Raw genomic sequence first — 57,671 nt, 5'->3', positions numbered from 1 at the left:
GCACGACGCCGTGCGCGAGTGCGCGGTGGTGGGCGTGCCGGACGAGAAATGGGGCGAGCGTCCGGTGGCGCTGGTGGTCAAGGGCGCCGACGTGGAAGCGCAGCCGATCATCGATATGGTGGCCGGTTACGCTGAGAAGGGCATGATCAGCCGCTATGGCATCCCGGATCGCGTGGTGTTCGTGGAGGAGCTGCCGCGCACCTCCGTGGGCAAACTGGACAAGAAAAAGATGCGCGCGGAACTGGTCTGACCCCCCGGCCGGCGGGAGCCCTCCCGCCGGCTTGCCCTTCCCCCTGTCACATAATGACTGCACAATGCGGTGTCATACTCCGTGGTCTGTTGTATCAAATGTAAGCGCCTTTGAACCCCGGGCGGGTTCCCGGGTCCGATCCACGGAATACAGAACAATCCTTTCTTACCGGCCTGTGACAGAGCCGGTATCTTCGGTTGCCTGATCTTTTTATAGGTGCCGGCCCGGTTGCGGTTCCCTCCGTGACGGTGTTGTTGCTCGGAGAACAAGATGGTGCGTGTGGGCGCCTTGGTGGTGGTGATAGTGGTGGCGGCGGTGGCGTTGCTCTGGTGGTGGCGGGCTGAAGAGCCGGCGGCCGCCGGAACCCGGCCGGCGACCACGGTCAATGTGATTTCGGCTCTGGTACGTCCTCTGACGGAAAAAGTGGAGGTGGTGGGCAACGCCCGCGCCACTCGCGCTGTGGTGCTGTCCGCGGAGGTGGAAGGCCGGGTGATGCAAGTGCATTTCCAGGAAGGGCAGGCCGTTGACGCCGATGACCTGCTGGTGGAACTGGATGATCGCCAGGCCGAAGGTGAGCGGGACCGGCTGCGCGCCGAATACCAACGGGCGCTGTCCGATTACCAGCGCGCTTCCCGTCTGATCAACAGCCGCGCTATTTCCCAGGCCGAGGTGGACAATCTCAAGAACGGCATGGAAGCGGCCCGAGCCGCTTTGCGGGTGGCCCAGGCCACCTATGAAAAGCATAAGATCCGCGCGCCTTTCGAAGGTGTGGTGGGATTGCGCCAGGTCGACCCCGGCGCTTATCTGCAGCCGGGTACGCCGGTGGTTACCCTGGACAGTGTGCGTAATCTGGAAGTGACCTTCGAGGTGCCGGAGCGATATCTGGCCAGGGTGAAGCCGGGGCTGGTATTGGTGGTGTCCAGCGACAGCTATCCGGAGCGCCTTTTCCAGGGCAAGGTCACGCTGCTGGACTCCCGCGTCAATGCCGTCAGCCGGACGCTGGCGGTGAAAGGCAGTCTGGACAACAGTGATGGGCTGCTGCGGCCGGGGCAGTTGCTGCAAATCGATATTCTGCTCAGTCAGCATCAGGCCTTGCTGGTACCGGAACAGGCGATTGTTGCCCAGGGCGCCCAGAACTTCGTGTTCGTGGTAGCCGAAAACGACACCGCTCTGCGGTTGCCGGTGGAGCTGGGTGGGCGCCGGGATGGCTGGGTCGAAGTGGTTCACGGACTCAGCGATGACGACGCGGTGATCGTTAACGGGCACAGCCGGCTTGGCAGTGGCGCGCCGGTGACGGTGGTTGAGGATGAAGGGGCGCTGCTGCCGTCCCAGCGGGTTCTGCTGGAGACCAGTGCCTGATGATCCTCAGCGATGTCTCTATCAAGCGTCCGGTGTTCGCCACCGTGATCAGTCTGCTGATCGTGGTGTTCGGCATCAGTGCCTTGATGAAGCTGCCGGTGCGGGAGTATCCGGACATCGATCCCCCTGAGGTATCGGTGGCGGTGGAGTACCCGGGGGCGGCACCGGAGGTCATCGATACCCAGATCATTCAGGTCATCGAAGGGGCCATCGCCGGGGTGGAAGGCGTGCGCCGCATCGAATCCCGTTCCCGCCGGGGTTCCGCCCGCACTTCGGTGGAATTCAATCTGGAACGGGATCTGGACGTCGCCGCCAACGATGTTCGCGACGCGGTGTCGCGGGTGCTCAATCGCCTGCCAGAGGAAGCGGAAGCGCCGGTGATCGCCAAGACCGACGCCGATGCCCGGCCCATCATGTGGGTCACGCTCAGCAGTAACAGCCTGGCGCCGCAGGAACTGACCGATTTCGCCGAACGCTCCCTGGTGGACCGTTTCGCCGTTCTGGGCGGGGTTTCCGAAGTGATCATCGGCGGTGAACGCCGCTATGCCATGCGGGTATGGCTGGATCGGCAACGCATGGCCGCCAACGATGTCACGGTCACCGATATCTATAACGCCCTGCGCGCCAATAACGTGGAATTACCGGCCGGCCGTCTCGACTCCGACAGTCGCAGCTTCACCGTTCGTGCTGATAGCCGGCTTGGCTCGGTGGCAGAGTTCAACCACATGGTGGTGCATCGCCAGGGCGATTATCTGTTGCGGCTGGGGGATGTGGCGCGGGTGGCGCTGGGTGTGGAGAACGACGACACCGTGTTGCGCGCCAACGGCCAGACCGCCATCGGGCTCGGGGTGGTGCGCCAGTCCAAGGCCAATACCGTCACCGTTTCCAACAACGTCCGCGAAGAAATCGAGGCGGTGAGCAATAACCTGCCCGATGACATCCGCCTGGATGTGAGTCACGACGAGTCTCTGTTTATTCGCGCTTCCATCAGGGAAGTGCTGGTGACGCTGGCGATGAGCGTGACGCTGGTGATCCTGGTGATTTTCGTTTTCCTGGGAAATCTGCGTGCCACGCTGATTCCGGCGGTCACTATTCCGGTGTCCATCGTTGGGGCGTTTATTGGCCTGGGAATTCTCGGGTTCTCAATCAATGTGCTGACGTTGTTGGCGCTGATTCTGGCCATCGGCCTGGTGGTGGACGATGCCATCGTCATGCTGGAGAACATCCAGCGGCGCATCGATGAAGGCGAGAGCCGTCTGGTGGCCGCCTTCCTGGGAGCCCGGCAGGTCGCTTTCGCGGTTGTCGCCACCACCGCCACTCTGGTGGCGGTCTTTGTGCCGATCTCATTCATGGGCGGGGATGTCGGGCGCCTGTTCGGTGAGTTCGGCTTTACCCTGGCCGTGGCGGTGATCATTTCCAGCATAGTGGCGTTGTCCCTGGCCCCCATGCTGTGTTCCCGCTGGCTGCACGCGCATACTCCGGAAGAGGAACAGCAGGAACAGAACAATCTGCTCAACCGCGCGCTGAATGGGCTGAACCGGGCTTACGCAACGCGACTGGGGAAAACCCTGAAGCGACCCGCTCCCGTTGTGGTGATCTCGGTGTTGATCTGCGTGGCGGCGGGGCTGGTATTCAGCCAGTTATCCCGGGAGCTGGCCCCCACCGAGGACCGGGGCGTGTTCATCGTGTCGGCGAATGCCCCGCAGGGATCCAGCACCGCTTACGCCAGTCACCATATCCAGAAGGTGGAAGAAAAACTGCTGCCCTTGATCGAAAACGGGCTGGCGGTTCGGGTGTTGTCCATTGTCGGTTTCCGCGGACAGACCGAGCGCGGGTTCAGTATCGTGCGGCTGGAGCCCTGGGAGGACCGGAACCGGAGCCAGCAGGACATCGTTAACGACATCCGCGGCGAAGTCACCACCGTGCCCGGCCTGCGCGTGTTTGCCGTTAACCCGCCGGGGCTGGGACAAAGCGGCTTCGATCAGGAATTGGAAGTGGTGATCGGCGGGCAGGATTACGATTCCGTGGTGGGCTGGAGCGAAACCCTGCGCGCCGCGATGGCCGCCAACCCCAATCTGTTGAGCGTGGATACCGATTACGAGGAAACCCAGCCGCAGGTGGAAGTGGTGATCAATCGGGACCGGGCGGCGGACTTCGGCATTTCCGCCGCTGAAGTGGGGCAGACCCTGCAAGCCATGTTCGCCACCCTGACGGCCTCGACTTATATCGACCGGGGCCGTGAATACGATGTTCTTTTGGAAGCGCGGGAACAGGATGCCCGCATCCCGGAGGACATCAATTCGGTTTATGTTCGCACCGCCGCCGGCGACCTGGTGCCGCTGTCCAGCCTGGTGGAGCTGCGCACCCTTGGGGCGGCGCCGGAACTGAGACGGCTGGACCGTCTGCCGGCGGTGACGCTTTCGGCGAATCTGGCCCCCGGTTATGACCTGGGCAGTGCGCTGGATTTCATTGAGCAGACGGTGCGGGAAACCCTGCCGCTGGAAGCGCGTCTGAGCTACAAGGGTATTGCCCAGGAATTCACCGAGGCTTCCGCGGCGATCCTGATCACGTTCCTGCTGGCGCTGGTGATCGTCTTTCTGGTGCTGGCGGCGCAATTCGAAAGCTGGATACATCCGCTGATTATCATGCTGACGGTGCCCCTGGCGATCGCCGGCGCCATTCTGGCATTGCGCGTGACCGGCAACAGCCTGAATATCTACAGTCAGATCGGCATGGTGATGCTGGTGGGGCTGATGGCCAAGAACGGTATTCTTATCGTCGAATTCGCCAATCAGTTGCGCGACCAGGGGCTGGCGGTGCGTGACGCGGTCTATCAAGGCGCGATTCTGCGCTTCCGGCCAGTGTTGATGACCGGTATTTCCACCATCTTTGGCGCGGTTCCTCTGGTGCTGGCCAGCGGCGCCGGCGCGGAAAGTCGCATGACCATCGGCGTGGTGATTCTCGGCGGCCTGCTGTTCGCCACCGTTCTCACCCTGTTCATCATTCCGGTGCTTTATCTGTGGCTGGCTCCCTACGCCCGCCCGGCGGACGCGGTGGCTCAGCAGCTGGCGTCGGAAATGCAACAAGAAACGGATCGCTGATCGCGTCCTATATCCGCTATCTCCAGGCAACTCACATGGATTATCAACTGGTTCGCTCCAAGCGACGCACACTGGCTTTACGAGTGGCGCCCGACGGCCAGATCGAGGTCCGTGCGCCGTTGCGCCTTGGCCGTCGGCATATTGATGACTTCGTGCGCGAACATCAGGATTGGATTCGGCGCCAGCAGGATTATTGGCGCACGCGTCCGCGCCAGCATTGGCGCGATGGTGACACCGTGCCCCACCTGGGGCGGCCGGTTCGTCTGAATCTGGTCGAAGCGGCCAGAACCCGGGTGGGGTTGGAGCACGATACTCTGACCGTGGCGATGCCGCTGCCGGCGTCGGAAGAGGCGGTCAGGGAAGCGGTGGAAGCCTGGTGGCGGCGGCTGGCGCGTGGCGAATTCCTGCGCAGCATCGAGCGGCAATTCCACTGGTTCGCCGCCCGAGGCCATGGCGCGCCGGTACTAAGGATCAAGAAAATGCGCACCCGCTGGGGTTCCTTGTCCCAGCGGGGGTACATCAATCTGAATCTGGCGCTGATGCGCTATGACCTTGAGGTGATCGACTACGTGGTAATGCACGAACTTTGTCACTTGGAGTACGCCCATCATGGACCGCAATTCCATGCCTTGATGGACCGACGGATGCCGGACTGGCGTCGACGAAAACAACGATTGGATCAATTTTTGCCTGAATAAAAGGAGAGGCTGTGACTATGGACATCGATACCCTGATCAAGGGACTGCGGGAGAAAGATCCCCATCAGACCTATTTTCACCAGGCGGCTGGCGGCTTGCTGGAAGGGCTGGGGCCGTTCTTGCGGAACCATCCCCGCTACGCGGATCCCAGTTTGTTCGCCCGGCTGTTCGAGCCGGAGCGCGTCATCATTTTCCGCGTGCCCTGGGTGGATGATCAGGGACGGGTGCAGGTGAACCGCGGCTTCCGTGTGCAGATGAACGGTTCTCTTGGCCCTTACAAGGGCGGGCTGCGCTTCCATCCGTCGGTGAATCTCGATGTCCTGCGTTTCCTGGCTCTGGAACAGACCATCAAGAACGCGTTGACCGATCTGCCGCTGGGTTCCGGCAAGGGCGGCGCGGATTTCGATCCTCATGGCCGTTCCGATGGTGAGATCATGCGTTTCTGTCAGGCGTTCATGGCAGAGCTGTTTGACCACATCGGCAGCGACGTGGACGTGCCGGCCGGTGATATTGGTGTCGGCGCCCGGGAAATCGGTTATCTGTTCGGTATGTATCGCAAACTTCATCGCTCCCATGACAGCGGCGCGATCACCGGCAAGTCGCCGGTCTTCGGCGGCAGCCTGCTGCGCACCGAGGCCACCGGTTATGGACTGGTTTATTTTCTGCAATACATGCTGCAAGAGCGGGATGAGGAGCTGGAGGGTCGCCGGGTGGCGGTGTCCGGGGCGGGTAATGTGGCCCGATACGCGGCGGAGAAAGTGCTGATTGAGGGAGGCATCGTCATCAGTCTGTCGGATTCACGTGGTGCCTTGCACGCCGCCAACGGACTGACTCGCGAGCACCTGGAAACCCTCGACCGGATCCAGGCAGGGGGCGGCCGGCTGCATCAGTTACCCGATCACCATGCGGAGCTCACCTATCAGGAGGGCATCAAACCGTGGCGCTTCCCCTGCGATATCGCCTTGCCGTGCGCCACCCAGAATGAGCTGAACGAACAGGACGCTCGTGCTTTGGTGGACAACGGCTGTCGGTGGGTGGCGGAGGGTGCGAACATGCCCACCACCACGGAAGCGGTGTCCTACCTGGTTGGCCATGGCGTCGGCTATGCGCCGGGCAAGGCCGCCAATGCCGGTGGTGTAGCGGTAAGCGGATTGGAGATGAGTCAGAACAGCCTGCGTCACCCCTGGAGCCGTGAAGAAGTGGATCGGCGGCTGCATGACATCATGTCGCGCATTCACCACAAGTGCCTAGAATATGGTGGCCAGGACGAGCGCCCGGATTATGTCCAGGGCGCCAGTGTGGCCGGCTTCGTGCGGGTGGCGGAAGCGATGTTGCGACAGGGCGTGGTCTGATTCGCGGGAAAGCAGGGCTCGCGCCGCTTGTCAGTACAAGCGGCGCGGCGGCCTTCAGTGATGACCGTGGTGTCTTGCAGGATCTCGCCGCTTTGGGTGCGCAGTACCGGAATCACCGGTATTCCCACGGAGGGGAGAATGACCTGTCCGTAAACGTCGGCACTGGCGATCACTTCCTCGAACGGAAGATCCGCCCAACGCAGGTAGGCGCGGACTTTGCCAGTGAAATAGCTGACTTCACCGCCATACAGGGTAATTGTCATGGTCTCTGCCTGGCGTTGTCGATTGTGGTGATACAGGGAGACGTGGCGGGGGAGGTTGAGAGACAAAAAAGAGAATCTGACGGTCCGGCTTTCGCCGTCGCCCTGAGTCCTTAATATGAAAACCCCGCGCGAGGCGGGGCTTTCCAGCGTACTAAGAAGCCTTAGCCGGCTTCTACGTTAGCTGCCTGCGGGCCTTTCGGGCCCTGCTGGATATCGAAGGAAACTTTTTGACCTTCAGCCAGGGTACGGAACCCGGAGCCTTGGATCGCGCTGAAGTGAACGAATACGTCCGCACCACCGTCGTCCTGGGAGATGAAACCGAACCCCTTGGACTCGTTGAACCATTTAACGGTACCAGTAGCCATGTGAATCTATACCTCAAAACTTTACATAGGGTTTTGCTTGCAAACCGGAGGAGGGTGTTCGGAGACTTCTCAGCTTCGCGCGGGGGAAGGCAACTACCAAAACAAACCACCACTGCCTGAATCTGCAGCACTTCCGACTCTACTCCCCTTTTCCAGCCGGCACCACTGATTTTTTTGTAACCGTGGTCCGCGGTGGGTAAAGCGGGCCGTCATGGGGCCCCAGGCCGGTTTCTATTTGAAACCGGCGGCGATCTCCAGTTCCCGTATCGAATTTTCCAGATAATCCAGCAGGCGCTGCATGGAGGGCAGGGTCCGGCGACAGGCGATCAGGCCGAATTCCAGCTGATCCTGGTAGCTGGTCAGGGTGATATTGAGGGCGATCCGGTCCAGTACCACCGATACCGGGTACATGCCGCGCAGGCGGGCGCCGTTCCAATACAACGGCTCCCGCGGCCCGGGGACGTTGGAGATAATCACATTGAACGCGCGCCATTTTGGTGCAAGCCCGGTGAGCAGGTTCAGACCGGTGGGGGTCATGCTCAGGGCGGTGAAATTGAGAATTTCCTCCGGGCTCATTTGGGCAAAGCGCCGTTTGGCGTCTTTTACCGAGGCCTGGACGATGCGCAGGCGATTGGCCGGATCGCACACATGGGTGCCCAGATTGGCCAGAATCAAGGCAATCTGATTGCCGCCGGCGCTGTCGTCCTTGCGCAGGGAGAGCGGCACCATGGCGATCAACGGCTGGTCCGGCAGCGCGTTCTGGCTGATCAGGTATTCACGCAGTGCGTGGCCGCACATGCTCAATACCAGATCATTGATGGTGCAGTTGAAAGTGCCGGCCAGCTTGCGCAGACGGGGCAGGGCAAAGCTTTGCGCGGCGAAACGACGGGAGCCGGTGATGCACTGATTGAACATGGTATCCGGCGCCTGGAAGATGGACACGTAGTTCGGGTCGGTCTTGGCTTTCTGGCCGACCTTGTACAGTTCCCGCGCCAGCGCCGGCACCGTGGCCACCTGCTTGCTCACGCCGGCGGTCAGGCGCGCCAGGCTGCTCATGGCGTCCACCGGATTGCTGGGCAGAGAGCGTTGTTTTTTCTCGGGTTTATAGGCCCACACCGGCGGCAGGTCCCGCTCTTGCGGATCCTTGGACAGCGCCCGCATGCCCATGCGCATGGCGGAGATGCCATCGACCACGGAATGGTGCACCTTGGTGTAGAGGGCAAACTGGCGCCCGCGGATGCCTTCGATCAGATGGGCCTCCCACAGCGGCCGTTCCCGGTCCAGCAGGTTGGAGTGTTCGGCGGACACCAGCGACAGCAGCTCACGAATGCGGCCGGGTTTGGGCAGCGCTTCGTGGCGGAAGTGATGATCGATGTCGAACTGCTTGTCCTCGGTCCAGAAATACTGGCCGAAACGACGGGTAAGACGCTGATTGAACGGGGGCTCGGGACAGCAATAGTCGCGGATCGACTGGGCCAGTTCGCTGACGTACTTGGGCCCGGCATCCTCGGGAAACGAGAACAACTGCAACCCGGCCACGTGCATGGGTTGCTGGCGCTTCTCCAGCCACAGAAAGAGCTGGTCCACGGGACTCAGTGATTTCATGCCATCCCCTTTGTTATGCGGTTAACGCGTTATCTGCCTGGCAATTATCGATAGTGCCCTAAAATCCAGGCCCGGTGCGATCAAAGATCGAGCCGGTCGGGCACTCCCTATCATGACACCCCGTGTTGGCCGTGTGATCCATTCTCCGCACCCTCACGCCCTGTGCTAAAAAGGTGCAATATTCCTGCCATCTTCATGCCACTGGATGGTCATCCCCATGCGCTAGCCTGCGGTAAACGACCTTGGGAGCACGGAATGAAGCGCTTTTCTTTTACCCTTGCCTTGATGCTGATGGGGTCGCTGGCACACGGGGACGTGTTGATCAGCGAGTACGTCGAGGGCAGCGGACACAATAAAGCCCTGGAGCTGTACAACAATGGCACCAGCGCCGTCAGCCTGGACGGCTATCGTCTTGAACTGTATTCCAATGGTGGTGTTACGGCCTCGCGCTCCCAGACGCTGGACGGGACCCTGGAAGCCGGGGACGTCCTGGTTATCATCACTGATAATTCCGAAGCCCACAGCGATCTGATCAGTAAAGGGGATCGACCCAGCAACGCCATCAACCACAACGGTGACGACGCCTACATACTGTTTAACGGCGACACCGTGGTGGACAGCTTTGGCCGGGTCGGCGAGGACCCAGGAGACGCCTGGACCAGCGGCGACGTCACCACCAAGGACCGTACTCTGCGGCGCATGGAAACCGTGACCAGCGGAGACACCGTCATTGATGACGCCTTCGATCCCGCGGACCAATGGGTCGTTTCCGGCCAGAACGACTTCAGCGGTCTGGGCCTGCCCGGAGAGGAAGTAACGGAAGAAGAACCTCCGATGGTGGATCTGGGCAGCTGCGGCGATCCCTCCACCCTGATCTCACAAATCCAGGGGCAGGGAGACGCTTCCCCGCTGGCCGGCGAGGCGCATGTGGTGGAAGCGGTGGTCACCGGAGTCTTCCCGGACCTCAGCGGCTTCTTCGTGATCGAGGAAGACGTCGACCGTGACGAGGATGACCTGACCTCCGAGGGTCTGTTCGTCTATACCGGTAACAATGAGGTTTCGGTGCAGGCGGGCAATCAGGTCCGCGTCAGTGGCGCCATTGACGAGTATGAAGGACAAACCCAGATCGCCTGGAACGACGGTGCGGTGTGCGCCGATCAAGTGGCGGTGACGCCGGCGACACTGACGCTGCCGCTGACCTCGCCGGATCAGTTGGAAGCTCTGGAAGGGATGTGGGTAGTGAGCGATCAGACCCTGACGGTGAGCGAGGTTTATGATCTGGCTCGTTATGGCTCGATGATGCTCAGCCACGGTCGCCGGATGATTCCCACCCACGCGGCCGAACCCGGAGACGCCGCCAACGCGGTGGCCGAAGCCAACGCCCTCAACCGGATTTTGTTGGATGATGCTGGCAACGCGCAGAATCCGGATCCGGTGATCTACCCCGAAGGCGGCCTGTCCGCCACCAATACCCTGCGGGTCGGGGACACCGTCACCGAACTGGAAGGCATTGTCAGCTACGGCTTCAATGACTGGCGCATCCAGCCGGTATCGGTACAGATCGAAGCCGCCAACCCGCGTCCGCAGCCGCCTGCCCGCACCGCTGGCAGCAATCTGCGGGTGGCGGCGTTCAACGTACTGAACTTCTTCAACGGTGACGGCAATGGCGGCGGGTTTGATGATCCAGACAACCGGGGCGCCGATAACCCGACCGAATTCGAACGGCAAAAAGCGAAGATTCTCACCGCCCTGTCGCAACTGGACGCCGACGTCATCGGACTGATGGAAATCGAGAACGACGGCTACGGGACCGACTCCGCCATCGCCGAACTGACGGAGGCTTTGGGAACGTCCTGGGCCTTTGTTGACCCCGGACTGGACCAACTGGGTACCGATGCCATCGCCGTGGGCATGCTGTACCGCACCGATGTGGTGGAACCGGTGGGCCAGCCGGCCACGCTCGAAGGCGGGCCTTTCACCGATAAAAGCCGGCAGCCGCTGGCGATGAGCTTCCGCCATCTCAACAGCGGGGAAGTGGTCACGGTGTCGGTGAACCACCTCAAGTCGAAAGGCAGCTGTCCCAAAGCGGAGGACAACGACGACGCCAACGCCGAGCACGGCCAGGGTTGCTGGAACCCGCTACGCACCGAGTCCGCGCGGATGCTTGCCGACTGGTTGGCGGACAACCCCACCGGTCTGGAGGAAGCCGCCGCCGGTACCCTGATCATCGGTGACCTCAACGCCTACGCCAAGGAAGATCCGATCCGCACGCTGGAAGAGACGGGTTACCAGAACCTGCTGGCCCGTTTTAACGGCGATGACGCCTACAGCTATGTATATATGGGCGAAACCGGTTACCTGGACCACGCCCTGGCGGACGCGGGACTGGAGAGCGCGATCCTGGGCGCCGGTGAATGGCACATCAACGCCGACGAGCCCCGCGCCCTGGATTACAACACCGAGTACAAGAGCGAAGGGCAGATCGACAGCTTCTACGCCGCCGACGCCTACCGCGCCAGCGATCATGACCCGGTGTGGGTGGACCTGGCCCTGGATGGCGGTGAAGAGCCCCAGCCGGAACCCGAGCCCGGCGACTCTGGCAGCTCAGGCGGCGGCGCCTTCGGTGGCATGATCACCCTGGCGTTGCTGGCTGGCCTGCGCCGCCGGATGCGTCGTTGAAGGACGACGGTATCGGTCGCTTTACAGTGCCGTCCTGGGTGCCAATAATCCGCCATGGTGCGATGTCGGACTATTGAGGGATCCGTGTTTAGTGGAGAGGCCGCTGTTATGACCGAGGGACCGTTTACGGCGGTGTTGTTTGATCTGGACGGGACCTTGGTGGATACCCGTCTGGATTTTGCCGCCTTACGGCGGGAGCTGGGGTTTCCCGAAGGCATCGGCGTGCTTGAGCACCTGGCGACCCTGGAAGACCCGGAGCAGGCAGCTTGGGCGAGTACGGTGATTGATCGCCATGAAATGGAAGGGGCGTCGGCGGCCACCTGGATCGACGGCGCACAGCACGTTCTGGAAACGCTTCATCGAAACGGTGTCCCCACCGGGATCCTCACCCGTAACAGCCGGGCGGCGGTGGCACGGACCAACGCCGTGCTGGGGTTGCCGGTGGACCTGATTCTGACCCGCGAGGATTGTGCTCCGAAGCCACATCCCGAGGGCTTGCTGTTGATCGCTGATTACCTCGGATTGCGACCGGCTAGCATGGTGTACGTCGGGGACTTCGTCTTCGATCTCCAGGCCGCCCGCAATGCCGGCATGGCGTCGGGATTGTTGCGCAATGGGAAGAATCGACACTTCGAGGACCAGGCGGATCTGGTGCTGGATCACCTTGGCGAGGTGCTGGACTGGTTGTAATCCGGCAATGGCGCAAACCGCGAACAACGCCGGATTGAAAGATCATCGCGGTTCTTTCCTGGATGAAGAAGACCGCTCCCACAGGGACAGCGCAAGTCTTCCTGTGGGAGCGGTCGATTAACCGCGATTAGTGGCGCGAAAACGCTTACTCGTAGTCGAACGAGAAGTGCTCCGCGCTCATCTGCATGGTGCTGCGAGTGGGTTTGAGCGCCGCGTCGGCGTGGCCCTTGGCAGAGGGCAGCAGACGCTCGAAGTAGAACTCCGCGGTGGCCAGCTTCGCCTTGTAGAACTCCGCCGGCTCGTTGCCGCCGTTTGCCAGCTTGTCGCGGGCGGTGGCCACCTGCAGGGCCCAGAAGTACGCCATCATGGCGTAGCCGGAGTACATCAGGTAGTCGTAGCTGGCGGTGGAGACGATGTCCCGGTCCTTGGTGGCGGCCAGCATGATGCGGGTGGTCAGATAGTTCCACTCGGCGGCGATTTTTAGCAGCTTCCAGGCGTAAGGGCGCAGTTTGGCGTCCTTGAGGTTCTGCCGCCCGAAGTCCACCAGGTTCTTGGAGAAGCTGCGCACACACTTGCCGCGGCTGGTCAGCAGCACTTTACGGCCGAGCAGATCCAGGGCCTGGATGCCGGTGGTGCCTTCGTACAGGGTGGCGATGCGCGCGTCCCGGGCGATCTGTTCGATGCCGTGTTCCTTGATATAGCCGTGACCGCCGAATACCTGCATGGCTTCGTTGGCGGCTTCCAGGCCTTTTTCAGTAAGGAAGCCCTTCAGGATCGGGGTGAGAAAGCCCAGTTCGCTGTCCCACTTGTCGTACTTCTTCTGATCGTTTTCCAGCATGCCGGCGATCATATGGTCCGCGTACATGGCGGTGAAGTACGCCATGGCTCGGCCGCCTTCCGCATAGGCTTTCTGCTTGAGCAGCATGCGGCGCACGTCGCCATGATGAATCAGGGCATCGGCGACCTGTTCCGGATCCTTTTTACCGGACAGGGCACGCATGGAACGGCGCTCCTTGGCGTAGGGCAGGGACGCCTGATAGGCGCGCTCGGCGTGGGCCACACCTTGAATTGCGGTGCCGACACGGGCGCTGTTCATGAAGGTGAACATGCACTCCAGGCCCTGGTTGGGCGGGCCGATCAGGAACCCGATGGCCTGATCGAAGTTCATCACGCAGGTGGCGGAGGCCTTGATGCCCATTTTCTTTTCCAGGGCGCCACAGCTTACGCCGTTGTCCTCGCCGATCTGACCGGGCAGATACTTGGGTACGATGAACAGCGAAATGCCCCTGGTACCGGCGGGGGCGTCCGGCAGGCGCGCCAGCACGATGTGGATGATGTTCTCGGTGAGATCGTGGTCACCGGAGGAGATGAAAATCTTGGTGCCGGTGATCTTGTAAGCGCCGCCGTCCTGGGGTTCAGCCTTGGTTTTCACCTGACCCAGGTCGGTGCCGCACTGCGGCTCGGTCAGGCACATGGTGCCGGCCCAGGTACCTTCGGTCAGCTTGGTCAGATAGGTTTCTTTCTGCGCGTCGGTGCCGTGCATCTGGATAGTGTTCATCGCCCCCAGGGACAGGCCCGGATACATGGCGAAGGACCAGTTGGCGGTGCCGAGCATCTCGTGCTTGATCAGGCCCAGGGACATGGGCAGGCCCTGGCCGCCATACTCCACCGGATGGCTCAGGCCTTGCCAGCCGCCAGCGACGAATTCGCTATAGGCTTCGGGATAGCCCTTGGGCGTGTACACCTGGCCATTCTCCAGACGGCAGCCTTCCTCATCGCCGCTTTGATACAGCGGTGCAACGGTGTTTTCACACAGTTTGGCCATCTCCGACAGGATCGCTTCCACCATGTCCGGGGTGGCTTCTTCCCCGTTGGGCAGCGTCTTGTAGTGGCTTTCGAAATCAAACACTTCATTCATCAAAAAGCGCGTATCGCGCAGGGGAGCCTTGTAACTCGGCATAAACACACCTTCGGTTGGCAAACGGGCCGGATGCCGCATTGTTGGCGAACGGTCGTTGACAGACATTGACGGGAAGGCGTGAAGGGGGCGGCTTTAGGGTAAATAGGTGACGGAGATTGAGGGAACGTCTATGCACTAAATAGCGGTCCAGAGATGGCTACAAGGCCGCTGTAGGAGCTTGCCCTGCAAGCGAATCGGGCTGAACTCCGAAGAAATTCGCTTGCAGGGCAAGCTCCTACAGAGCCTTCGTAGACCCCTCTGTGGGAAGCTGGCCGGAGCGAATCAGTCGTGCTTGCCCTTCCAGCTGTACATGGAAGTGGAAACACCGGTGTATTTGGCTACCTGATCCCAAAGGCGGCGTGGCAGTACGCCTTTGAGCAGCTCCACGGAGCGGGCCATGGGCGGCTCGATCACGAAGGGCTCACCGGCGGCGATGCCCTTGAGAATGCTGGAGACCACCTTGTCCGGTGTCAGCATGGGGGAGAACAACGGTGTTTTTACCCCTTTGAACATACCGGTGGCGATGTAACTGGGGCAGACCGTGGTGACTTTCACATTACGCAGGCCGCGTTCGGCCAGTTCCAGACGCAACGATTCGGAAAAGCCCACCACCGCCCATTTGCTGGCGGCATAGCTGCTGCCGTAGGGCAGGCCGATGAAGGCGGAGGCGCTGGCGATGTTCACCAGGTGGCCGTGCTGCGCCTGTATCAGATCGTCAAGAAAGGCATGGGTGCAGGCCATCAGACCTTCGCTGTTGACCTTGAAGGTCTGCAAATGCTGATCCAGAGAGACTTGCTCGAATTCGCCGCCGAATACCACGCCGGCATTGTTGATCAGCATGGTCAGCGGCCCGACTTCCTCATGGATCTTGTCACGCAAGGTGGCGATCGAGCTGATTTTTCCCACATCCAGGGTATACGCGTGGGCGGTGCCGCCAGCGTTGGCGATATGCTTTACCACCTCGCGGGCGGCATCGATGCGGCGGGCGGTAACGATTACCTCCGCGCCACGGCCTGCCATCCGTTCCGCCATCAGCCGGCCAATGCCGGCCCCGGCGCCGGTGATCAAAACCCGGTGTCCTGAAAATCGCATCGAATCCCTCCTGTGTTATTGCGGCAGTTTGATGCCCGCCATGATCACCCGTCCTTTTTCCACGGTGCGGGCGCGCAGTCTCAGGCCGCCCAGTTTAAGGGTGTCACCCACCACAGCGTGTTGACCGAAGTGGTCCTCGAAGGCGGCTTCCACGGTCATGCCCTTGAGCTGCTCCTCCAGTTCATGGATACCGTACACCGCCACCAACTGATCCACCGGCACGCTGCCGCGCACGATGAAGTCGCCGAAATAGCGTCTTTCCGCCACGGTGATCTTGTGGCACATGTCCGACAGATAGTCCTGTTCGCTCAGCGGCGCCAACCAACTGACCATGTCCCCGGCTTCAATCTGCGGATCCTCGGACAGATTGAGGAATGTCTTGTCCCGAATGATCAATATCGGGGTAATGCGCTGGGTGGTAATGGTGCCAAGCCGCTGGCCCTGGGCTTTGGCGCCTTCCTCCACCTCGAACTGCATCAGATAGCGGTTGGCGGAGTGCGCCATGGGCACCATCTGCTTCGGCGACGCCGTCGCTGGTACCGAGACTTTCAACAATCGTGCCATGTAACGCAGGCTGGCCCCCTGGGCCAGCAGTGAAATCAATACCACCACCAGGGTGATATCGAACAGCAGGCGGGTCTCGCCCACACCCGCCAACAGCGGGAACACCGCCAGGACAATGGGCACCGCCCCGCGCAGACCGGTCCAGGCGATGAACAGCTTTTCGCGCCAGGTGAAAATAAAGGGAATCAGGCTCACCCACACCGCCGCCGGCCGCGCCACCAGCATCAGGAACAAGGCCACCAGCAACGCCGGCAGCAGGTGCTGGCCCAGTTCCGATGGTGTGATCAGCAGACCCAGCATCAGGAACATGCCGGATTGGGCCAGCCAGGCCATGCTGTCCATGGAACGCAGCACGTTGTCCCCGGTACCGCCACGGCGGTTACCGGCGACCAGGCCGGTCAGATAGATCGCCAGGAAGCCGCTGCCGCCGGCAAGGTTGGTGAGGGCGAATACCATGGCACCGCCGCTGCACAGTAATAAGGCGTGCAGGCCTTCGTTGCTGCGCACCCGCAGCAGGATTTCACTGAGCACCGCGCCCAGTCCCAGGCCGATGATCGCCCCCAGGCCAAACTGCTGGACCAGAGTCAGGATCATGCCGAAGCCAAAGGCGGCGTCCGGCTCCACCAGCACGCCGACCAGCATCAGGGTGATGAAGATCGCCATCGGGTCGTTGAGACCGGATTCGATTTCCAGAGTGCTGGCCACCCGCTCATTGATATTGACCCCGGCGCCCTTGATCACGCTGAATACCGCCGCCGCGTCGGTGGAGCCGATAATGCCGCCCAACAGCAGCCCCAGGCGCCAGTCCACGCCCATCAGCCAGGTGGTGAAGGCGCCGACCAGGGCGGCGGAGATGGCCACGCCCAGGCTGGCCAGGGACAGCGCCGGCTTCAGGGCCAGGCGAAAGGTGTCCATACGGGTGCGCAGGCCGCCATCCATGAGGATGACCGCCAGGGCGATGTTACTGATAACGTACGCGGTGGAAAGATCGTCGAATTCAATACCGCCGATGCCATCCTCACCGGCGGCCATCCCCACCAGCAGGAACATCAACAGGGACGGTACGCCGATGCGGGTGCTCAGGGAGCCCAAAAGCAGCCCGATGAACATCAATCCGGTGCCGATCAGCAGAAACAGATTCAACGAATCCAAATGCACTCCTGGAATATCGGGGGGAGGATAAAGACAAGGATCATCATAACAGACCGGCGGGCCTTTCTTTTAATTCCCATGGCACTATACTAGCGCGCCCGGACTGATCATATTTTGCACAGCCCTCTTTGGGTACGGCACTCTGAGCGAGACATTTCCATGGACTTTCCCCAGCGATTTGGCGTGATCGTGATTGGCGGTGGCCACGCCGGCACCGAAGCGGCCCTGGCGGCGGCTCGCATGGGCGTGGAAACCCTGTTGCTCACTCATAATATCGAGACTCTGGGTCAGATGAGTTGCAATCCGGCCATCGGTGGCATCGGCAAGAGCCATCTGGTGCGGGAAATCGATGCCCTGGGCGGGGCCATGGCCCGCGCCACCGATCAGGCCGGCATCCAGTTCCGGGTGCTCAATGCCCGCAAGGGGCCGGCGGTGCGCGCCACTCGTGCCCAGGCCGATCGCATCCTTTATAAAGCCGCCATCCGCCATGCTCTGGAAAATCAGCCGCATCTCACACTGTTCCAGCAGGCCGCCGATGATCTGATCGTCGAGCAGGACCGCTGTGTGGGGGTGGTGACCAGCATGGGATTGCGTTTCCACGCCGATGCCGTGGTGCTCACCGCGGGGACCTTTCTCGGCGGGGTCATCCATGTGGGGATGGAAAACCACCAGGGCGGTCGGGCCGGTGATCAGCCTTCCAATGCTCTGGCCCGCCGGCTGCGTGAGTTGCCGTTCCGTGTTGATCGGCTGAAAACCGGCACGCCGCCGCGTATTGACGGCCGGAGCGTGGACTTCTCCGTGATGGAGGAACAGTGGGGTGACAGCCCCACCCCGGTGATGAGCTACCTGGGCCGGGTGGAGGACCATCCGCGCCAGGTGTGTTGTCATGTTACCCATACCAACGAGCGCACCCACGAGATCATTCGTTCCGGCTTTGACCGCAGCCCGATGTTCGCCGGCGTTATCGAAGGCGTGGGGCCGCGCTACTGCCCGTCCGTGGAAGACAAGGTCAACCGCTATCCGGACAAGACCAGCCACCAGGTGTTCGTGGAGCCGGAAGGGTTGAACACCCATGAGCTGTATCCCAACGGCATCTCCACCAGTCTGCCGTTCGATATCCAGCTGGCGGCGGTACGTTCCATCCGCGGGTTCGAGAACGCGCACATCACCCGGCCGGGCTACGCCATCGAGTACGATTTCTTCAATCCCCAGGATCTCCGGCACAGCCTTGAGACCAAGCACATGCCGGGGCTGTTCTTCGCCGGCCAGATCAATGGCACCACCGGCTATGAAGAAGCCGGTGCCCAGGGCATGCTGGCGGGTCTGAACGCGGCCCTGATGAGCCAGGAGAAAGCGCCGTGGACGCCGCGCCGGGACGAAGCGTACCTGGGTGTGCTGGTGGACGATCTGATCACCATGGGCACCCGCGAGCCGTACCGCATGTTCACCAGCCGCGCCGAATATCGCCTGTTACTGCGTGAGGATAACGCCGACCTGCGTCTGACCGAAAAAGGCCGCGAGCTGGGGCTGGTGGACGATGAGCGCTGGGCCGCCTACAACGACAAACGTGAAGGGATGGCGCGCGAACAGACGCGCCTGAGCGCCACCTGGGTGCGCCCGGGGACGGCGGAGGCGGACCAGATCAATGCCCTGGTGGATAAGCCGCTGCCCCATGAGTACAACCTGCTGGATCTGCTCAAGCGCCCGGAAATCGACTACCACGCCCTGATTGGCGCGGTGGGGCTGGAACCGGAGGCGCCGCCGGTGGTGGAGCAGATGGAAATCCTCGCCAAGTACGCCGGTTACATCGACCGTCAGGAGGCGGAGATTGCCCGGTTGCGCGCCGCCGAGCATCAGCGTTTGCCGGCGGACTTCGACTTTGGTCAGGTGCAGGGGTTGTCCAATGAGGTCAAGCAGAAGCTCGCCGAGGTCCACCCGGAAACCATCGGCCAGGCCGGCCGTATTCCCGGCGTGACGCCAGCGGCCATTTCCCTGTTGCTGATCTACCTGAAAAAGCACCAGCATCGGGCGGCCCGCCAGGCATGACCGAGGACCAACAGCGGCTGGCGCAAGGGCTGACCGAACTGAATATCGACCTGGACCGGGAGCAGCAGGACCGCCTGTTGCTCTACCGGGACCTGCTGGTACGCTGGAATCGCGCCTATAACCTTACCGCCGTGCGTGATCCGGCGGAGATGGTCACCCGCCACCTGCTCGATTCCCTGGCGGTGCTGCCTCATGTGGAACCGGTGGACACCCTGGATGTGGGGACCGGTGCCGGGCTGCCCGGTATCCCTCTGGCCCTGGCCCGCCCGGACCAGTCCTTTGTGCTGCTGGACAGCAATGGCAAGAAACTCCGTTTTATCCGTCAGGCGCGACGGGAGCTGGGTTTGCATAACGTGGAGGTTGTGCACGCCCGCGTGGAACAGTACCGTAAGGCTCCATCACAGATTATCAGCCGCGCTTTCGCCGCCTTGCCGGACATGTTGGAGTTACTCGGACCCCTGATGCAGGGCGATGTCCGGTTATTGGCGATGAAGGCCGCCGCCGCCGATCAGGAGATGGCTGCCCTGCCAGCCTGCTGGCGGGTGCAACGCGAAACCCTGAGCGTGCCCGGTTTGGCGGAATCAAGGGTGCTGTTGATCGTGCGTCGCCAATGACGCGCGTCGCCAATAAGAGGGAGCCTCGTGACCACCGTTTTTGCCATTGCCAACCAAAAGGGCGGGGTCGGCAAGACCACCAGTAGCGTCAATCTGGCGGCGTCGTTGGCGGCTACCCGCAAGAAGGTGCTGCTGGTGGATATCGACCCGCAGGGGAACGCCACCAGTGGTGCCGGTGTCGACAAGCACGAACCGGAATACACCATCTTGGATGTGCTGCTCGGCGAGGCCGATATGGCTGATGCGGTCGTGATTACGCCGGAGGAGTCCGGTTTTGATCTGGTGGCCGCCAACGGGGATCTGACCGCCGCGGAAGTGCAGCTGCTGCAACTGGACAGTAAGGAGTACCGGCTGCGTGATGCCCTGGTCGGAATCCGTGACCGCTACGACTACATTATTATCGACTGCCCGCCGTCACTGAATATGCTGACCGTGAATTCCCTGGCGGCGGCGGATTCGGTGATCGTGCCGATCCAGTGCGAGTACTATGCGCTGGAGGGGCTGACCTCGTTGATGAACACCATCGAGAAGATCCGCTCGGTACTGAATCCGAAGCTGCATATCGGCGGCCTGTTGCGGACCATGTATGACCCGCGCAACAGTTTGTCCAACGACGTTTCCAACCAGCTGATCAGTCACTTTGGCGACAAGGTCTATCGCACCATCATTCCACGCAATGTGCGTTTGGCGGAGGCGCCCAGCCACGGCGCGCCGGTGATCACCTATGACCCCAAATCCCGGGGTGCGGTAAGCTATCTGGCGCTGGCCGGTGAAATCCTGCGGCGCGAGCAGGCGGTGGCCTCGACAGCGCCCTCCCAGCAGCCCCCCGAGACGCCGTGAAGGCGGTGACGTCGGGCAACAACCTCCGGTGGCGAAGTGTCACCGCAACCGAACATGAGCGAGTTTGAATCATGGCGGCAAAGCGTAAACGCGGTCTCAGCAAAGGACTCGATGCCCTGCTCAGCACCAGTGCGAGCTATCAGCAACATCAGGAAGAAGTCGCCGTCGGTGCCGCGGCCAGCCCGGCTGAGCCGGCTCAGCAGGAACAACGTCCGCCCCGGGATGGGGAACTGCGCCATTTGCCAGTGGAGTTCATGCAGCGTGGCCGTTACCAGCCGCGCAAGGACATGTCCGCCGACGCTCTCGAGGAGCTGGCGGAGTCGATCCGCGCCCAGGGCGTGATGCAGCCCATCGTGGTGCGTCCGCTCGGCGAGAATCGTTACGAGATCATTGCCGGTGAGCGCCGCTGGCGTGCCGCGCAAATGGCCGAGTTGGACTCCATCCCCGCGGTGATCCGTGAGGTGCCGGACGAAGCCGCCATCGCCATGTCGCTGATCGAGAACATCCAGCGGGAAAACCTCAATCCCATGGAAGAGGCGCTGGCCTTGTCGCGGCTCAAGGATGAATTTGGCCTGACTCACCAGCAGGTGGCGGATGCCGTGGGTAAATCCCGTGCCATGGTCACCAACCTGCTGCGTCTGATGACGCTGGAAGGGGACGTGAAGAAGCTGCTTGAGCACGGTGACCTGGAAATGGGGCACGCCCGGGCCCTGCTGGCGCTCGCGGGCGACAAGCAGGTGGAAGCGGCCCGCGTGGTGGTGGCCAAGGGGCTCTCCGTGCGTCAGACCGAAGTGCTGGTGCGGGAATTCGAGAAGCAGAAGCCGGCCAGGCCGGCGCCGAAAAGGGAAGACCCCAATGTCCGCTCCCTGATCACCGATTTGTCGGATCGTCTCGGCGCGCCGGTGCAAATCCAGCAGGGCTCGGGAGGAAAAGGCAAGCTGGTGATCAGCTACAACAATCTGGACGAACTCGACGGCATCCTGTCCCACATCAAGTAACTTGACGTTTGGTGGAAAAAGGAGGACGCTTTGCAAGTCCTGGGTGGATACGAATAAAGCCTATTTGTATACGAAAGAGCAACCGTCTGTTTTTTGGGCTCTTTTTTATCAAATTGGGCCAAACTATCGCGCTCAGCCGGTTGATACCGGATAACCTTCCCCATATACTTCCCGCGCCAAGATCAGGGGGTACCCGCGACCTTCGCCTGGTGAATCGATTTTTTCACCAGTAGCCAAACACGGGAGCACGGTGACCAGCTTCGACTTACGAGCCCGCAGAACACTGTTCTGGGGCTTGATGCGCGCCCAAATCATCACTTTGGTGATTGTCGCCATACTGAGCACGGTGCTGGCGGATGCCACCGCGGGCTTGTTTGCAGCCTGGGGCTCGGCCATCAGCCTGATCGCATACGCCTGGGGTGGCTACCAGGTATGGCTTCACCCGGGCAACATCAAGCCCGATCGCATGGCGGGTGCCGCCATTCGGGGCGAAGCCGGAAAAGTTTTGATAATGCTCGCGCTCTTCGGGCTGACCTTCGCCGAAGTGCGGCTTTCGCGCGAGTTCAGGAATGTAACGGTCCTGCTTCTGGGGTTTCTGCTGACGCAGATTGTCGGATGGATTCAGGTGATGCGCCTGGATCGCCGCCTGGGAGCGGAGCGGGACGGGCAAGACGACTAGACTGACGACTAGGTAGGTATCGATATGGCAGCGAGCTCCACCGGCGAGTATATCAAGCACCATTTGGGCAACCTCACCTATGGCCAATTGCCCGCCGGATACGAACGTACCTGCCATGGTCATGAGCAAACGCTGACCGAATCCACCTGGACCTTCGCTTGTAATGGCCAGGAAGCCGTTGATATGGGCTTCATGGCGTTCCACGTGGATTCGCTGGCCTGGTCTGGCGGTCTCGGCATTCTGATGTGTTTCCTGTTCTGGCTGGGCGCCCGCAAAGCCAGCGCCGGCGTACCGTCCGGCTTCATGAACTTCGTCGAAGTCATCATCGGGTTCATCGACACCCAGGTGCGTGACTCGTTCCACGGCAAGAGCAAATTGATCGCCCCGCTGTCCCTGGTGATCTTCTGCTGGGTCTTCCTGATGAACCTGATGGACCTGATTCCGGTGGATTTTGTTCCCAAGACCTTCGAATGGGTCATGGTGACCTTCGCCGGTTGGGACGCGCATCAAGCCTACTTCAAGATCGTGCCGACCACGGACCCGAACATCACTCTGTCCATGTCGATCACGGTGTTCTTCCTGATTATTTTCTACAGCCTGAGGTCGAAGGGCATCGGTGGTTTCATCGGTGAATTGGCCCTGCAGCCCTTCAACGCTCCGAACAAGCTGGCCATGGTGATTCTGATTCCGATCAACCTGGTATTGGAAACGGTATCCCTGCTGGCCAAACCGGTCTCTCTGGGCATGCGGCTGTTCGGCAACATGTACGCTGGTGAGTTCGTCTTTATTCTTGCCGCCGCGATGCTGGGTACCTGGCAGGCGGTGGGTGCCTGGCCCTGGGCGGTGTTCCATATTCTGGTTATCACGCTGCAGGCCTTCATCTTCATGGTGTTGACCATCGTTTATCTGAGCATGGCGACTGAAGAGCACTAAGCACTGTTTTTACCTTAACTGAAAAGCACTTAACGGGAGTGTAATGATGGAAGATATCAACCTTCTCGCTGCTGGCATCATGGCTGGTCTGGCCGCACTGGGCGCCGGTATCGGCTTTGGTCTGATGGGCGGTCGGTTCCTGGAATCCGTTGCGCGTCAACCCGAGCTGGGTCCGATGCTGCAAACCCGCATGTTCATCATCGCAGGTCTGTTGGACGCCGTGCCGATTATCGCTGTGGTACTGGGTATGTATCTGATGTTTGCGGCCTAAATCGATTGCTGCCGCACCCGATTTAAGGAGGCGCAATGAATATCAACCTGACACTGATCGGCCAGGCCATCTGGTTCGCTCTGTTCGTCGCCTTCTGCATGAAGTTCGTCTGGCCGCCCATTTCGCGGGCGCTGGAAGAACGAAAACAGAAGATCGCCGAAGGCCTGAGTGCCGCTGATCGCGCTGAGCGTGATCTGGAATTGGCCCAGGAAAAAGCGACGGCTAATCTCAAGGAAGCAAAAGAGAAAGCGGCCGAAATCATTGAGCAGGCCAACCGCCGAGCAAATCAGATTGTGGATGAGGCAAAAGATCAGGCCCGCACCGAAGGTGAGCGTCTGATTGCCAAAGCCCAGTCCGAGATTGAACAGGAAGTCAATCAGGCTCGTGAGCAGCTGCGTAAGGAAGTGTCCGCACTGACGTTGAGCGGTGCCGAGAAAGTACTCGGCGGCGAAATCAACCGCGACACTCACAAGCAGCTTCTGGACCAGTTGGCGGCTGAACTCTGAGTAAACGGGTAACCCATGGCTGAATTGACCACCATCGCACGCCCCTACGCCAAAGCGGCTTTTTTGTACGCTAAGGAAGCAGGGGCCCTGGACAAGTGGGAACAGATGCTGACCACGATGGCGGCTGTGGCGCGGGACGCCACCATGCACGCCTTTCTGGATCGGCCCCAACTGGACGACGCCGCTAAAGTCGACGCTTTTGCCCAGGTTTGCGGCGATGTGTTGGACGAGAGCGGCCGTAATTTCATTGCCCAACTGGCGCGCTACAAGCGCCTGTCGCTTCTGCCGCTGATTTTGGCGTTATTCCACGAACTGCTGGCCGAACAGCAAGCGTTCACGGATGTGGAACTCATCTCCGCTTACGAGATGGAAGACGCCGATATCAGCCGACTGGTCGATGCTCTGAAAAGACGTCTCGGCGGCGAAGTGAAAATCAGCACTTCCGTGGACCCCGCCCTGATCGGCGGCGTGCTGGTTCGAGCCGGTGATACCGTAATTGATGGCAGTGTGCGTGGCCGACTGAACCGTCTGGCAGAGCAACTGAACTCTTGAGTTTGAGGGACTAGAGATGCAGCAACTCAACCCGTCCGAAATCAGCGAGATTATCAAGTCCCGCATTGAAAAACTTGATACCTCCACCGAGGCACGCAACGAAGGTACGGTGGTATCCGTATCCGATGGTATTGTGCGCATTCATGGTCTGGCCGACGTGATGTTCGGTGAGATGATCGAGTTTGAAGGCGGCATCTACGGCATGGCCCTTAACCTTGAGCAGGACTCTGTCGGTGCCGTGGTCCTGGGTGATTACCTGGGTCTGGCCGAAGGTCAAAAGGTACGTTGTACCGGCCGTATTCTGGAAGTGCCCACCGGCCCGGAACTGCTGGGTCGTGTAGTAGACGCCCTGGGTAACCCCATCGACGGCAAAGGCCCGATCGACGCCAAGCAGACCGACGCGGTCGAAAAGGTAGCGCCCGGCGTTATCTGGCGTCGTGAGGTGAACGAGCCTGTCCAGACCGGTTACAAGTCCATCGACGCCATGGTGCCGATCGGCCGTGGTCAGCGTGAGCTGATCATCGGTGACCGTCAGATCGGTAAGACGGCGGTAGCGGTTGATGCCATCATCAACCAGAGAGACTCCGGCATTAAGTGTGTCTACGTCGCCATCGGCCAGAAGCAGTCCACCATTGCTAACGTGGTGCGCAAGCTGGAAGAGCATGGTGCCATGGACAACACCATCATCGTTGCGGCTTCCGCCTCCGATCCGGCCTCCATGCAGTTCCTGGCGGCATTTGCCGGTTGCACCATGGGCGAGTACTTCCGTGATCGCGGTGAAGATGCACTGATCGTTTATGATGACCTGACCAAGCAAGCCTGGGCCTATCGTCAGATTTCCCTGCTGCTGCGTCGTCCGCCGGGTCGTGAAGCTTATCCTGGTGACGTGTTCTACCTGCACTCCCGTCTGCTGGAGCGCGCCGCCAAGGTAAACGAAGAATACGTTGAGCAGTTCACCAACGGTGAAGTGAAAGGCAAAACCGGTTCCCTGACCGCGCTGCCGATCATCGAAACCCAGGGTGGTGACGTTTCCGCGTTCGTACCGACCAACGTGATCTCCATTACCGACGGTCAGATCTTCCTGGAAACCGACCTGTTCAACTCCGGTATTCGTCCGGCGATGAACGCGGGTGTGTCCGTATCCCGTGTGGGTGGCGCGGCCCAGACCAAGATCATCAAGAAGCTGGGCGGCGGTATCCGTCTGGCGCTGGCTCAGTATCGTGAACTGGCGGCTTTCGCCCAGTTCGCTTCCGACCTGGATGACTCTACTCGTGAGCAGTTGGAGCATGGTCAGGCGGTTACCGAGCTGATGAAACAGAACCAGTACAGCCCGATGCAAATCGCCGAAATGGGCGTGGTGCTGTACGCCGCCAACGAAGGTTACCTGAACGGTATGGAAGTCGACAAAATCGGCGCCTTTGAAGCGGCTCTGCTGGACTACATGAACAGCGAACAGAAAGCGTTGATGGATAAAATCAACGAGAAGGGTGATTACAACGACGAAATCGAAGCCGGCATCAAAGAAGGCATCGAACAGTTCAAGGCCACCCAAACCTGGTAATTCGCTAAAAAAGGATTAGTCCTATGGCTAGCGGTAAAGAGATCAAAGGCAAGATCTCTAGCGTCCAGAGCACGAAGAAGATCACCCGTGCGATGGAGATGGTGGCGGCCAGCAAAATGCGCAAGGCGCAGGACCGCATGGCTGCCAGCAAGCCCTACGCCACCCGCATTCGTCAGGTGGTGGCGCATCTTGCCAACGCTGATCTGGAATACCGGCACTCCTACCTGCAAGAGCGGGAAGTGAAGAGCGTGGGCTACATCGTGGTGACTTCCGATCGGGGTCTGTGCGGTGGCCTGAACGTGAACCTGCTCAAGAATGTGGTGCAGGGCGCTCGTGAATGGCAGGAGCAGGGTGCCAAGGTAAGCTATTGCCTGGTGGGTTCCAAGGGCATCAGTTTCTTCAAGAGCATGGGCGGTGACGTGCAAGCCACCGTCAACGGTCTTGGCGATACGCCGCACCTGGACGACCTGGTGGGCTCCATCAAGGTCATGCTGGAGGCCTATGAGTCAGGTGAGATCGACCGTCTGTACATTGTGTACAACGAATTCGTGAACACCATGACGCAGCAGGCCAAGCAGATCCAGTTGCTGCCGCTGGAGCAGGGCGAGGATGAAGAGCTCAAACGCCATTGGGACTACATCTACGAGCCGGCGCCCAAGGAGCTGCTTGATGAGCTGCTGGTGCGGTTCATCGAGTCCCAGGTATACCAGGGTGTGGTAGAGAACAATGCCTGCGAACAGGCGGCGCGGATGGTGGCGATGAAGGCGGCCAGTGATAACGCCGGTGACATCATTCGTGATCTGCAACTGGTGTACAACAAGGCGCGCCAGGCAGCCATTACGCAGGAAATTTCCGAAATCGTTGGTGGTGCCGCCGCGGTCTGACGGGTTGGCGACAATACCGGTAAACGCGGCGAAAAACGCAAGTTTAAGAGGATGCAAGCATGAGTAGCGGTCGTATTGTTCAGATCATCGGTGCTGTGATCGACGTCGAATTTCCGCGCGATAATGTACCCAAGGTGTATGACGCGCTTACCGTGGACGGCACCGAAACCACGCTGGAAGTTCAACAGCAGTTGGGCGACGGTGTGGTGCGCTCCATCGCCATGGGCTCCACCGAAGGTCTGAAGCGGGGTCTGCCCGTGACCGATACCGGAGAAGCGATTCAGGTTCCGGTCGGCACCAAGACCCTGGGCCGGATCATGGACGTGCTGGGACGCCCCATCGACGAGGCCGGCCCGATCGGTGAAGAGGAGCGTATGCCCATTCACCGTAAAGCACCTACTTATGCGGATCAGGCAGCCACCAACGAACTGCTGGAAACCGGTATCAAGGTTATCGACCTGGTTTGCCCCTTCGCCAAAGGCGGTAAGGTCGGCCTGTTCGGTGGCGCCGGCGTGGGCAAGACCGTGAACATGATGGAGTTGATCCGGAACATCGCGATCGAGCACTCCGGTTTTTCCGTGTTCGCCGGTGTGGGGGAGCGTACCCGTGAAGGTAACGACTTCTACCACGAAATGAAGGACTCCAACGTTCTCGACAAAGTATCCCTGGTTTACGGTCAGATGAACGAGCCGCCGGGTAACCGTCTGCGTGTGGCGCTGACCGGTCTGACCATGGCCGAGAAGTTCCGGGACGAAGGCCGTGACGTGTTGTTCTTCGTCGACAACATCTACCGTTACACCCTGGCCGGTACCGAGGTGTCCGCACTGCTGGGCCGGATGCCCTCCGCGGTGGGCTACCAGCCGACGCTGGCGGAAGAGATGGGCGTTCTGCAGGAACGGATCACTTCCACCAAGACCGGCTCCATTACCTCCGTGCAGGCGGTATACGTACCCGCGGATGACTTGACCGACCCGTCTCCGGCCACCACCTTCGCCCACTTGGACGCCACCGTGGTACTTAGCCGTGACATCGCTTCCAAGGGTATTTACCCGGCGATCGACCCGCTGGATTCCACCTCCCGTCAGTTGGATCCGCTGGTGATTGGTCACGAGCACTACGAAGCCGCCCGTGGCGTGCAGACTGTTCTGCAGCGCTACAAGGAGCTCAAGGACATCATTGCCATTCTCGGGATGGACGAACTGTCCGAGGAAGACAAGCTCACCGTGGCCCGGGCCCGTAAGATCGAGCGCTTTCTGTCTCAGCCGTTCTTCGTAGCGGAAGTATTTACCGGTTCTCCGGGTAAATATGTGTCCCTGAAGGATACTATTCGCTCCTTTACCGGTATCCTGAAAGGCGACTATGACCATATCCCCGAGCAGGACTTCTACATGAAGGGGTCCATCGATGAAGTTGTAGAGGCTTACAACAAACGCGGTGGCAAGTAACCTGCACGGGGAGGAACCGAAATGGCGATGACCGTGCATTGCGATATTGTGAGTGCCGAAAAGCAACTCTTCTCCGGTCTGGTGGAGATGGTGGTAGCGGCTGGTGTCGAAGGTGATCTGGGTGTTCTGCCCGGCCACGCACCGTTGCTGACCCGCCTCAAGCCAGGTCCGGTACGAGTGAAGCTGCAGAACGGTGAAGAAGAAGTGTTTTACGTATCCGGTGGCTTCCTGGAAGTCCAGCCGAAACTGGTGACGGTGCTGGCCGACACCGCCGAGCGCGCCCAGGATATGGACGGTGCCCAGGCGGAACAAGCCAGACAACGAGCCAAGGAAGCGCTGGAAGGCAAGAGCTCGGATATGGATTACACGCGTGCCGCCGCTGTTCTGGCGGAGGCCTCCGCCCGCCTGCGGACCATTGAGCAGATCAAGAAAATGGCGAAGCGCTAACGCTCTGTGTTGGCACCATTTTCAAAGAGATGTAAAAAAGGGTGGCCTTGTGCCGCCCTTTTTTTATTTGCAATGGTCGAGGGATAGGATAAACACCCTTTCGACCCCGTTATGGAGCCCGGAACAGACATGAACCTAGCGGTAGTGATCCTTGCCGCGGGTAAAGGAACCCGCATGAAGTCCGCCCTCCCCAAAGTGCTTCACGGCATTGCCGGGCGGCCGATGGTGCAGCATGTTATCGACGCGGCGGCGGCGCTTGACCCGCTGAATACCGTGGTGGTGTATGGCCACGGTGGCGAGAAGGTGCGCGAAGCGGTGCGGGGGAGCAACCTGCGCTGGGCGGAACAGGCCGAACAGCTCGGCACCGGCCACGCGGTGGCCCAGGCACTGCCTTATCTGGAAGAGGATGTGGTGCTGGTCCTTTACGGCGACGTTCCGCTGATCCGGCCGGAAACCCTGCGGGAGTTCGTGGCCCGGGTGAATGAGCAGACCCTGGCACTGATGACTCTGACCATGGATGACCCTTCCGGCTACGGGCGTGTTGTTCGTGGTGAGGACGGTAAGGTGCAGCGCATTGTTGAGCAAAAAGACGCCAGCGAAGACGAAAAACGCATCCCGGAGATCAACACCGGTATCCTCGCCTGTACCCGTGGGTTTCTGGCGGAAAGTCTGCCGGCGCTGTCCAACAACAACGCCCAGGGCGAGTATTACCTGACCGACCTGATCGCCATGGCGGTGGAAAAGGGAATGACGGTGGAAGCCGCCCATCCCGCTTTTCCGTGGGAAGTGGACGGCGTCAATGATCGCGTGCAACTGGCACGGCTGGAACGGCTCTATCAACGGAATCAGGCCGAAGCGTTGATGCGCGCCGGCGTCACGCTGATGGATCCGGCCCGTCTTGATGTGCGTGGCGATGTGCAGGTCGCCGGTGACGTAATGATGGACGTCAACGTGGTCCTGGAGGGCAAGGTTACCATCGAGTCCGGCGTGCGTATCGGCCCCAATTGCTTGATTCGGGATGCCTATCTCGGCGCTCACACCGTGGTTGACGCCAACTCTGTCATCGACGGTGCCCGTGTGGGCGAGCATTGCCAGGTGGGGCCGTTTGCCCGTCTGCGTCCAGGCACGGAGCTGGCGGCCAAAGCGAAGGTCGGCAATTTCGTGGAGACCAAGAAAGCGACCATCGGCGAGGGGTCGAAGGTAAATCACCTGACCTACATCGGCGACAGCCGGATCGGCAAGGGTGTGAATGTCGGCGCGGGTACCATCACCTGTAATTATGATGGCGTTAACAAATACCAAACGATCATGAAGGATGGCGCTTTCATCGGTTCCAATTCTTCACTGGTCGCACCGGTCACCATTGGTGAGAATGCCACCATCGGCGCGGGCAGCACCATTACCCGGGATGTGGAAGACAACGCTCTGGCAGTGGCGCGTGGTAAACAGCGCAACATTATGGATTGGCAGCGTCCTGTAAAAAAACAGGATCAGTGAAGCAAGGAGAAAGACCGTTATGTGCGGAATCGTCGGGGCTGTGGCTCAGCGCAACGTCAGCAATATTTTGATCACCGGCCTGAAACGCCTGGAATACCGGGGTTACGACAGTGCCGGTGTGGCCTTGATCAATGATCAGGGCCTGCAGCGCGTGCGCCGCCAGGGAAAAGTGGCCGGCTTGGAACAGGCGGTCCGTGAAACCGGTGCCACCGGCTTCACCGGTATCGCACACACCCGTTGGGCTACTCATGGTCGCCCATCGGAAAAAAATGCCCACCCGCACCTGTCCGGTGAGGAACTGGCTCTGGTACATAACGGCATCATCGAGAACTTCCAGGAATTGCGCGAGGAACTGGAAAGCGAAGGCTATCAGTTTGCTTCCGAGACCGACACCGAGGTGGTGGTGCATCTGGTCCATCGCGCCATGGCGGAAACCGGTGATCTGTTCCGCGCCTTGCAGAGCGTGGTCAAACGGCTGCGCGGCGCCTATGCCCTGGGCGTGATCCATGCGCGGGAGCCCCATCGTCTGGTGGCGGTCCGCTCCGGCTCTCCGTTAGTGGTGGGTTTGGGTATCGATGAAAACTACGTGGCATCCGATCAACTGGCGCTGTTGCCGGTGACCAACCGCTTCGTATTCCTGGGTGAAGGGGACATGGTGGACGTGACGCTCGAAGGTGTGCGTATCTTCGACGCGGACGGCAATGAAGTGAACCGCGAAGTGCATGAGCTGGACGGCGCCCATGAGGATGCGGAAAAAGGCGAGTACCGCCATTACATGCAGAAGGAAATCTTCGAGCAGCCGGCCGCCATCCAGCGCACCCTGGAAGACCGCATCGACTCGCCGCAAAGCGTGAGCGACGCTTTTGGAGAGCGGGCGACGGCGATTTTCGATCAGGTGCGTACCGTGCAGATCGTTGCCTGCGGTACCAGCTACCATGCCGGCATGGTAGCTCGTTACTGGCTGGAAGCGCTCGCCGGCATCCCCTGCCAGGTGGAAGTGGCCAGTGAATTCCGTTATCGCCAGCACGTGGTGCCGGAAGGCACGCTGTTCGTCACCATCTCCCAGAGTGGGGAAACCGCCGATACCCTGGCGGCTTTGCGTGATACCGACTCCAGCAACTATGTGGGTCGTCTGGCGATCTGTAACGTGGACGGCTCTTCTCTGGTGCGCGAATCCGAATTGGTGTTCCTGACCAAGGCCGGTCCGGAAATCGGTGTGGCTTCCACCAAGGCGTTCACCACCCAGCTGACCGCCTTGTTGATGCTGGTAATGGCACTGGGCCGGCGTAAAGGCATGGCGGACGAGAAGATCGAGAGTATTCTCAACGAACTGCGCCAATTGCCGAACCTGATCGAACAAGCCACCTCTCTGGACAAGCCGATCGAGCAGCTCTCCCGGGCCTTCGTGGAAAAACATCACACCCTGTTTCTGGGACGCGGTGTCCAGTTCCCCGTGGCCATGGAAGGGGCACTCAAACTAAAGGAGATTTCCTACATCCATGCCGAAGCCTACCCGGCCGGTGAGCTGAAGCATGGTCCTCTGGCGTTGGTGGACAAAGACATGCCGGTGGTGGCGGTGGCGCCCAACGACGAACTGTTGGAGAAACTGAAATCCAACTTGCAGGAAGTGCGCGCCCGCGGCGGTGAGCTGTACCTGTTCGCCGACAAGAACGCCCATGTGAAGGACGGTGAGGGGATTCATGTGCTGAATCTACCGGCGGTGCCGGAAATCATTGCTCCCATCGTCTATACCGTGCCGTTACAACTGCTCAGCTATCATGTGGCGGTACTGCGTGGTACCGATGTGGACCAGCCTCGCAATCTGGCGAAATCGGTGACGGTGGAGTAAGTCGGAAGCGGGATTCGGAGGTAGCTACAAGGCCGCTGTAGGAGCTTGCCCTGCAAGCGAATTGGGCCTCGTTTCAGGAATTCGCTTGCAGGGCAAGCTCCTACAGCGGCTTCGTAGCATACCGTATCGAAGGCGCGGTTATCCGTCGCCGTCCTTGTTCAATCGGAAGGGCGCGCTGCCATTTTCGTTGTTGGCTTCCACCAGTCTGATCAACTGCAACATGAAGACATCACGCTGATCTTTCGGGATCGCCTCGATAGTACGATCGTGGGCCCGTTGTACGGCGGCCTCCATCTTCTTCAGCAAATAAACCCCTTTACGGCTTAGCTTTACCAGCTTGAAGCGGCGGTCTTCGTCGCTCTGTCGGCGTTTAAGCAAGCCTCGGGCTTCCAAACGGGGAATCACCTCCGCCACACTGGTGCGCTCCAGGCCGATTTCGTGGGCCAAGCTATTCTGATCCATCTCTCCATGAGTGCTTAACGTGGTCATCAGGCTGTATTGAACCGGGGTGATGTTGTGCTCCCGGGTTTCGTCCAGGAACAGCCCGCAGTGGATCTGGTGCAAACGGCGAATCAGGAAACCCGGACGGCCAAGCAGGGCGGAACGTTCGATCGCGGTGGCCACTTGAGTGGCGGCCGCTTTCCTGGATGTCTTAGAGGAATTGCCCATAAAAAATGTGGAGAAATATCTGGTGAGAATAAGAAGAAGTAAAGACCAGCGCCCTTCGGCTTGTCAACCAGGGTTCACCGAGTGACGGGAGAAAGGTCAGAAGGGGCGGATAACGATCGTCCTGTCATGCTCAATTGAGAGGCATACCACATAAAAATGCCTTGCCCCGTGGCACACCTGGTCTCCGGGCTCGCACTTTCATGGCCGCCATACGAGTTCGATATCCATCTAATATAACCAAGAAAATCATCGACTTAGATTAATGCGGGAGAAGTCTGGCAAGGTCAGAGATGACTGGCAAAAGGATGGCATACAACTTGCTTTTCAAAGGTACTATTCCGGCCGCTGTAATCGAGGAAGATACCGATGAACTGCAGAGAACAGCTCAACCAGCAGGACTTTACCCTGGAGCCCGCGTTGTTGAATGATTGGCACGTGGTGGCCGCTTCCGACGAAGTAACGGAAGGCAAACTGATACCCTCCACCCTGTTCGAGCGGGATCTGGTGATCTGGCGTGATTCCGGTGGTCAGGCCCATGTCTGGGAAGATCTGTGCATCCACCGGGGGGCGCGACTTTCCAAAGGGTTTATCGCCAGTGACCGGGTCGTGTGTCCCTATCATGGCTGGAACTACGATGGCACGGCACAGTGCCGGTTGATCCCTGCTTCCCCGGGGGAAACACCGATGAAAAAGGCCAAGGCCATCAGTCATCACGTCCAGGAAGCCTACGGCTTCATTTGGACCAGCCTGGGGGAGCCGGAGCACGATATTCCGGATTTCCCCGAGTGGAATGATGACAGCTACAAGAAGGTGGTGTGTGGACCCTATCGCTTCAAATCCGGCTACAGGGCGGTGGAAAACTTTATTGACCCCACCCATTTTCCCTTCGTGCACGCGGGCGTGAATGGTCTGATGGATGATCCGGATCCGATCGGGGCTTACGACGTCTGGGAGGAAAACGGTGCTCTGGCCTCTTCCGAAGTGCAAGTGACCCAGCCTTATGGGGATCCGCGTAATGTGCCGGTAACCGCTTTCTACGCCTACAAATGTTTGCGTCCATTGGTGGCTTATTTTAAAAAGCGCGTCCTGATCACGGATCCGGACCGTGCCCATGAAGGGAACCCCAATGATCGCTTCTGCACTTATCTGACCGCTCAACAGGTGAGCGAGACAGAAAGCATCGTCCGGATTTGCTGCGCCATGAACTTCAACCCCATGCCGACGGATGATGAAGTGCGTCAACGCCAGGATCTGGTTTACGCGCAGGACAGCGACATTGTCGACACGCAGCGTCCGGAGCGCATCCCCACCGATCTGCGTCAGGAACTCCACCACCGTACCGACCTGCTCGGCATGAAGTATCGTTCCTGGCTGCAGAAGATGGGAGTCCAGTATGGCACGGTCTGATACCCGTGTTTCTCAAGATACTGGGACCTTGTCGGTTCGTTTGGATACCATTCGCTACGGTGCTGAAGAGATCATCTTCTATGAATTCGAGGCGATTACACCAGCGGCTTTTCCGCCGGTGTCCGCCGGTGCGCATGTGGATATTGGCTTGCCGGGTGGGGGGCTACGGCAATACTCACTGATAACACCGCTGTGTTCGCAGCGGCGCTACGTTATCGCGGTAAAGCGGGAAGAGCACGGCCGGGGCGGCTCTCGCTGGTTGCACGACAGCGCCCGGGTAGGGCAGATGTTTGATCTGAGCCCGCCTCGCAACCAGTTCGAAGTGGCACCGGGCACCTCGCCGGTGTTGCTGTTGGCGGGGGGGATCGGCATTACCCCTATCTATTCCATGTACGAGCATGTCCGTGCCAGCGGTCGGCCCGTGCATCTGCACTACTGGTGCCGTTCTGAAAAACACGGACTGTTCCTGGAGGCGTTGAGCGATCGCAGCGACGTCACGGTGCATTATGCCGCCTCTGCAGAGGAAAGCGCCGGGCAATTCGCCGCTGTAGTCAGGGAAGTATCCAGGCAAACCGAGATCTATTGTTGTGGCCCCCAGGGTATGCTCGATCATCTGGAGCGACTGGGAGAGGAGCTGAACGCGGCGCGCCGCATCCATATGGAGCGCTTCCAGGCCGCCCCCGCGGCGGCCCCGTCGAATGATGCGTTCGAGGTGACCTTGGCGCGCTCCGGTGCGCAGGTGCAAGTGGCTCCGGGGCAAACCATTCTGGACGCCCTGCGCGATGCCGGCGCCGACGTTATGTACTCCTGTGAACAAGGGCTTTGCGGGGCTTGCGAAGTGAAAGTGCTGGAAGGGCGCCCGGATCATCGGGACACGGTATGTTCGGCGGAAGAGCATGATCGCCGCGGCACCATGATCATCTGCTGCTCTTCAAGCCAGTCGGCCAATTTGGTGCTGGATATCTGATCCTTCCCCGGATTCTCCGCACGGTCGCTTTCAGGTGCTTGTCGCGAGTACCTCCGCCAATGTGGTGGTGTGCCCGAAGTGATGCCGCCAAAGCCGAATGCCGAGCGCGCCGGAGGGATCCAGTGATGAGCCCACGGTCAAATCCGTGACCAGGGTCGGGCGCAGTCCCAGATCAAACAGCGCGAAGCCGGCGGCGAGTACGCAGGTCTCGGTCTGGATGCCGCACACCAGAACCCTTTCCGGAGACAGTTGGCGGAGATGATCCAGTACCTCGTCGGTGGGACGGTAGCCGTACTTAACAAACTGTCGGTCGGCCGCGATCAGACTCCGCTCATGTTCCGGCGGTCGCCAACCCAATTGCGCCTGAAAGGGCGTAATGGCTTCGTCATGACACTCCACGGTCGCTACCGTCGGCATGTGGCCAAGTAATAGGCCAATGGTCCGGGATAGCCAGGCCGGCGGTGAAAAGGAGGGTTGCACATCGACGATCAACAGAGCCTGCCGCATACCGTCATCTCCAGACTGATAGAACGATTCAGTCTAGCCGCCGGCGGCGCGGGCTGACCACCGGTGTATCATCCGCCCAGATAAGCTTTGCGAATATCCGGGTTATCCCGCATCTCCCGGGCGGTGCCCTGCAGTACCACTCGGCCGGTCTCCAGAAGATAGGATCGATCACACAGCTCCAGCGCGGCGTAGGCGTTCTGTTCCACCATCAGCACGGTGGTGCCGCCAGCGCGGATTTCGGCGGTCAATTCGAAAACCTGCTCAACGAAGTTGGGCGCCAGGCCCAGGGACGGCTCGTCGAACATGACCAGTCGCGGGCGGGACATCAGCGCCCGCGCGATGGCCAGCATTTGCTGTTCTCCGCCGGAAAGGGTACCCGCGGGTTGTTCGATACGTTCCCGTAGCCGCGGAAAACGATCCAGCATGGACTCCAGATCATCGCGGATGTCGGCATGGTCGCTGCGACAATAAGCACCCATCTCCAGGTTTTCGCGCACGTTCAACTGGGAAAAGACGCGACGCCCTTCCGGGCAATGGGCAATACCATGTTCGATAATGCGCTGTGGTCTGGTGTTGGTAATGGGCTTTCCTTCAAAAGTGATGGTGCCGGAGACCACGGGTTCCAGGCCGCTGATGGCCCTGAGCGTGCTGGACTTGCCGGCGCCGTTGGAACCAATGAGGGTGACGAACTCACCTGCATTAACTTCCAGCGACACCTTATCCACCGCCACGGTGGCGCCATAGTGAACGGTAATGTCATCAAGCTTTAGCACGTTGCAATCCTGATCCCAGATAAGCCCGAATCACCTCCGGGTCGTTTTGAATGTCGGCGGGGCCGCCGTCGGCGATGCGGTGTCCCTGGTTCAATACCATGATGTAATCAGAGATCGACATCACCATGTGCATGTCATGTTCCACCAGGAGAATGGTGATGCCGCTGTCGGCCACCCGCCGCACCATCTGCTTGAAGTCTTCGGTTTCCGATGGGTTCAACCCCGCGGCGGGTTCATCCAGCAACAGCAGTTTGGGGCGGGCCGCCAGGGCGATGCCGACGCCGAGCAGACGTTGTTCGCCATAGGACAGATTGGCAGCAAGATCATCAGCGCGATGCTCCAGTTCCAGAAAACCAAGCATCTCCCGTGTACGTGTCTTCAGCGCCTGCTCCTCCCGCTGGAAGGCGGGCAGCCTGAATATGGCGCCGAAGAGCCCGCTACGGCCTTGCATGTGGAAAGCGGTAAGCAGGTTTTCGAACACGGTGCAGTTACCGAAGATATTGGTCCTCTGGAAACTGCGAACCAAACCCAGTTCGGCTATCTCATGGGGTTGCTTGCCGGTAATGTCTTGCCCGAGAAAATGCACTGAACCGGCACTGGGACGCATATAGCCGGAGATAATATTGAACGCCGTGGTTTTGCCGGCACCATTGGGACCGATCAGACTGACGATCCGGCCGGGCTCCACCCGGAGGTCCACGTCGCTGAGAATCTGCAGGCCAGCAATGCGCAGGCTGATGCCGGACAAGGACAACAACGTGTCCGGCTGTGCTGCCGCGGATACAGTCATGAGCTGGCTCCTTGGGTGGCGGAGGGGCGACGGCGCACGGAAATCTTGCGGCGCTTCAATAATCCGCCGAAGGCGGGAACGATGCCTTTGGGCATGAACAGAAGAATCAGAATCATCAGGGCACCGTAGATTATCCATTGCACTTCCGGTGCCACCACCCCTCTGAGCACTTCCGGTAACAGCCCGAAAATCAATCCACCTACCACCGGACCCGCCAGGGTGCCTTTGCCGCCGGCGATCACCATGATCACCATGGTGATGGTGTAGATGAACAGGAAAACGTCCGGGTCGATGATTCGCACGGTATGGGCGTAGAGACCGCCGGCGGCACCAGCGATGCCGGCGGAGAGAACCGAAAAGACAATCAGGCACCGGGTCACCGGAATACCGATGGACTTCGCCAGTACCTCGTTTTCCCGTAACGCGATGGCGGCACGGCCGATACGGCTGCGCACCAGATTGGCCACGATCACGTAGGCCAGCACACCGGCGGCCAGTACCAGCCAGTACGTTGATGCTTTGCTAACCAGGCGGACAACGCCTTCGCCGGGAACCCAGAGATTCAGTGGTGGAATGGAAACCAGAGCCATGGGGCCTTCGGTCAGATCCACCCAGTTCAACGCCACCATGCGCATGACCTGAGCAAAACTGATGGTCACGATCACGAAGTAGGCACCGCGTACGCGAAAAGCGACCTTGCCCAACAGCCATCCAAACAGTGACGCCATGACGATGCCGCCGATAAAAGCCACCCATACCGGTTTGGGTTCCACCACCAGAGGCGATGAGAAGCCCAGATCGACGTCGAAGCCCAGGGACAGCAACGCACTGGTATAGGCGCCGATGCCAAAAAAAGCGGCATGTCCGAGACTGAGCTGGCCGGTAAAGCCGAGCAACAGGTTCAGACTGATGGCGGCGATGATCATGATTCCGGCGGCGGCCACCACTGACAGCAAATAGGGATCGGGGCACAGCACCGGCAGCAAGGCCAGTGCGACCACGATGATAAGAAAAGATAATCCCCGCATGATCAACCCACCCTTTCCTTGGCCGCGAACAACCCCTGTGGGCGGGCAACCATAACGGCCAGAATCACCAGGAAACCGATCGCGTCGCGATAAGCGGTGGAAATGTAAGCCGCCCCGAACTCTTCAATCAGTGCCAGAGCGAAGCCGCCGAGGGCAGCCCCACGTATGTTGCCCAGACCGCCAAGAATAACGATGGCGAAGGCCTTCAGGCTGGCCAGGTCTCCCATCGTCGGTGTGACTACAAAAACCGGCGCCAACAGTGCCCCGGTGATTGCCGCAAGCGACGATCCAAGACCGAATGTGAGCGTGTAGATCCGGCCCACGTTGACGCCGACGATACGAGCCGCGTCTTCATCCTGAAAGGTGGATCGCATTGCCAGCCCCAACCGGGAACGTTCAATCACCAGATAGAAGGCCAACAGCAGCACGATGGCCGCGCCAAGAACGAACAATCGTGTTGGTGACAGGTAAATGCCGCCGACAATGATGGACTCTTGCGGGAATGGCGTGGGAACCACCTTGGCGACCCCGCCCCAGGCCAGCAGTTCGGCATTCTGCATAATGATCATGACACCAATCATGATCAGCATGACTTCGTCGACGTTCTCCAGACGGCAACGCCGTAGCAGCAGGAATTCGATGGCCGCGCCCAACAGCAGACCCAGGCCCGCCGCCAGAACAAGCGCCACGAAATAATCCATCTGCAGCAGCGATACCAGAGCGTAGGCCACATAGGCACCGAAGGCGTATAACTCGCCATGGGCGAAGTTCACGACTTTCATGATGCCGAAGATCAGCGTGAGCCCGATGCCAAGCAGGGCATAGGTGGCACCGAGCACCGTGCCGTTGACGAGGTGCTGGAGGAACTGGTCCAAAATAATCTCCCTGACTCCCAATCCCCGTTGCGCGGCGCAAAGGGGATGGGGGTGCCGTTACAGCGCTGAAACGTCGCCGTCTTGCAATTGAATGATGTAGATATTGGGCGTGTTCTGGCCGCTTTCCCGGCCTTCAGGGCCTTCCTTGTGGAAGGCGATGTCGCCGTTCACGCCGGCCAGCTTGACCTTCCAAAGCGCTTCACGAATGGCCTCCGGTTCGGCTTTGCCGGCCACACGAATGGCTTCCGCGATGGTAAGAATGGCGTCATAGCCGCGAAAGCCTTCGGTCAGGCCCGGGAACGGGTAACCCTTTGCTTCCCAGGCATCCATGTAAGTCCTGGCGATTTCCGGATGAAGAGCCTGATCCGCGGTCCAGGGTGAGAAGAACAGCAGGTGCGTGCTGACGTATCCCTTGGGCCCCGGGTTCTTCACCAGAGGTTCGGGAAACGAGCCCCCGGTGGTGATCAGCCTTTGTTTTATGCCTTGCTCGGCGGCCTGGCGAATCGCCAGAGTCAGCTGTTCCACACCTGACGTAACGATAATGGTGTCGCTGCCGCTGTTCTTGATGGCAGCCAGCTGCGCGGACAAATCAGTGGCATCCGGAGCGATGATTTCGGAGCGGCCTACTTCAATCCCCTTGCTCTCCAGTACCTCTTTGAAGGCACCGGCCGCGCCCAACCCCCAGTCGTTGTTCACTGACAGAAAATCCACTTTCTTGATAGCGGGGGTGAATGAGGAAAGCTGTTTGGCGAACGCCTGGGCCTCCATCATCGAGGTCGGGCTGATACGAAAAACCCAGGGGTTACCAGCGGTGGTGACCTTGGACGAAGAAGCGGTCTCCACCACCATGGGAACGCCGTACTCCTCCAGCTTCGGCATCGTCGCCAGGGTGAAGGTGGAACCCCAGGCTCCCATCATGACCGGCACTTTATCGCGCAGGATCAGTTTCTCCGCCGTATTCACCGCCTCTCTGGGATTGGATTTGTTGTCTTCAACAATCAGTTCCAGAGGTTTGCCCAGTACGCCGCCTTCACCGTTGATGTATTCCACGGCCAGGCGTGCGCCGTTGGTGACGTAGGTCCCGGAAGCGGCCACGGATCCGGTTAACGGCTGTGAAACACCGATCTTGATGGTGTCATCGGCCTGCGCCTGAGATGCCAATAGTGCTCCCCCGAGCAGCATCGCATACAACGGTTTGATCGACATAAAGCGCTCCTGAAATACAATTGGATTTATCACTATGATGATGTGGGTTCCAGCCGTGGCTGGCATGCTGGAAAGGAGGCAGCAAGTCCTGTGCCATCCTCTGTAAAGATGGGATCTTATGAGTTTAACCCTATGATTTTATTAACTATATTTTGTATACACAAAGGTGGTATGCCACATGAATAATGTTGGGAGAGTGCCTGAGACAGTCCCGAAAATGGGCTTGCGCACCACAATGCGGCAGTATGTGGCATACCATTTATATGGCGATAAAAAATGACGCTTCTTCAAAGCAACGCGCACCGTCGGTGCACATTCCCTGGTCCGAGTTGGTGCCGGGCCCACTGAAGGGGTCTGAAACGAATCTGTTATTTCTTTATTTAAATGGTATACCACATAAATATTGAGGATCGTAAGCCCATGAATAACAATGAATTAGTGATCTCGGAACAAAGTAAAAGCAATGGATTGGCATGTGTATTGCTACCGGGTCGGCATCAGTAACGTTTACCCGGAAGGTCTTCATGCAAGCATTACTACTGCACAGCGGTCGTGTAATCGATCCCGCCAACGACATTGATGAGGTTTGTGACGTTCTTGTGCGCGACGGGCGTATCGCGGCCGTGGGCCGTTTACAGGGCAGCGATGTGCCCGGTGATGTGGAAAGAATCGACTGTACCGGGCGACTGGTACTGCCCGGTTTGATCGATACTCACAGCCATGTCTATCAGTATGTTACCGGACGCTTTGGACTGAATGCGGATCTTTGCGGTGTGCATTCTGGCGTCACCACTCTGGTCGATCAGGGTGGTGCCAGTTGTATGACGCTGCCAGGCTTTCGCAAGCATGTGATCGAGCCTTCCCACAGCCGGGTGTTGTCCTTTATTTCCGCCTATCTGGTGGGAGGGCTGGAAGGCCATTTCTATCCACAGTTGTACCGGCCCGATTGCGCCGACATTGCCGCCACCGTCAAGGCGGCCAAAGCCAATGCTGATGTGGTGAAGGGTATCAAGGCCCACGCCGAGCTGGGTGGCTTCGCGCGTTGGGGAACGGAGGTGATGCAAAAGGCCGCCGCCATCGGCGAGCAGACAGGGCTGCCGGTCTACATTCATTTCGGTCAGCTTTGGCCGGAGCCCGAGGAGGGCGGTATGGATGTGGACCCGGACTCCATCTTTACCCAGGTGGTGGATCTGCTTAAACCGCGTGATGTGCTGGCTCATCCATTCAGCCGCCACCCCGGCGGGTTCGTGGAAGTGAATGGAGACGTGCACCCGCTGGTACGGGATGCCATCGAGCGAGGGCTCAAGGTGGATGTCGGGCACGGTTCCCACTTCAGTTTCAAGATGGCGGAGAAAGTGCTGAGCGCGGGCATCGTTCCGCATACGCTTGGTTCCGATATGCATGGCTATAACACTTCGGTTCCGGCGCCGGCGGGTACTCCCGAGGAGCATGAGCATCCGGATGAGGAGCACATGTTCAAGGGCACCTCCCGATTCAGCCTGGTGTCGGCGATGACCAGCATGATCGCATTGGGCCTGAGTCTGGAGCAGGTGATTCCAATGGTGACGGTGAACGCGGCGCGCATGGTGGACATGAGCGATGAGATCGGCTCTCTCGGCGCTGGTCGGGTGGCGGATATCAGTGTGCTGTCCGATGAGAGCGGCCGTTGGTTGATGCGCGATAATGAAGGCACGGAGGTGATTGCCGAGCGTATGTTGCAGCCCGTATTTTGCCTGCGGGAGGGCCGGCGTTTTGATGCCACCGCGTCGATTCTGCCGATACCGGAGGTGGCTTGAATGGCATCCGACCGGAGGGTCGGGATGGATGCCGTGGAGAGCGCCAATCGGGCGGCGCTGTCGAAGGTCCGGCAGGTCCGGCCGCAGTGGTCTGGCGTGGCGGAAGCACGGCGAGTGTTGCCATTACCGGAGCGGACCTTGCTGCACGCCGGCCCGCCGTTCGAAGACCCGCGGGACCCCAGCCCGCCGATCCTGTCTTCCGCGGTTCTGTGCTGTCTGTACGAAGGTTGGGCGCGAAACGAGGAGGAAGCCGAGCGGTTGATCAGCGCGGGCCGGGTGAGATTGCTACCGGCTCAGGACTTCTCGGTGGTCACACCGCTTGCAGCGGTGATCTCGCCATCGACGGCGTTGGTGGAAATCAGTGACGCCGTGGAGCCCGGGCACCGTTGCTGGTCTTTGCTGGGTAGCGGAAGCGGGCCGCAGATCCGCTTTGGCAGCCGGGATCCGGCGATTCTGGAGCGGCTGCGCTGGCGCGACCAGGTCCTGGCTCCGGCGCTGCGAAAGGTGCTGGCGACCCGGCCGATCGCGCTGCTGCCGCTGGCCCGTCTGGGACTTGAAGCGGGTGACGATCTGCACGCCCAGACTACCCACGCCAATCAAGCTCTGTGCGCAGCGATGCCATCGACCTTGCCAGAGGAGGTTCGTGAGTGTTTAAGAAATACGCCGCTGTTTTTTCTCACTTTATGGATGGGCGCCTGTCATCTGATGCTGGCCGCCGCCGCCGGGGAAACCGGCTCCAGTCTGGTGTTGGCGCTGACCGGTAATGGCCGCCGGGTGGGGATCCGGATCGCCGACGAACCGGCACTTTGGCGCACTCATACCGCGCCGGTACCCGAAGGCCCCCGAATATCAGCCTCCGTTGTGCCGGCCAGCCCCATGGTTGGTGACAGTGGCGTGATTGATGCTTTCGGGCTGGGAGCCCAGGCGTGGGGGCGTTGTTCCGGAGTGGCCGAGGCACTGGCGCCATGGTGGCCAGATCCGGCGGCGGCGTCAGGGGACTGGCTGGTCGGAGCGCATCCTCTATTCGAGGATTTGCATTTGCCGATCGGGCTCGCGCGTCATCGGGTCACGGCTGACACGGATTTGCCCAGGGTGGCCATCGCCATGGTGGGCGGTGACGGCCGAGCCGGTCTGTTGGGTCGCGGACTCTGTGTGCCTCCGGCAGCGCTGTTCATGGGCTAAGAGCCGGTTTCGGCATTCCGGGTTTCCCCCTACACTGGACGGTCAGACTTCCTGGACCGACAGGCCGGCCATTATGACGCAAACTCCCGCCCGGGCATGGGCGCTGATCCCGTTACTGTTTTTTCTTGTCGTCTTTCTCGGTAGCGGGCTTTATTTCAGTGCCGTGGGGGCGGAGTTCGCGTTCTATCAAATCAAGGCGCCGGTGGTGGCGGTTGTCGCCATTGTGTTGTCATTCCTGTTGGCACGGCAGTCTTTCCATCACAGCGTCGAACGGCTGCTGGTGGGTGTCGGCCATCCGAATATCATTCTCATGTGCCTGGTATTCCTGTTGGCCGGTGCCTTCGCCAGCGTCAGCAAGAGCATCGGCAGCGTTGATGCCACCGTGCAATTCGGGTTGCAGATCATGCCGGCCAGTTGGGTGCTGCCGGCCCTGTTCCTGATCTCCGCTTTTATCGCTACCGCCATGGGGACCTCAATGGGCACCATTGCGGCCACCGCGCCGATCGCGGTGGGGTTCGCCGAGGCCACCTCATTGTCGTTGCCCTTGTCGTTGGGGGCCGTGGTTGGTGGCGCCATGTTGGGCGACAACCTGTCGATGATCTCGGACACCACCATCGCCGCCACTCGCAGTCAGGGCGTCTCCCTCAAAGACAAATTCCGGGTGAATGTCTGGATAGCGCTGCCGGCGGCGTTGGCGACGGTGGTGCTGTTGGCATTGCTGGGGGAAGGTGAACACACGGTGCCGTCCGAATCCGTGTCCTACTGGCGGGTCATGCCCTACCTGCTGGTGTTCGCTCTGGCGTTGTCCGGGTTGAATGTACTGGTGGTGTTGGTGATCGGTATCGTTACCGCCGGGCTCACCGGTGCGATATTGAGTCCGGAATACGGTCTGGTCGACGTCAACGCGGCGATCTACCAGGGCTTCGAATCCATGTTCGAAATCATGCTGTTATCGATGCTGATCGGTGGATTGTCGCAACTGATGAATGATCAGGGTGGCACGCGCTGGCTGATCGAACGTATTCATTCGTTGACCCGCTGGCTGAAGCTGTCCAGTCAGCGCGCCGGTGAGATCGGTATCGCGCTGCTGGTGGTCACCGCCAATCTGTTTGTCGCCAACAACACGGTATCGATCGTACTGTGTGGTGAAATGGCCAAGGAGATCGCTTCGGAGTATGGCGTCGATCCGAGGCGTTCGGCCAGTGTGATGGATATCTTTTCCTGCGTGGTACAGGGGCTGATTCCTTACGGCGCCCAGGTTCTTCTGGCCTGCTCCATCGCCTCTTTGTCGCCGTTGTCATTGATCGGGGCCATTCATTATTGTTGGGCGCTGGGGCTGGCGGCGCTGCTGGCGATCGCCTTCAACCGGCCGCGATTGAAGGCGCCACAGCCGGCGCGATCGATTTAAAGGGTAAAGGCGGTTTTCAACCAGTGACGTAATGTGCCGATGGCTTCGTCCTTATCGGCCTGGTGGGTCCAGACCAGATAATAGCGATGTACGTCGGCTACCTGGGTCTTCCACAATCGGACCAGACGGCCTGCTTCGAGCGCATCACGCACCAGATGGTGCCGTGCCAGTGCGATGCCTTCACCGTTCTCCGCCGCTGCCAGCAGGCTGGTCAGGTTGGGAAAGAGCGGGCCGTGATCGCTGTTGGTCAGTGCCAGGCCCGTGGCCTGGAGCCATAACGCCCAGGGTTGTGCCGCGTGACGTAGTAAAGCGCAATGGGCCAGGTCCGCCCGCCGACGGGGTAGTTTGCCGTCGCGATAATCCGGACTGGCTACCGGGTATACCCACTCCGAAGACAACACCTCCGATTGCAGGCCGGGCCAGCCTCCGGGGCCGTAGCGCAGTGCCACGTCGCTGTCCGCGTCGCTGCCCAGCTTGACCAGATCGACGGCGGTGGTGACCTCCACGCGGATGTCGGGAAAGCGCTGATGGAAATCCGCCAGACGCGGTAACAGCCAGCGCTGCGCGATGCTTGGCAAGGTGCTCAAACGCAAGGTGGTGGTGCGGTGCCGACGACGGGGTGTCTTGAAAGCCCGCCCCAGCACACCCAGGCCCTGGCGCACCTGCAAGGCCAGATGTTGGGCTTCCCTGGTGGGGGCAACACCCTGACGTTGTCGTTCGAACAACTGCCGTCCCAGACGCTGCTCAAGGGAACGAATGTGCTGGCTGACCGCGCCCTGGGTCAGCGACAGTTCCTGTGCGGCCAGAGTGAAGCTGCGCAGCCGGACGCTGGCCTCGAAAGCCACCAGCGTTTGCAGGGGCGGAAGCGAGTTTCTATCCATAGGTGACATTAATATCACTAATGCCCAGACCCTACAAAGTATCGTTTGTCGGGTTCAGGACGGGCTTCTAGGCTGACACTCCCGTTCAAGGAGTCGAGCCATGAGCTATCAGTTGTATTATTCATCCGGTGCCTGTTCCATGGCAGTGCATATCGTATTGGAGGAACTGGGTGTGCCGACCAGGTTGATGCCCCTGCGGATCCACGACGGCGATACTTCCAAGCCGGATTACCTGGCCATCAACCCCAAGGGGCGGGTGCCGGCTCTGGCCATTCCGGGCGAAGCGGGCGTGCTCACCGAACTGCCGGCGATCCTGACCTTTCTGGCGGAAAGCCATGACACGCCGGCCCTGTTGCCGCCGACTGCTCTGCAGCGCGGCCGTGCTCAGGAATGGCTGGCGTGGTTGGCCGGCTGGATGCACGGTACCGGCTACGGCCTTATATGGCGTCCGCATCGGTTCAGTGCCGATCCGGATGACGCCCCGGCTCTGAGGGAACAGGGTCTGAAGGTGGTGGCCCGGGCCAATCAGGATGTGACCGAGCGCTTGGCACAACCAGGGCCCTGGGCGCTGGGTGACCAGTACAGTGTGGTGGATTCGTTTCTGTTGGTGCTGTTCAGGTGGGGCAGTCTGGTGGGGCTGGATATGAGCGAGCATACGGCGTGGATCGAACACACCCGGTGCATGCTCCAACGCCCGGCGGTAAACCGGGTGTTGGAGCGGGAAGAGGTGACGATCCCGTTGTGAGCTCGCCGGGTCAGGGTCAGGGTTGCAGGTCCAGTTCGTACACCGCTTCGTTGTTGTCGTTGGTCTCCAGGAATACCGCTTCCGGCGCTTTTTCGGCAACGAAGTTCCGGGCCCGGTCGGTATTGGGCACTCGGAACACGATGGTCAGATCGGTGGCAGCGTCAACCGGCGCGAACGACCAGTTGCCATCGGCGGTGGGGGTGACCGGGCTGTTTTCCCGGATGTAGTCCGCCAGGACCGCGCGGTTCTCATCCGGTGACTCAATGACGATGTGGTCGCCACCGGTGCCCGCGAACTTGCCGCCGCCAGCGCGGTAATTGTTGGTGGCGATCAGGAACTCATCGTCGTCCGCTACCGGGTTGCCCTGATAGGCCAGATTGACGATGCGCTGGCCGTCACCGACCTGGACGCAGTCGCCGTCATAGCGCGCTGGCTGGGTAACGTCGATCTGGTAGGTGAGACCATCGATAACGTCGAAGTTATAGGTGGGGAAGCCGCTGTAATTCACCAATTCCTGAGGGGCACTGGTGCTGGTGTCGATCTGGAAAAACTGGGAAGCGGAGCATTCCAGCCATTGAGTCAGCTCGGCGCCGTTGGCTCTCACCGCCATCAGTGTATTCGGATACAGATACAGGTCGGCGGCGTTTTTTACTTTCAGTTCGCCTTTGGGCACCACGGTGAAGGCGCTTTCATCGGCGCAGATCCCTTCCCGGTTGCAGGCCTTGAATGGCGCGGCGGCGGACAGTACCGGCAGATCCTGCAGATTGACGTCGCCTTCAATCAGATTCTCCACGTAGGCCTTCTGGGCATCGGCTACGATCTGAATGGACGGATCGTCTTTCACCACCGCCAGGAAGCTGTAGATGTCGTCGGTGGATTCACCGATGGGCTGGTTCATGTAGTCGACGGTGGCTTGGTGATCCCCGGCCAGCTTGGCCACCAGAGCCGCGTCGGCTTCCACCGCGGGGGCATCGTCGGCGAAGATCGGCTGGGCCTGCACCTGGGAGCCGGTGATGGACCACTGATCCGCTCCGGTATCGTAGGACAGGGTCATATCGATGACACCCAGATGGCTGCCCCAGTAGCCGGGCATGACCGCTGGCACCCCTTTGATAGTGCCTTTGTCGACATCCACGTTGGGGGTTTCGGAGAAACTGTCGGACGGGAACAGCAAGTGGCTGTGCCCGAACATGATGGCGTCGATGCCTTCCACGTCCGCCAGATACCAGCTGCTGTTCTCCGCTTTATCCGCTTCGGAATAGGCGGTGGTGCTGATGCCGGAATGGGGAATGGCGACGATGACATCCGCGCCCTCCGCCTTCATTTGCGGCACATAGCGTTCGGCCATGGCCTTGATGTCCTTGGTGATCACCTCGCCTTCCAGATTGGCTTTGTCCCATTGCATGATCTGCGGCGGCAGGAAGCCGATGAAGCCGACGGTGATGTCGTGGCTGTTGCCGTCACGATCACGGACGGACTTGGTTACCAGTTGATAGGGCTCGAAGTACAACTGATCGTTGTCCGGATTGTCATCTTCATCGTCCACGAAGACGTTCGCACTAATGTACGGGAAGCCGGCGTCGTTGACGCTTTCGGCCAGGAATTCCAGACCATAGTTGAACTCATGGTTGCCGTAGTTGGCCACGTCATAACCGAGCTCGTTCATGGCTTTGTAGACGGGATGCACTTCTCCGGCGTTGAGCCCTTCAGCATGACGCCAATCGCCCATCGGGCTGCCTTGGATAAGATCGCCGTTGTCCACCAGGAAGCTGTTGTCGGGGAAGTTGAGGGCGGCGCGGGCCTGCTTGATCAGTGTGGCGGTACGCACCAGTCCCACCTTGGGGTCGGCGGCATCGCCATAGTAGTTATAGTCCATCACATTGGCGTGGATATCGGTGGTCTCCATCAGGCGAATATCCACCAGGGGGGGATCGTTATTGCTATCGCCGCCGCAGCCGGTAAGCAGGGCACCGCTGGAGATGATACCCAGCCAGAACATTTTTGAAGAAACAGACATGACACCCTCGTCGTCGTAAGAAGAAAGGCCGGAAAGTCCGGGCCGGCGTAACGAGGGTGAAAACGGAACATGACCGGGGGATAACCAACAGATTATGGTTTTATGATACCCCGTGATTGCGTTAACCGGTTTGGCTTCCGGCGATGGCCGCCATCGCCGGGTGGGCGCTACTCAAACAACGCTACTCAAACAATGTCAGGTACTGACCGTAGCCGGCGTCGGCCATGTCTTCCTTGGCGATGAAACGCATGGCGGCGGAGTTCATGCACCAGCGCTCCCCGGTGGGTTGCGGGCCGTCCTTGAAGACATGCCCCAGGTGAGAATCGGCGTAACTGCTACGGACCTCGGTGCGAACCATCCACAAAGTACTGTCTTCACGGGTGGTCACCGCATCGGGGGTAATCGGTTTGGTGAAGCTGGGCCAACCGGTACCGGATTTATATTTGTCCGTGGATGAAAAAAGCGGCTCACCACTGACCACATCCACATAGATACCTTGCTGCTTGTTGTCCCAATAGGTGTTTTTGAAGGCCGGTTCGGTATCGTCTTCCTGGGTCACCTGAAAGCTCAAGGGGGATAGCCGGGTCCGCAGAGTAGCTTCATCGGGCTTGTTGAAATGTTCGGGACCCCGCCAGCTCATCGGGGCTTCGGTGTTTTCTTTCTTGCCGCCGGGCAGGTGATCCGGATCATCCCAGTGCTTTTCAAGAAACTGGTCCCGGCCGGAGTTGTAGCGATAGAACTTATACCGTAACGGATTGCGCTTATAATAATTCTGATGGTATTCCTCGGCGGGATAGAACGCCTTTAATGGGGTGATTTCGGTAACGATGGGCTTCTCGAACCGGCCACTTTTTTCCAGTGCCGCCTTGGAGGTCCGTGCCTGTTTTTCCTGTTCCGGCGTCTCAAAGAAAATGGCACCCCGGTACTGGCGGCCGCGATCGACAAATTGACCGTCGGCGTCGGTGGGGTCCAGATGGCGCCAGAACCAGTCCAGCAACTGAGCGTAGCTGATCTTGTCCGGATCATAGATCACTTTCACCGATTCGGTGTGGCCGGTGGCACCGCTGGAGACTTCCTCATAGGTGGGGTCGGCCTCGTCACCGCCGGCGTAGCCGCTGATGGCCTCGCTGACACCGTCGAGTTTCTCGAAGTCCGACTCGGTGCACCAGAAACATCCGCCAGCGAACACCGCCGTGGCTTGTGCCGCCAGGGCGGAGCCCGTGATCAGGGAAATTAGAAGCGCGGCGATGACCCGCATGACCTGTTCCTCCTGCTTGTGGAAGCTGCCTGAAGAATTGGATGCCCGAATTCGCTTTATGTTACGCCGATGGAGAGAAAAGTTTCGGAAAGAGCCTGGGGCACCATCTCATTGGTGGTCGTCAAAAGCCATTATTTTCATAGCGGTGGTCTTGGGGTTTGTGAGTATTATCGAATCATCCGTTCACGCATGGTGCGCGCGGAAACCAACCACCTGGGGAGAAGGCCCATGGGTATGATCAAGGAATTTCGTGAATTCGCGATAAAGGGAAACATGGTCGATATGGCGGTGGGTATCATCATCGGTGGGGCGTTCGCCACCATCGTGAAGAGCCTGGTCGCCGACGTCATCATGCCACCCATCGGGTTGCTGCTGGGCGGGGTGGACTTCGCCAATTTGTTCGTGGTTCTGCGCGGTGCCGGTGAGTTCACCACCTTGGCCGAGGCTCAAGCCGCCGGCGCCGTGACGATCAACTATGGGGTGTTCTTCAATAATGTCATCAGTTTTCTGATCGTTGCCTGGGCGGTGTTCTTCCTGGTGCGCGCCATTAACAGGCTCAAGCGTGAGGAGGAAAAAGCAGAGGAGGCCGCCGCGCCGCCGCCGATCCCGGAGGATATCTTGTTGCTGCGGGAAATCCGTGACAACCTTAAACAACGTTGAGGGAATAACCAGGCACGGAAGAGGTCTTTTGTCCGATACCACCAGATCCAGATCGCGGTCGTCCCTGGTGCCGGGAGCCGGCGTCGATTCCGACTTCGCGTTGGTTGCCGAAGCCGGCGAAGCGTTCTTGCTGCGTATGGCGACAGCCCGGGCCGCCAGGCGTTCTCTGGATCTGCAGTATTACATCTGGGACAACGATCAGGTCGGACGTCGGTTGATATGGTGCGTACTCGAGGCGGCACGCCGTGGTGTGCGGGTGCGTTTGCTGCTGGATCATATCAATCAGTTGGGTCGGGACCGGATTTGGGCGACCTTGAACGCTCATCCCAATGTGGAAGTTCGTCTGTTCAATCCGTTACGAGGTCGCGGCCTTAATCTGCTGCGCTGGCTTTATCGGGCACCTAAGCTCAACCGCCGCATGCATAACAAAGCCTGGATCGTTGATGGTGAGGCCGCCATTGTCGGAGGGCGGAACATCTCCGAACACTACTTTGGTGTCAATGCGGTCACCAACTTCCGGGACCTGGATATTTACGCCGATGGCCCGATCGCCGCCGACACGCAGGACGCCTTTGATCGATATTGGCATAGCGCTTTGTCGGTGAACCTGAGGCAGTTCCTGCGCCGTTCCAGCGATGACGCGGAAGCATTGTGGACGAAGCTGGATAAGGAACAACGCTCCCGGCATCGGGACGATACCGCGTTATCCGAACGCGCCCTGCAGGCCGTATGGGCAAGACGGGTCCGCGCCCCGGCGGCGTTGCTATTCGACAGTCCGGAAAAAGCGCACGGCTCTTCTCAGCGAATGATGGGAACACAACTGGCCCGGTTGCTTGGCCGCCATTCCGCCCGGGAGATTCTGATCGAAGCCAGCTACTTCATTCCCGGTGATGACTTCACCCGCGCGTTAAGCGGTTGGCGCAAACGGGGGTGCCGGGTGGCGGTGCTGACCAACAGTCTGGCCACCAACGATGTCATTGCCGCCCATGCCGCCTATCAACGCTATCGCCCGGCGCTGGTGGATGCCGGGTTGGAATTGCACGAACTGCAACCCAATGCCCGCAGCATGATGCGTCAGGCCCGGCTGTTGCGCGGGCGATCCAAAGCCAGTTTGCATACCAAGGCCATGGTGCTGGATCGGCGTGAATTGTTTGTCGGCTCGTTTAACGCCGATCCCCGTTCCGTGCACTTCAACACCGAGATGGGGTACTACATCTACTCTCCGGCGTTGGCAGCGTCGGTGGCCGCGTTCATCGAGGAAGGCATGGCGCCACAGAACAGCTATCGGCTGTCTCGTGAGGAAGGACGGCTGACATGGGCCGGGGGAAGTGACCAGGGCCCGGTGGTCTGTCACCGGGAACCACTGGTATCGATACCGCGCCGGTTGGCCAGCGCGGTGTTGGCGTTGCTGCCGATCGAGAATCTGCTGTAACCGGAATCAGCCCCGTTCTTGCTGTTGCTGCTCTTTCCAGTAAGGGTCACGCAGTTCCCGCTTCAGAATCTTGCCAATGGTGCTGCGTGGCAAATGATCCCGAAGTTCCACGTCGTGCAGACGCTGAGCCTTGCCCAGTTGCTGGTTGGCCCAGTCGCGGATCTCGTCGGTGCCGGTGGCGCTGCCCTGGCGGCGCACCACCAGGCCCAACGGTGTTTCACCCCATTGTTCGCTGGGGATGGCGATCACCGCCGCATCCGCCACATCGGGGTGCTTGAGCAGCATCTTTTCCAGGTCTTCGGCATAGATGTTGAAGCCACCGGAAATGATCATGTCCTTGCGGCGATCCAGCACGGACAGGAAGCCGTCCTCGTCGAGCCGGCCCATATCACCGGTGCGATAGAACACTTCCCCTTTCGGGCTGGTCCAGAGCATCTCGTTGGTTTTGTCTTCCCTTTTGTAGTAACCGCGCATCATGGCGCCGGCGCGACCGACGATCTCGCCAATGGTGCCGGGGGGCACTTCCTTGAGATCCTCGTCGATGATGCGCAGCTCACAGCCCTCACCGGCACGGCCGACGGTATCCCATTTATCGGGGAATTCAGCACAGTTGAGGATGGTGCTGACGCCACCCTCGGTGAGGCCGTAGAACTCGATGATATTGCCTGGCCAGCGTTGCATCACCTCGGCAATGACATGGCCACGCAGGGGCGCACTGGTGGAGAACTTCACTTTGAAGCTGCTCAGGTCGAAACGATCGAATTCCGGATCGGAAAGGATCCGCTGATACTGGACCGGTACCAACATGGCGTGGGTGACGCGATGCTTCTCGCACAATTCGAGGAATTTGCGTGCGTCGAATTTGCCCATGGTGACGATGGTGCCGCCACCGAACAGAGTGGGCAGCACGGAAACCAGAGTGGTGTTGGAGTACAGCGGTGTGGACACCAGGTTGATCGCGGTATTATCGAATCCCAGCGCGGTGAAACGGTCCATTTGCCGGGACCGCAGGCGATGGTCGTGCAAAATGCCCTTGGGCACGCCGGTGGTGCCGGAGCTGTAGATAATATTGAATGGGTCGTCCGCGCCGGGTTCGCGATCCGGGCGGGTGCTGGGGGCGTCGCCAACCCAGTCCATGAAGTTGCTCCAGCCATTATCCTGGAAGTCCAGGGCGATGCGCTGCTGTGGGGCGACGTTTTCCAACTGATCCAGCAGTGGCGTGATCAATTCCTGATTTTTTCTGGAAATGAACAGGAAGCGGGCATCGCAGTCGTTGATCATCAGCGCCAGGGTGTCCCCGGCGGCCATGCTGGACAGCGGAACCATGCAGCCGCCGGCGGTCAGCACGCCCATGAACAGGGTAAAATAGGGAATGCTGTTTTCGGACAGGCCGGCCACGGTATCGCCGGGTTGCAGGCCGGCGTCAATCAGGCGATTGGCCACGCGGTTGACCTGATCCACGAACTGCCGCCAGGTCAGGTTGCCGTTGTCATCGTAAATCGCTGGATGATCGCCCTGTTCCGCGGCCAACTCCTGGAGCCGGCGAGGCAGACAGCGGAACTCTTCATCGTCGACTTGCGGTGCGTACTGGGGCATGGCGTTACTGACTGCGGTCATCGTCCTCTCCCGTGGTCCGGAACCGGGTTCCAGAGCTTCTGGTTATTTTGAAAAACGGCTTGGAAAGCGCGTTTGGAATTTGGCAGGCAGAATACTACCAGGTATGTTGGCGAACAATACCGGTCGGTCACGGCTTGCCTTGGCTGGCCTGGAACCCTTGTAATACAAGGGGGTTGAGCGATTTCGCGGCCGCCCATCAATGTTAAGAATACAGACCAAGGAGTGTTTCATGAGTGAGCCTTTCCGTTACCGGCTGCGCGTGCGTTACAGTGAATGCGATGCCCAGCATGTGGTGTTCAACGCCCGTTACGGTGACTATGTTGACCTGGCCATGACCGAGTTCATGCGTGCTTTGGGGCGGGATTACGATGCCCTGCTGGCGCGTGGGCTGGATAACCAGGTAGTGAAGCTCACTCTGGAATGGAAAGCTTCCGCACGTTTTGATGATGTACTCGAGATTCAGGTCAAACCGCTGTCGTTGGGTAACACCTCGTTCTCGTTGGAATTCCTTATTCTGAACGCGGAAAGTCAGCAGCTGCTGTGCCGGGCGGAATCGGTGTACGTGATGATGACCACTGAACCGTTCGAGAAAACCCGGGTGCCCGATGATCTGCGGGCCGCGTTGCAGGAAGGCGCCGTCGGTAAGGTGTGCGACCAGAGCGGTTGAGAGCGGACATGGCCCGGCGGTGTCGCCGGGCCAATACCGAAGCGGTCGGAATCAACCGACTTTCAGCACCACCTTGCCCTTGGCACGACGGGAGCTCAATGCCGCCAGGGCCTGCTCATATTCCTCGAACGGGAACACTTCGCTGACCTTGGGGTTGATCTTCCCTTCCGCGAACATCCGCATCAGATCCTTCACGTTCTGGATGTGCGCTTCCGGCTCCTTGCGGGTGAAGGTGCCCCAGAACACACCGACCACGCTGCAACCCTTGAGCAGGGGCAGGTTGGCGGGGATCTTCGGAATCTCACCGGCGGCGAAGCCGACGATCAGAAAACGGCCGTTCCAGGCCATGTTACGCAGCGCCGGCTCGGTAAAGCGGTCGCCCACCGGATCGTAGATCACGTCGATGCCCTGCGGGTAGCGGCTTTTCAGCACGTCCTTCAGGTCTTCTTCGGTGTAGTTGATCAGATCGTCGGCACCGGCTTCACGGGCCACTTCCAGCTTGTCGGCGGTGCTGGCGGCGGCGATCACCTTGGCGCCCATGGCTTTGCCCAGTTCCACCGCGGCCAGGCCAACACCACCGCTGGCGCCCATGACCAGCAGGGTTTCGCCCGGCTGCAGATTGGCCCGTTGTTTCAGCGCGTGGTAGCTGGTGCCGTAGACCATGCTGAAACCGGCGGCCTGTTCGTCGGACATACCGTCCGGAACCGGAATCACGCGATCAGCGGTGACCACCATTTCCTCGGCGAAGCTGCCGTAGCCGGTGAGCCCCATCACGCGCTGGCCCGGCTTATAGCCCTTGACGTTCTCACCCACCTCGACGATCTCGCCGGCCATTTCACCGCCCGGAGAAAAGGGCAGTTCCGGTTTGATCTGATACTTGCCCTCGATGATCAGAGTGTCAGGGAAGTTCAGGCCAGCGGCCTTGACCCGGACCTTGATGCCGTCGGCGCCGACGGCGGGGGAAGGAACGTCCTCAATGACCAGCTTATCCGCCGGCCCCAACTCCTTGCAGAGAATGGCGCGCATGCATCTCTCCCGAATAATACTTATTGAGACCGACACGCTACCCCTGGGCCATGCATTAGACAAATGCATAAGGCTCATCAAAGGGCATAAACAGTATGAATAAAGGGGGGCGATTCTTGCGCCGTGGCAAGCAAGCCCGTTCATATTGACATTGTTCAATGTAAAGATTGATCATGAATTGACCGGGCGTGGGCGAGGACGAATAACGATGAAGACCGTAACCATGCAGACTCAATCAGGCGAAGTACAAGAATGGCGGGACAGTCGCCGCTACCTTTGGTTGCTCAGCACTCTGACCATGCTGTTGCCCCTGTTCACGGTCTGGCTGGCCAGCAGTACCGGCTGGGCCGTGTTCTGGTGGTTTGGATTCCTGTTCGTATTCGGGGTGATCCCGCTGCTGGACATGCTGCTTGGCGAAGAGACCGAGAATCCGCCGGAAGCGCTGGTGCCGCGGTTGGAACAGGACCGGTATTACCGCTGGGCGGTGTATGTGTGCCTGCCGTTTCTTTATGGCGCCTTTATTTATGCCGCCTGGGTGGCCGCCACCTGGAGTCTGCCCTGGTACAGCTATCTGGGGCTGGCGGTCTCCACGGGCTGCGCCACGGGTATCGCCATCAATACCGCCCATGAGATGGGGCACAAGACCGACCGCCACGAGAAATGGATGGCCAAGCTATGTCTCGCCCCGGTGTTCTACGGGCACTTCTATGTGGAACACAATCGTGGGCATCACGTCAGGGTGTCCACCCCGGAGGATCCGGCATCTTCCCGGTTCGGCGAGACGTTCTGGGAGTTCCTGCCGCGCACCGTGATCGGCAGCCTTAAATCCGCCTGGTCGCTGGAGAAACAGCGACTGGAGCGGCAGGGACTTTCGGTGTGGAGCTGGCAGAACGACAATCTGCAGGCCTGGGCACTGTCGGCGGTGCTTTGGGGTGTCCTGATGCTGTGGTTGGGCTGGGCGGTGGTGCCGTTCCTGCTGATTCAGAGCCTGTTCGGTTTTCAGTTGCTGGAGGTGGTCAATTATCTCGAGCACTACGGCTTGTTACGGCAAAAAAAGGACAATGGGCGTTATGAACGCTGTCTGCCGGAGCATTCCTGGAATTCGAACCGCCGGGTAACCAATATTTTCCTCTACCAGTTGCAACGGCATTCCGATCATCACGCCTACCCCACGCGCAGCTATCAATCGCTGCGGCATTTCGATGAATCCCCCCAATTACCGGGCGGATACGCATCGATGATCCTGCTGGCGTGGGTACCTCCGCTGTGGTTCAGGATCATCGACCCGATGGTGGTGCGCCATTATCAAGGCGATATGAGCCGCGCCAACATCAAACCGCGGATCCGGGACGAGGTATTGGCTCGGTATGGTGGCCGGGAGCCGGTGAACTGATATCGAATCGCGGTCCTTGGAGTGTGGGAGAGCGCACGGAGGGAAGGACGAAGCTGCTGTAGAAGATCCCTTCAGGGATCGGGGGCAACTCAGTGATGCTTCTCCAGATGGGCCAGTACGTTTTCCAGCCGGTCCACCAGCACCTTGTTGATGCTTTTTTCCAGTACCCGGCCCAGTTCGTCGTTGACCACCGCTTCGGCCAGCGGCCGGATGCGGGTGATGAATTCCGCCAGGGTGGCCACGTCCTCGCCCTGGGGCAGGCTGTTCTCACCGTATTTGTCGTCCACCAGATGCTGAATGATCATGCCGATGAAACGCTCGGCCAGTTTGTCCACTTCCTGGCGTACCAGACGCACATGGGTGAGCACCGCATCCAGAGGCACTCCGGCCTCCACCAGTTCCTTGCCGGCGTTGTAGACGCGCGGATAGGGCACGCGCAGGCGCATGCCTTCGGGAACGATGTAACCCAGGCTGACCGCCTTGGTCATGACTTCCGGGGTGATGTCCTCACCAAAGTCGTCGATCAGGTCCTGATAATCCACATAGGAGGGCACCTGTGGATTACGCCAGGAGGTCACCGCCACTTCCAGGCCGAGGATATCGTTGAGATCGCGGCCCTCTTCCCAGGCGCTGAGCAGATCACGAATATTGTTCAGGGTATAACCCCGTTCCAGCAGGGCGCCGATGATCTTCAGCCGAGCTAGATGGACATCGCTGTAGATGCCGGTACGACCGCGCTTCTCCGGTGGCGGCAGCAGCCCTCGGTCCTGATAGGCGCGCACGTTGCGCACCGTGGAGCCGGCCTCCCGGGCCAACTCGTCGATGGTGAATTCCTGGCGTTTTTCCAGGTCGGCGCTGGTGCCCCCCGTCGGCCGGAAGGCTTGCTGACGCAGGGAGCGCAGCAGCGCGGCGGGGGTTTTTCGTGATGAACTCATGGGGGCGATAATAGACCCTATACCGTGGTGGTGCCAGGGATCCCGGCCTTTCTCAAGGGGTCAGATCCAGCCGTGCCAGCCGCCGCGCCAGCGCCGGGCTGAAACGGCCCACCAGGCGCATGCCGCTGGCTTCGGCGCTGACCGGCACTTCCGCCCGGTTCTCCTCCACCGCGGAGACGA

At 59.9% G+C, this 57,671-nt stretch carries 52 protein-coding genes (2 of these 52 running past the window's edge); 32 read left to right on the top strand and 20 right to left on the bottom strand.

Annotation, left to right across the window (positions count from 1 at the left end; genetic code table 11):
• The 5 genes from B5T_RS22070 to gdhA form a co-directional block, all read left to right on the top strand.
• Positions 1 to 250: the final stretch of a fatty acid--CoA ligase gene (locus B5T_RS22070; RefSeq protein ID WP_014996751.1), read on the top strand. Its footprint begins 1,385 nt before the window's first position; only the last 250 of its 1,635 coding nucleotides appear in the window; its start codon lies off the left edge, out of view; the stop codon is at positions 248 to 250.
• 270 nt (positions 251 to 520) lie between these two features.
• Positions 521 to 1,609, top strand: a complete 1,089-nt coding sequence (locus tag B5T_RS22065) for an efflux RND transporter periplasmic adaptor subunit (protein WP_014996750.1) — start codon at positions 521 to 523, stop codon at positions 1,607 to 1,609.
• Complete coding sequence (locus B5T_RS22060; protein WP_014996749.1) at positions 1,609 to 4,710, top strand: efflux RND transporter permease subunit; 3,102 nt, start codon at positions 1,609 to 1,611, stop codon at positions 4,708 to 4,710. Before B5T_RS22065 ends, B5T_RS22060 begins: the two co-directional genes overlap by 1 nt.
• Positions 4,711 to 4,745: 35 nt before the next feature.
• Complete coding sequence (locus tag B5T_RS22055) at positions 4,746 to 5,408, top strand: M48 family metallopeptidase (RefSeq protein WP_014996748.1); 663 nt, start codon at positions 4,746 to 4,748, stop codon at positions 5,406 to 5,408.
• Positions 5,409 to 5,425: 17 nt separating this feature from the next.
• On the top strand, positions 5,426 to 6,760 hold the full coding sequence (gene gdhA / locus B5T_RS22050) for an NADP-specific glutamate dehydrogenase (RefSeq protein WP_014996747.1): 1,335 nt from the start codon (positions 5,426 to 5,428) through the stop codon (positions 6,758 to 6,760).
• Here the strand turns inward: gdhA and B5T_RS22045 are convergent.
• The 3 genes from B5T_RS22045 to B5T_RS22035 form a co-directional block, all read right to left on the bottom strand.
• Entirely contained in the window at positions 6,688 to 7,023 is a 336-nt protein-coding gene (locus tag B5T_RS22045) for a glutathione S-transferase N-terminal domain-containing protein (protein ID WP_014996746.1), read from the bottom strand. The two genes, gdhA and B5T_RS22045, sit on opposite strands and share 73 nt — an antisense overlap.
• A gap of 161 nt (positions 7,024 to 7,184) precedes the next feature.
• Positions 7,185 to 7,388 (bottom strand): transcription antiterminator/RNA stability regulator CspE, encoded by a 204-nt coding sequence (gene cspE, locus B5T_RS22040; protein ID WP_014996745.1) that lies wholly within the window; start codon positions 7,386 to 7,388, stop codon positions 7,185 to 7,187.
• 231 nt (positions 7,389 to 7,619) lie between these two features.
• Positions 7,620 to 8,993, bottom strand: coding sequence for a WS/DGAT/MGAT family O-acyltransferase (locus tag B5T_RS22035; protein WP_014996744.1), 1,374 nt, complete (start codon positions 8,991 to 8,993; stop codon positions 7,620 to 7,622).
• A 255-nt stretch (positions 8,994 to 9,248) separates the two neighbouring features.
• Between B5T_RS22035 and B5T_RS22030 the strand changes: the two genes are divergently transcribed.
• Positions 9,249 to 11,672, top strand: a complete 2,424-nt coding sequence (locus B5T_RS22030; RefSeq protein ID WP_014996743.1) for an ExeM/NucH family extracellular endonuclease — start codon at positions 9,249 to 9,251, stop codon at positions 11,670 to 11,672.
• A 108-nt stretch (positions 11,673 to 11,780) separates the two neighbouring features.
• Positions 11,781 to 12,362, top strand: coding sequence for an HAD family hydrolase (locus B5T_RS22025; RefSeq protein WP_014996742.1), 582 nt, complete (start codon positions 11,781 to 11,783; stop codon positions 12,360 to 12,362).
• A 145-nt stretch (positions 12,363 to 12,507) separates the two neighbouring features.
• Here the strand turns inward: B5T_RS22025 and B5T_RS22020 are convergent, their stop codons facing one another.
• The 3 genes from B5T_RS22020 to B5T_RS22010 form a co-directional block, all read right to left on the bottom strand.
• A complete protein-coding gene (locus B5T_RS22020; RefSeq protein ID WP_014996741.1) occupies positions 12,508 to 14,322 on the bottom strand; it encodes an acyl-CoA dehydrogenase C-terminal domain-containing protein in 1,815 nt (604 codons plus the stop codon).
• A 282-nt stretch (positions 14,323 to 14,604) separates the two neighbouring features.
• On the bottom strand, positions 14,605 to 15,414 hold the full coding sequence (locus B5T_RS22015; RefSeq protein ID WP_014996740.1) for an SDR family NAD(P)-dependent oxidoreductase: 810 nt from the start codon (positions 15,412 to 15,414) through the stop codon (positions 14,605 to 14,607).
• 15 nt (positions 15,415 to 15,429) lie between these two features.
• On the bottom strand, positions 15,430 to 17,136 hold the full coding sequence (locus tag B5T_RS22010) for a potassium/proton antiporter (protein ID WP_373287302.1): 1,707 nt from the start codon (positions 17,134 to 17,136) through the stop codon (positions 15,430 to 15,432).
• 153 nt (positions 17,137 to 17,289) lie between these two features.
• On the opposite strand from B5T_RS22010, the gene mnmG reads away from it, so the two are divergent.
• From mnmG to glmS, 15 genes are all read left to right on the top strand, one after another.
• Entirely contained in the window at positions 17,290 to 19,176 is a 1,887-nt protein-coding gene (gene mnmG / locus B5T_RS22005) for a tRNA uridine-5-carboxymethylaminomethyl(34) synthesis enzyme MnmG (RefSeq protein WP_014996738.1), read from the top strand.
• A complete protein-coding gene (rsmG, locus tag B5T_RS22000) occupies positions 19,173 to 19,790 on the top strand; it encodes a 16S rRNA (guanine(527)-N(7))-methyltransferase RsmG (RefSeq protein ID WP_014996737.1) in 618 nt (205 codons plus the stop codon). Before mnmG ends, rsmG begins: the two co-directional genes overlap by 4 nt.
• A gap of 27 nt (positions 19,791 to 19,817) precedes the next feature.
• Positions 19,818 to 20,630 (top strand): ParA family protein, encoded by an 813-nt coding sequence (locus B5T_RS21995; RefSeq protein ID WP_014996736.1) that lies wholly within the window; start codon positions 19,818 to 19,820, stop codon positions 20,628 to 20,630.
• A gap of 71 nt (positions 20,631 to 20,701) precedes the next feature.
• The gene (locus B5T_RS21990; protein ID WP_014996735.1) at positions 20,702 to 21,628 is read left to right on the top strand and encodes a ParB/RepB/Spo0J family partition protein; all 927 of its coding nucleotides are present in this window, start codon (positions 20,702 to 20,704) and stop codon (positions 21,626 to 21,628) included.
• Positions 21,629 to 21,878: 250 nt separating this feature from the next.
• Positions 21,879 to 22,307 (top strand): ATP synthase subunit I, encoded by a 429-nt coding sequence (locus B5T_RS21985; protein ID WP_014996734.1) that lies wholly within the window; start codon positions 21,879 to 21,881, stop codon positions 22,305 to 22,307.
• 24 nt (positions 22,308 to 22,331) lie between these two features.
• Positions 22,332 to 23,240 carry a F0F1 ATP synthase subunit A gene (atpB, locus tag B5T_RS21980; protein WP_014996733.1) on the top strand — a complete coding sequence of 303 codons (909 nt, stop codon included), beginning with the start codon at positions 22,332 to 22,334 and terminating at the stop codon, positions 23,238 to 23,240.
• A gap of 43 nt (positions 23,241 to 23,283) precedes the next feature.
• Positions 23,284 to 23,511: a F0F1 ATP synthase subunit C gene (atpE, locus tag B5T_RS21975; protein WP_014996732.1), complete on the top strand. Its 228-nt coding sequence runs from the start codon at positions 23,284 to 23,286 to the stop codon at positions 23,509 to 23,511.
• A gap of 35 nt (positions 23,512 to 23,546) precedes the next feature.
• Positions 23,547 to 24,017: a F0F1 ATP synthase subunit B gene (locus tag B5T_RS21970; protein ID WP_014996731.1), complete on the top strand. Its 471-nt coding sequence runs from the start codon at positions 23,547 to 23,549 to the stop codon at positions 24,015 to 24,017.
• 15 nt (positions 24,018 to 24,032) lie between these two features.
• Positions 24,033 to 24,569 carry a F0F1 ATP synthase subunit delta gene (locus tag B5T_RS21965; protein WP_014996730.1) on the top strand — a complete coding sequence of 179 codons (537 nt, stop codon included), beginning with the start codon at positions 24,033 to 24,035 and terminating at the stop codon, positions 24,567 to 24,569.
• Between the two features lie 16 nt (positions 24,570 to 24,585).
• Positions 24,586 to 26,130: a F0F1 ATP synthase subunit alpha gene (gene atpA, locus B5T_RS21960; protein ID WP_014996729.1), complete on the top strand. Its 1,545-nt coding sequence runs from the start codon at positions 24,586 to 24,588 to the stop codon at positions 26,128 to 26,130.
• Between the two features lie 23 nt (positions 26,131 to 26,153).
• Positions 26,154 to 27,014 carry a F0F1 ATP synthase subunit gamma gene (gene atpG / locus B5T_RS21955; RefSeq protein ID WP_014996728.1) on the top strand — a complete coding sequence of 287 codons (861 nt, stop codon included), beginning with the start codon at positions 26,154 to 26,156 and terminating at the stop codon, positions 27,012 to 27,014.
• Positions 27,015 to 27,073: 59 nt separating this feature from the next.
• Positions 27,074 to 28,459 carry a F0F1 ATP synthase subunit beta gene (gene atpD / locus B5T_RS21950; RefSeq protein WP_014996727.1) on the top strand — a complete coding sequence of 462 codons (1,386 nt, stop codon included), beginning with the start codon at positions 27,074 to 27,076 and terminating at the stop codon, positions 28,457 to 28,459.
• A 21-nt stretch (positions 28,460 to 28,480) separates the two neighbouring features.
• Positions 28,481 to 28,906 carry a F0F1 ATP synthase subunit epsilon gene (locus tag B5T_RS21945; protein WP_014996726.1) on the top strand — a complete coding sequence of 142 codons (426 nt, stop codon included), beginning with the start codon at positions 28,481 to 28,483 and terminating at the stop codon, positions 28,904 to 28,906.
• Between the two features lie 129 nt (positions 28,907 to 29,035).
• Positions 29,036 to 30,403, top strand: coding sequence for a bifunctional UDP-N-acetylglucosamine diphosphorylase/glucosamine-1-phosphate N-acetyltransferase GlmU (gene glmU / locus B5T_RS21940; protein ID WP_085942852.1), 1,368 nt, complete (start codon positions 29,036 to 29,038; stop codon positions 30,401 to 30,403).
• A gap of 19 nt (positions 30,404 to 30,422) precedes the next feature.
• Positions 30,423 to 32,252 (top strand): glutamine--fructose-6-phosphate transaminase (isomerizing), encoded by a 1,830-nt coding sequence (glmS, locus tag B5T_RS21935; protein WP_041717180.1) that lies wholly within the window; start codon positions 30,423 to 30,425, stop codon positions 32,250 to 32,252.
• Positions 32,253 to 32,390: 138 nt separating this feature from the next.
• Here glmS and B5T_RS21930 read toward each other — a convergent pair whose 3' ends face one another.
• Positions 32,391 to 32,876 (bottom strand): MarR family winged helix-turn-helix transcriptional regulator, encoded by a 486-nt coding sequence (locus B5T_RS21930; protein WP_014996725.1) that lies wholly within the window; start codon positions 32,874 to 32,876, stop codon positions 32,391 to 32,393.
• 411 nt (positions 32,877 to 33,287) lie between these two features.
• Between B5T_RS21930 and B5T_RS21925 the strand changes: the two genes are divergently transcribed.
• A complete protein-coding gene (locus B5T_RS21925; RefSeq protein WP_014996724.1) occupies positions 33,288 to 34,328 on the top strand; it encodes an aromatic ring-hydroxylating oxygenase subunit alpha in 1,041 nt (346 codons plus the stop codon).
• Between the two features lie 28 nt (positions 34,329 to 34,356).
• Positions 34,357 to 35,295: a PDR/VanB family oxidoreductase gene (locus B5T_RS21920; protein ID WP_041717178.1), complete on the top strand. Its 939-nt coding sequence runs from the start codon at positions 34,357 to 34,359 to the stop codon at positions 35,293 to 35,295.
• Positions 35,296 to 35,325: 30 nt separating this feature from the next.
• Here B5T_RS21920 and B5T_RS21915 read toward each other — a convergent pair whose 3' ends face one another.
• From B5T_RS21915 to B5T_RS21890, 6 genes are all read right to left on the bottom strand, one after another.
• Positions 35,326 to 35,802, bottom strand: coding sequence for a cysteine hydrolase family protein (locus B5T_RS21915; RefSeq protein ID WP_014996722.1), 477 nt, complete (start codon positions 35,800 to 35,802; stop codon positions 35,326 to 35,328).
• A 68-nt stretch (positions 35,803 to 35,870) separates the two neighbouring features.
• Positions 35,871 to 36,575: an ABC transporter ATP-binding protein gene (locus B5T_RS21910; RefSeq protein ID WP_014996721.1), complete on the bottom strand. Its 705-nt coding sequence runs from the start codon at positions 36,573 to 36,575 to the stop codon at positions 35,871 to 35,873.
• The gene (locus B5T_RS21905; protein ID WP_014996720.1) at positions 36,562 to 37,365 is read right to left on the bottom strand and encodes an ABC transporter ATP-binding protein; all 804 of its coding nucleotides are present in this window, start codon (positions 37,363 to 37,365) and stop codon (positions 36,562 to 36,564) included. The genes B5T_RS21910 and B5T_RS21905 overlap by 14 nt, the downstream gene beginning before the upstream one ends.
• The gene (locus tag B5T_RS21900) at positions 37,362 to 38,393 is read right to left on the bottom strand and encodes a branched-chain amino acid ABC transporter permease (RefSeq protein WP_041717177.1); all 1,032 of its coding nucleotides are present in this window, start codon (positions 38,391 to 38,393) and stop codon (positions 37,362 to 37,364) included. The genes B5T_RS21905 and B5T_RS21900 overlap by 4 nt, the downstream gene beginning before the upstream one ends.
• 2 nt (positions 38,394 to 38,395) lie before the next feature.
• Positions 38,396 to 39,268 (bottom strand): branched-chain amino acid ABC transporter permease, encoded by an 873-nt coding sequence (locus B5T_RS21895; protein WP_014996718.1) that lies wholly within the window; start codon positions 39,266 to 39,268, stop codon positions 38,396 to 38,398.
• A gap of 57 nt (positions 39,269 to 39,325) precedes the next feature.
• Positions 39,326 to 40,474, bottom strand: coding sequence for an ABC transporter substrate-binding protein (locus B5T_RS21890; RefSeq protein ID WP_014996717.1), 1,149 nt, complete (start codon positions 40,472 to 40,474; stop codon positions 39,326 to 39,328).
• Between the two features lie 524 nt (positions 40,475 to 40,998).
• Here B5T_RS21890 and B5T_RS21885 point away from each other — a divergent pair.
• From B5T_RS21885 to B5T_RS21875, 3 genes are all read left to right on the top strand, one after another.
• Positions 40,999 to 42,270, top strand: coding sequence for an amidohydrolase/deacetylase family metallohydrolase (locus tag B5T_RS21885; protein WP_014996715.1), 1,272 nt, complete (start codon positions 40,999 to 41,001; stop codon positions 42,268 to 42,270).
• 24 nt (positions 42,271 to 42,294) lie between these two features.
• A complete protein-coding gene (locus B5T_RS21880; RefSeq protein ID WP_014996714.1) occupies positions 42,295 to 43,452 on the top strand; it encodes a YlbE family protein in 1,158 nt (385 codons plus the stop codon).
• A gap of 73 nt (positions 43,453 to 43,525) precedes the next feature.
• Positions 43,526 to 44,860, top strand: coding sequence for a Na+/H+ antiporter NhaC family protein (locus B5T_RS21875; protein ID WP_014996713.1), 1,335 nt, complete (start codon positions 43,526 to 43,528; stop codon positions 44,858 to 44,860).
• On the opposite strand, the gene B5T_RS21870 is transcribed toward B5T_RS21875, so the two are convergent.
• Positions 44,857 to 45,741, bottom strand: a complete 885-nt coding sequence (locus B5T_RS21870) for a LysR substrate-binding domain-containing protein (protein ID WP_014996712.1) — start codon at positions 45,739 to 45,741, stop codon at positions 44,857 to 44,859. The genes B5T_RS21875 and B5T_RS21870 overlap by 4 nt on opposite strands.
• A 100-nt stretch (positions 45,742 to 45,841) precedes the next feature.
• On the opposite strand from B5T_RS21870, the gene B5T_RS21865 reads away from it, so the two are divergent.
• Positions 45,842 to 46,486 (top strand): glutathione S-transferase family protein, encoded by a 645-nt coding sequence (locus B5T_RS21865; RefSeq protein WP_014996711.1) that lies wholly within the window; start codon positions 45,842 to 45,844, stop codon positions 46,484 to 46,486.
• Between the two features lie 16 nt (positions 46,487 to 46,502).
• Here B5T_RS21865 and B5T_RS21860 read toward each other — a convergent pair whose 3' ends face one another.
• The gene (locus B5T_RS21860) at positions 46,503 to 48,503 is read right to left on the bottom strand and encodes a bifunctional 2',3'-cyclic-nucleotide 2'-phosphodiesterase/3'-nucleotidase (protein ID WP_014996710.1); all 2,001 of its coding nucleotides are present in this window, start codon (positions 48,501 to 48,503) and stop codon (positions 46,503 to 46,505) included.
• Positions 48,504 to 48,684: 181 nt separating this feature from the next.
• Positions 48,685 to 49,761, bottom strand: coding sequence for a peptide-methionine (S)-S-oxide reductase MsrA (gene msrA / locus B5T_RS21855; protein ID WP_014996709.1), 1,077 nt, complete (start codon positions 49,759 to 49,761; stop codon positions 48,685 to 48,687).
• Positions 49,762 to 49,989: 228 nt separating this feature from the next.
• On the opposite strand from msrA, the gene mscL reads away from it, so the two are divergent.
• Both mscL and B5T_RS21845 read left to right on the top strand, forming a co-directional pair.
• Positions 49,990 to 50,421 (top strand): large conductance mechanosensitive channel protein MscL, encoded by a 432-nt coding sequence (mscL, locus tag B5T_RS21850; RefSeq protein WP_014996708.1) that lies wholly within the window; start codon positions 49,990 to 49,992, stop codon positions 50,419 to 50,421.
• A gap of 28 nt (positions 50,422 to 50,449) precedes the next feature.
• Positions 50,450 to 51,853: a phospholipase D family protein gene (locus B5T_RS21845; RefSeq protein WP_014996707.1), complete on the top strand. Its 1,404-nt coding sequence runs from the start codon at positions 50,450 to 50,452 to the stop codon at positions 51,851 to 51,853.
• Between the two features lie 6 nt (positions 51,854 to 51,859).
• On the opposite strand, the gene B5T_RS21840 is transcribed toward B5T_RS21845, so the two are convergent.
• Positions 51,860 to 53,470: a class I adenylate-forming enzyme family protein gene (locus B5T_RS21840; protein ID WP_014996706.1), complete on the bottom strand. Its 1,611-nt coding sequence runs from the start codon at positions 53,468 to 53,470 to the stop codon at positions 51,860 to 51,862.
• 229 nt (positions 53,471 to 53,699) lie between these two features.
• On the opposite strand from B5T_RS21840, the gene B5T_RS21835 reads away from it, so the two are divergent.
• On the top strand, positions 53,700 to 54,137 hold the full coding sequence (locus B5T_RS21835) for an acyl-CoA thioesterase (RefSeq protein WP_014996705.1): 438 nt from the start codon (positions 53,700 to 53,702) through the stop codon (positions 54,135 to 54,137).
• A gap of 51 nt (positions 54,138 to 54,188) precedes the next feature.
• On the opposite strand, the gene B5T_RS21830 is transcribed toward B5T_RS21835, so the two are convergent.
• Positions 54,189 to 55,163, bottom strand: a complete 975-nt coding sequence (locus B5T_RS21830) for an NADPH:quinone oxidoreductase family protein (RefSeq protein ID WP_014996704.1) — start codon at positions 55,161 to 55,163, stop codon at positions 54,189 to 54,191.
• Between the two features lie 208 nt (positions 55,164 to 55,371).
• Here B5T_RS21830 and B5T_RS21825 point away from each other — a divergent pair, with 208 nt between their 5' ends.
• The gene (locus B5T_RS21825) at positions 55,372 to 56,556 is read left to right on the top strand and encodes an alkane 1-monooxygenase (protein WP_014996703.1); all 1,185 of its coding nucleotides are present in this window, start codon (positions 55,372 to 55,374) and stop codon (positions 56,554 to 56,556) included.
• Positions 56,557 to 56,645: 89 nt separating this feature from the next.
• Here B5T_RS21825 and B5T_RS21820 read toward each other — a convergent pair whose 3' ends face one another.
• Together B5T_RS21820 and B5T_RS21815 are read right to left on the bottom strand one after the other, a co-directional pair.
• On the bottom strand, positions 56,646 to 57,491 hold the full coding sequence (locus B5T_RS21820; RefSeq protein WP_014996702.1) for a MerR family transcriptional regulator: 846 nt from the start codon (positions 57,489 to 57,491) through the stop codon (positions 56,646 to 56,648).
• 52 nt (positions 57,492 to 57,543) lie between these two features.
• Positions 57,544 to 57,671 carry the 3' end of an SDR family oxidoreductase gene (locus tag B5T_RS21815; protein WP_014996701.1) on the bottom strand. 1,606 nt of this gene lie beyond the right edge of the window, so only the last 128 of its 1,734 coding nucleotides appear in the window; its start codon lies off the right edge, out of view — the gene reads right to left on this strand; its stop codon occupies positions 57,544 to 57,546.

It is taken from the genome of Alloalcanivorax dieselolei B5 (assembly GCF_000300005.1).
In the GTDB taxonomy this organism is placed as follows: domain Bacteria; phylum Pseudomonadota; class Gammaproteobacteria; order Pseudomonadales; family Alcanivoracaceae; genus Alloalcanivorax; species Alloalcanivorax dieselolei.
The sequence above is the reverse complement of the archived record's forward strand: the minus strand, read 5'-3'. Positions and strand labels throughout refer to the sequence as shown.

Coding starts and splice junctions, on each gene's coding strand:
- glmS (WP_041717180.1), top strand. CDS start 30,423: ATGTGCGGAATCGTCGGGGCTGTGGCTCAGCGCAACGTCAGCAATATT.
- B5T_RS22045 (WP_014996746.1), bottom strand. CDS start 7,023: ATGACAATTACCCTGTATGGCGGTGAAGTCAGCTATTTCACTGGCAAA.
- B5T_RS21825 (WP_014996703.1), top strand. CDS start 55,372: ATGAAGACCGTAACCATGCAGACTCAATCAGGCGAAGTACAAGAATGG.
- rsmG (WP_014996737.1), top strand. CDS start 19,173: ATGACCGAGGACCAACAGCGGCTGGCGCAAGGGCTGACCGAACTGAAT.
- B5T_RS22065 (WP_014996750.1), top strand. CDS start 521: ATGGTGCGTGTGGGCGCCTTGGTGGTGGTGATAGTGGTGGCGGCGGTG.
- B5T_RS21830 (WP_014996704.1), bottom strand. CDS start 55,163: ATGCGCGCCATTCTCTGCAAGGAGTTGGGGCCGGCGGATAAGCTGGTC.
- B5T_RS21915 (WP_014996722.1), bottom strand. CDS start 35,802: ATGCGGCAGGCTCTGTTGATCGTCGATGTGCAACCCTCCTTTTCACCG.
- atpG (WP_014996728.1), top strand. CDS start 26,154: ATGGCTAGCGGTAAAGAGATCAAAGGCAAGATCTCTAGCGTCCAGAGC.
- B5T_RS21870 (WP_014996712.1), bottom strand. CDS start 45,741: ATGGATAGAAACTCGCTTCCGCCCCTGCAAACGCTGGTGGCTTTCGAG.
- B5T_RS21965 (WP_014996730.1), top strand. CDS start 24,033: ATGGCTGAATTGACCACCATCGCACGCCCCTACGCCAAAGCGGCTTTT.
- mscL (WP_014996708.1), top strand. CDS start 49,990: ATGGGTATGATCAAGGAATTTCGTGAATTCGCGATAAAGGGAAACATG.
- msrA (WP_014996709.1), bottom strand. CDS start 49,761: ATGCGGGTCATCGCCGCGCTTCTAATTTCCCTGATCACGGGCTCCGCC.
- mnmG (WP_014996738.1), top strand. CDS start 17,290: ATGGACTTTCCCCAGCGATTTGGCGTGATCGTGATTGGCGGTGGCCAC.
- B5T_RS22035 (WP_014996744.1), bottom strand. CDS start 8,993: ATGAAATCACTGAGTCCCGTGGACCAGCTCTTTCTGTGGCTGGAGAAG.
- atpE (WP_014996732.1), top strand. CDS start 23,284: ATGATGGAAGATATCAACCTTCTCGCTGCTGGCATCATGGCTGGTCTG.
- atpD (WP_014996727.1), top strand. CDS start 27,074: ATGAGTAGCGGTCGTATTGTTCAGATCATCGGTGCTGTGATCGACGTC.
- B5T_RS21820 (WP_014996702.1), bottom strand. CDS start 57,491: ATGAGTTCATCACGAAAAACCCCCGCCGCGCTGCTGCGCTCCCTGCGT.
- atpB (WP_014996733.1), top strand. CDS start 22,332: ATGGCAGCGAGCTCCACCGGCGAGTATATCAAGCACCATTTGGGCAAC.
- B5T_RS21840 (WP_014996706.1), bottom strand. CDS start 53,470: ATGACCGCAGTCAGTAACGCCATGCCCCAGTACGCACCGCAAGTCGAC.
- B5T_RS21865 (WP_014996711.1), top strand. CDS start 45,842: ATGAGCTATCAGTTGTATTATTCATCCGGTGCCTGTTCCATGGCAGTG.
- B5T_RS22020 (WP_014996741.1), bottom strand. CDS start 14,322: ATGCCGAGTTACAAGGCTCCCCTGCGCGATACGCGCTTTTTGATGAAT.
- cspE (WP_014996745.1), bottom strand. CDS start 7,388: ATGGCTACTGGTACCGTTAAATGGTTCAACGAGTCCAAGGGGTTCGGT.
- B5T_RS21990 (WP_014996735.1), top strand. CDS start 20,702: ATGGCGGCAAAGCGTAAACGCGGTCTCAGCAAAGGACTCGATGCCCTG.
- B5T_RS21875 (WP_014996713.1), top strand. CDS start 43,526: ATGACGCAAACTCCCGCCCGGGCATGGGCGCTGATCCCGTTACTGTTT.
- B5T_RS22060 (WP_014996749.1), top strand. CDS start 1,609: ATGATCCTCAGCGATGTCTCTATCAAGCGTCCGGTGTTCGCCACCGTG.
- B5T_RS22055 (WP_014996748.1), top strand. CDS start 4,746: ATGGATTATCAACTGGTTCGCTCCAAGCGACGCACACTGGCTTTACGA.
- B5T_RS21900 (WP_041717177.1), bottom strand. CDS start 38,393: ATGCGGGGATTATCTTTTCTTATCATCGTGGTCGCACTGGCCTTGCTG.
- B5T_RS22030 (WP_014996743.1), top strand. CDS start 9,249: ATGAAGCGCTTTTCTTTTACCCTTGCCTTGATGCTGATGGGGTCGCTG.
- B5T_RS21880 (WP_014996714.1), top strand. CDS start 42,295: ATGGATGCCGTGGAGAGCGCCAATCGGGCGGCGCTGTCGAAGGTCCGG.
- atpA (WP_014996729.1), top strand. CDS start 24,586: ATGCAGCAACTCAACCCGTCCGAAATCAGCGAGATTATCAAGTCCCGC.
- B5T_RS21835 (WP_014996705.1), top strand. CDS start 53,700: ATGAGTGAGCCTTTCCGTTACCGGCTGCGCGTGCGTTACAGTGAATGC.
- B5T_RS21885 (WP_014996715.1), top strand. CDS start 40,999: ATGCAAGCATTACTACTGCACAGCGGTCGTGTAATCGATCCCGCCAAC.
- B5T_RS21925 (WP_014996724.1), top strand. CDS start 33,288: ATGAACTGCAGAGAACAGCTCAACCAGCAGGACTTTACCCTGGAGCCC.
- gdhA (WP_014996747.1), top strand. CDS start 5,426: ATGGACATCGATACCCTGATCAAGGGACTGCGGGAGAAAGATCCCCAT.
- B5T_RS21890 (WP_014996717.1), bottom strand. CDS start 40,474: ATGTCGATCAAACCGTTGTATGCGATGCTGCTCGGGGGAGCACTATTG.
- B5T_RS21905 (WP_014996720.1), bottom strand. CDS start 37,365: ATGACTGTATCCGCGGCAGCACAGCCGGACACGTTGTTGTCCTTGTCC.
- B5T_RS21860 (WP_014996710.1), bottom strand. CDS start 48,503: ATGTCTGTTTCTTCAAAAATGTTCTGGCTGGGTATCATCTCCAGCGGT.
- B5T_RS21970 (WP_014996731.1), top strand. CDS start 23,547: ATGAATATCAACCTGACACTGATCGGCCAGGCCATCTGGTTCGCTCTG.
- B5T_RS22025 (WP_014996742.1), top strand. CDS start 11,781: ATGACCGAGGGACCGTTTACGGCGGTGTTGTTTGATCTGGACGGGACC.
- B5T_RS22015 (WP_014996740.1), bottom strand. CDS start 15,414: ATGCGATTTTCAGGACACCGGGTTTTGATCACCGGCGCCGGGGCCGGC.
- glmU (WP_085942852.1), top strand. CDS start 29,036: ATGAACCTAGCGGTAGTGATCCTTGCCGCGGGTAAAGGAACCCGCATG.
- B5T_RS21945 (WP_014996726.1), top strand. CDS start 28,481: ATGGCGATGACCGTGCATTGCGATATTGTGAGTGCCGAAAAGCAACTC.